Source organism: Bacillus sp. JJ1533 (assembly GCF_036965045.1).
GTDB lineage: Bacteria > Bacillota > Bacilli > Bacillales > Bacillaceae_L > Ferdinandcohnia.
Genome location: NZ_JBALOV010000016.1, coordinates 1 through 53,214 on the forward strand (window position 1 = coordinate 1; position 53,214 = coordinate 53,214).

A 53,214-nucleotide genomic window follows, 5' to 3' on the forward strand; every position below is an offset into this window, starting at 1 on the left:
ATAATATATTACGTAAATAACAAAGTAGATTTTATTAATCCGAGTATTATGAAAATATAAAAAATATGTTGACTTACAAAAATAAAAAACATATACTTTGCTTAAAGAATGAATAGAGTCATTGACTAAATTCGATGAAAATTCATTAGATTAACTTTTTAAATTAGAAAGGAGAAATATATGGGAAAAACAATTGTTGAGAAGATTTTATCTAATAATCTTGGAAAGTCTGTAAAAGCTGGTGATGAAGCAATTTTTTCTCCGGATGTAATTACAGCATATGATTATCCTGGATATATAGACAAATATGAAGATCAATTACGAGAATTGGGTATTAAAAGGATAAAGAATAAAGACAAATTTGTTTTTTTTATTGACCATTTTGTCCCAGCTGCCACTTCAAAGGAACAAGAATTACATCAAGCAACAAGGAGATTTACTAAAGAGAATGGAATTAGACTTATAGAAGGTAAAGGAATTGGCCACCAAGTTATTATGGAAATGGGATATGCAGTTCCAAATCGATTTATAGTTCATTTTGATGGTCATATAAGTACAGTAGGTGCATTAGGGTGTCTTGGAATTGGAATTAGAAACAGTATGATTGAGGCTATTGCTACTGAACAGGTTTCTTTAATTGTACCAGGTACAGTGCGAATTGAACTAGATGGAAGCCTACAGCCAGGAGTGACTTCAAGGGATGTCTTTCATACAATTGTTCAACGGATAGGTCCTGCTGGTGCTAGAGCCTGTATCATTGAGTATGGTGGGAAAGGGTTAAAATCTCTAGATATTGATGAGAGAATGACTTTATGTAATCAGGCAATGTTTCTAGGAGGTGTATCATCTGTTATGGAAACAGATGAAAGGGTTTACAATTTCTTTGCTAATAGAGGCTTACCAGGTTATCAAGATGTAGCTCCTGATATGGATGCGCATTATGAAAAAATAGTTCAAATTAATTTAAATGATGTTGAACCTGTAATTGTGGTTCCGCCTTCACCAGCCAATACTGTACCAATTAGTGATGTATTAGGAACTACTATTCACTCAGGGTATATAGGATCATGTGCAAGCGGGAGAATAAAGGACTTTGAACAAGCCGCTTTTATATTAAAAGGTAGAAAAATAAAGGAAGGTTTTCGATTAAATGCAGTACCTACCTCTACAGAAATACAAGCGAAAATCTCAAAAATGGGAATTACCGAGCAATTAATCGAGGCAGGAGCCCTTGTTAGTTTTCCAAGTTGTGATTTTTGTGTTGGGCGATTAGGGGCACTAGCGGATGGGGAGTCAGCTCTATCAACAGGGACTTTAAATATTCCTGGTAGAATGGGGAGTACCAAATCATATATTTATACTGCCAGTCCCTACACTATTGCAGCATCTGCTATCTATGGACAAATTACTGATCCAAGAGAGTTTTTTTAAACATGAGGGGGGTTAAAATGCTTCCAATTATAAAGGGAAGAGTCGCATGGGTATTTGATGAACCTAATTTTGATATCGATTTAATTGTTGGGGTATCAAATATGAAAATAAAAGATATTGAAGTACTAAAATCTGTATGTATGAAAGATTATGATAAAGAGTTTTCAAAAAGTGTAAGGCAGGGTGATATTATAGTCGGTGGTGAAAACTTTGGATATGGCCATCCACACTATCCTGCTTTTATAGCATTGAGAGCATTGGGGATAAGTGGAGTTATTGCAGAATCGTTTGCGCCCGGTTTTTATAGAGGTGAGACATCTAATGGCTTCACATTAATCGAATGTCCTACTATTTCCACAAACGTATCAAGATGGGATGTGCTCACTTTAGATTGGGAAGAAGAAGTAATCAAAAACGAAACTAGTGGCATTTCACTAAAATGCCTACCTATACCGGAAAAGACAAAGGAATTGGTTGCACACGGAGGGATAGTTAATTATTTAAGGGAAAATAGGTTAGCTTCAAATGTAGATAAACAAACTTAACAATCTGCAGTCAAATATTTAGCGGATATGAATTATCTAGGAAAATAAGGAAGTTGATACAAATGAAGGTTATTTAATGAGGAATATTAATTTTAAAATTTAGAATACTATAAATATTTTGTTGGTTAATACTCTATTATTTATTGTGTCAGAGGAAAATTTAAATAAAAAGGAGAGATAATATGGCTGCCACCGGAAAAGAGTTAAGAAGGAAACTTAACGAAGTTTCTATTTTTACAACTGTAGGAGTTGGCGATGCTTTAATGGCTAAAATAGCAGATAAATCAGATCATATTGATGGGATTTTAACTAGTGGATTCGCAATCTCTGCGCATCAGCTAGGTTTACCTGATGTTGAACTATATACTAGATCGGATAATGTTTATGTTGTTCATAACTCTTGTGCTGTAGTAGACAAACCAGTAATTGCTGATATCGATACGGGGTATGGAAATGCTGTTAGCATTATTAGATCAGTACAAGAATTTGAACGGGCTGGTGCTGCTGCGGTTATTATTGAAGATCAAATAAGTCCAAAAAGATGCCCAATCTGTGTGGATGAAACTAATACTATTTTACCAGTAGAGGAAGCAGTAGGTAAGATCAGGGCAGCAGCAGAAGGAAGGTTAAATCAGGATACTGTCATCATTGCTAGAACGGATGCAACAGATCCAGAGGAAGCTATTAGAAGAGCTAAATTGTATCGAGATGCAGGTGCAGATTTGGTCCAGCCTATTTCAAAAGCATTTAAGAATAAAGAAGAATTGAAGCATTTTGTAAATAGCGTTGAATGTCCAGTTTCATTAGTGATTGTAGGATGGCTTGAACAATTAAGCTATGAAGAAATTCAATATATTGGACCAAAAATTGCACATTTTGCTTTGGCAACAGTAAATGTTGCTTATGCAGCTGCAACCAGAGCGGTTAATCACATTGCTGTAAATAAAACAATGAAAAACATGCCTGTCGAACAAACGAATCACAATACACTGGTTAAATTTCTTGGTATGCCTATAGTTAATGAACTTGAGAAAAAATATTTACCGGATGAGAGTAAAATATTCGGCAGTTAAAGTACAAATACTTCCCTCTCTGCTACAAGCCTGATGAACTACCCTTTAATAATATGTGTATATTGTATAGGTTTATTAAACTAAGAAACTTTTATTTTATACTGGAGGTGCAAGGAAAGTGTCCTATTGGATTGAAAATTTATTAGAGGAATTTCAAATTGTCAGAGAGGCGGATGAAATTCCAGTTTTTAAGAATAGGTCATCTAGCATCGCAGAATTGTTAACTAAGACATCAAAACAATTCTCAAACAGTTTAGCTTTAGTTTTTGAGGATAAACAACTCACATATGGTGAGCTTAGTGATAGAGTTAATGTGGTTGCTTATAATTTGGCGAATCATTTTGGCATTAAACCAGGTGATAGAGTTGCACTATTATTGGCAAATGGGTTTGAGTTTCCTATATGCTTTTTTGCCATCGCACAAATTGGTGCAATTTCGGTTCCTTTAAACACTAGATTAACTGAACATGAAATTATCCATGAATTAGATAATTCTAAATCAAAACTTTTAATCATGAGTGATGATTTATGGCATCAAATAAAAGAAATCAAGAATAATATACCTTCTATTCAAACTATTATTGTTTCTGGTGAAATTAATAATGAAGAAGGGATATTAAGTTTTGAAAAACTCCTCAACCCAAACAACAGTGAACAAATCTTTATTCCTGTAAGTGAAACTATGGCTTGTTCGATTTTATACACGTCTGGAACTACAGGAAAACCAAAAGGAGCTATCCTTACACATCGAGGTTTAATTAGTACAGGGATGAACTTTGCGTGTACATACCAACTTCGACAAGAAGATAGTACCCTTTTATCTGTTCCAATTTTCCACATCACAGGTATGCTGCAATTTTTAGGCTCAGTCTATCGAGGAATTCCTATATACATGATGAAAACATTTAAAACCGGGACTGCAATAGAATTAATTAAAAAATACCAACCTACTGTACTAGTTGGAGTACCAACCATGTATTGGTTTATTCTATCAGCAAAAGAATTTGATTCGGATGATTTTAAGCAAGTTCGAGCCTTACTTTATGGAGGAGCACCCGCGCCTGTATCATTAATCAAGCTACTCAGAGAAAAACTTCCTCAAGCAAAAATTCATAATGGATATGGGTTAACTGAAGGGCATGGGTTAGATACATTACTTCCAGATGAAGACGCCTTAAGAAAACCTGAATCCATTGGTCTACCTGTTCCGTTAGTAGAATGTAATATTATTGATGAATTTGGGAAGACACTTGAGCCGAACCAAATTGGAGAACTTGTAGTTAAAGGGCCAAAAGTAATGATCGGATATTGGGAAAATCAAAAAGCTACAAATGAGGCTATTATTGATGGTTGGCTCAAAACTGGTGATTTGGCAAGGATCGATGAAGAAGGTTATGTATATATTGTTGATAGAAAAAAAGAAATGATAAATCGAGGAGGCGAAAAAATATACTGTATAGAAGTTGAAAATGTTTTATATTCATTTCCTAAAGTACTGGAAGCAACAGTATATGGTGTAGTTGATGAGAAATACGGGGAACAGGTAAAGGCAGCCATTGTGCTAAAGCCTGGTGAATCAGCAACAGCGGATGAAATAAAAGAATTCTGTAAATCTAAAATTGCAAAATATAAAATTCCAAAGTATATAGAGTTTTTGGATCAGCTCCCAAGAAATGCAGGAGGAAAGGTATTGAAATATACTTTGAGCAAATCTCATACAATTATTAATTAATAGATAACTTATCTACAAGAGAGGAGTATTTAAAATGAAGCATGAATCAACTGTAAATATTCGTTATTGTGAAACAGACGCTACCGGTCATGTAAATCATATTAGCTTTTTTATATATTTGGAAGAGGCACGATTACATTTTTTTGAGTCCTTAGGAATTCAAATTGCTGGTGGAAATTTGCATCTTATCTTAGTATCTACAAAATGTGATTATAAGGGTCAGGCTTATTATGGTCAGAGTTTAGATGTTTTGACAAACATTTCGAAAATCGGTACGAAAAGCTTCACAATTCAACATGACGTATTAGACAGTGAAACAAAGAAGCCCATTGCCAGTGGTGAAGCGAGCATAGTTAATTTTAACTATGAAACACAAAAAAGCGAAGAAATTCCAAGCTTTTTAAGAGAACAACTCAAGCAATATATGGAAGAATAACAATTAATTTTTTTATTAGTAGAGAAAGTGAGGTAATTTGATTGAATAAAATTCATTTTAAATTCCTAAAAGTGGAGGTGCTAGATGGCATTGCTGTTATCACTTTAAACAATCCTCCTCTGAATGTATTATCGACAGCTATTTTTCTTGAATTAGACGAATGTTTTAAAAGTATTGAAACTGACAATAAAGTGAAAGTGATTATATTGACTGGAACGGGTGATAGAGCCTTTGCCGCTGGAGCAGATATAAAGGAATTTACGGAGCATTTGAAAGATTATAACCTACTAAAGAAGTCAGGTGATGAAGGATCAAGAATATTTAATCAAATTGCAGAATTTCCAAAGCCAGTTATAGTTGCTTTAAATGGTCTTGCACTAGGTGGTGGGTTTGAATTAGCGCTCTGTGGGGATATTCGAATCGCTTCTAGTAATGTAAAAATTGGTTTGCCAGAAATTAACCTAGGATTACTTCCTGGTGCGGGTGGAACACAGAGACTCCCAAGATTAATTGGCGAGTCTAAAGCAAAAGAGATGATCTTTACAGGAAAACCAATAACGGCAGATGAGGCATATAGGATTGGATTAGTTAATCATGTAGTAGAGTCAGGCGAAGTTTTGGTGAAAGCAAAAGAGTTGGCACATTTAATTGCAGTAAAAAGTAGTGTTGCATTAAAGATAATCAAAAAGACTATCGATTTGGGATTAGAGTTAAGTTTAGATGAGGGAATTAGAAAAGAGAGAGAGGCATTTGAATTTCTTTTTCAACAAGATGACGCAAAAGAAGGAATTAATGCCTTTCTAAATAAAAGGGAACCAAAATTTCATTGAAATCTTAATAGGAGGTGAGTAAAATGAACAACCAGGTTTTAACAGTAGGTAAAATTCCAGAATATTTCGGCAGCAAGGCTGATACAAAGAGTCAGATTGCGGTAGTTAGTGACAATGGCTTTCGTAAAACTTGGAAACAAATAAACGAAAGATCCAATCAGGTTGCACGTTTAGTAAAAGAAGAATGGGGCTTAAAAAGAGGAGATAAAGTCGTAACCTATCTCTTAAATTGCGGAGAATATATTGAAATTATTTATGGCTTAGCCAAACTGGGGATTGGAATTGTACCATTGAATTTCAGATTCGTATCAAGAGAAGTTGAATACGCAATAAGCCACTCTGATGCTAAGGGGATTTTTGTTAGTAAAGAATTACTTCCTACTCTCAATGCCTCCTTAAGTAAAATAAAAAGCTTTCCTTCTACAAATATTAGTGTAATAGGGGAAAAAGGTGATTATGAAAAAAGCATAGAGAGATTCCTTAATGGAAACGTACCTATAGAGGCTAATGAAGATGATTTATTTTGGCTTGCTTTCACTGGAGGAACAACCGGGTATCCAAAAGCTTGTATAGTTACACAGCGAACAGTACTCACATACTGGACCCTAATGACGTTGGAATTCGAAGTGTTAAAGAGAGATTACATGTTGATTGCTGGAGCTTTTTATCACGGTTTAGGTTTTCTTAATGCATTGCAACAGTTGTTTGTCGGGGGAAAGACCTTTATATTAGGGAAATTTGATCCGGCACAAGTTTTAAAGATTATTGAACAGGAAAAAATAACTGCTACAGCAATGGTTCCAACTATGTATTCGTCTCTTATTCATTATCCTTTGAAAGAACAATATAATGTAAATTCAATCCAGGTACTTATTTGCACTGGTGCACCACTTGAAAAGCAAAGAAAAAGGGATATTGTACAATATTTCGATAACGCTGTATTAAATGAGTTTTATGGAGCAACCGAATCTGGACTTTTTACAGTTCTAAAAATAAAGGAAAATTTTAGCAAGGCAGACTCAATTGGGCTACCTGCGTTTGGGATGGAAGTTAAACTCCTTGATGAAGATGGAAACGAAGTGCCTGTGGGAGAAGTAGGTCAATTTTATAAACGTGGTCCTATTTTAGGTGGTGAATATTATAAAAATCCCAAAGCCACAGATGAACTTTATAAGGGAGAATGGTGTAGTGTTGGTGATCTAGGGTACCAGGACGAAGATGGATATTATTACATGGTAGGACGTAAAAAAGATATGGTTATAAGTGGTGGGGTAAATATTTACCCTGATGAAATTGAAAAAACAATCCTTTTACATCCTGGAATTCAGGAAGTAGCTGTCATTGGTGTGCCAGATGAAAAATGGGGTGAAAAATTAAAAGCTTTTATTGTTACTAAAGAAGGAGCTCGTGTAACAGAGGAAGAGATATCAGATATTTGCACTCAAAATTTGGCAAGTTACAAAAATCCAAGAATAATTACCTTTCTTGATGAGCTACCTAAAAATGCAGCTGGAAAAATTTTAAAAAGAGAACTTAAAAATTTAAATGTTGGAGTCCAAAACTAATGGTGAAAGTTATTGATATATGTGGTTTTGTCCCCTATCAATCCACTATAGAGAATTATATAAATACAATTCTCTCTTTTGAAGGATATTTAGATCTTTTTGGACACTCCATAGCATCAATTGCAGGGATGGAATTAGAAAGGATTAAGAACTGCTATCGGGAATCCGATTTAAAAGAGATTGTTCTAAATACATTAAGCCATTATAAAACAGCGGAGAATACAATCCGAGACTTAGTTAATGATGGAATTGAAATGAGTATGGTGACGGTTTCAAATTTAGAAGGATTACTGGAGGTCTCAAAAGGTAAGGAGCATGTTCTGCCATTTTTAGAAGTACGCATAAATCAAATTGGAATTGAAGAAACAATAAAGGAAGCCCATGTATCGGGAATAATTAAAGGCATTGTAATTGCTCCCTTCAAAGACATACTACCGGCTGATTCTAAACCATATCATAGCATCTATAGTATATGTGAAAAGATTGGGCTCCCTATTTGGATTCATTCTTCAAATAATTGGTATCAAAAGGCACCAAACATAATTGGACATCCTTCACATATTGAGAATGTTGCTATATCTTATCCAGATTTAGTTATTATAGCTGGTCATGGTGGTTGGCCGTGGATAAATGACTTGGTTGCCATTTCTTGGAAAAGAAATAATGTCTATATAGATATTTCTGGACACCGACCAAAATATTTTAATAAACCAGGAAGCGGTTGGGAATTTCTATTAAACTATGGAAATAGTGTTATAAGCAATAAAGTATTGTTTGGTTCAACTTGGCACTTAATGGGATTAACACCTGAGAAACTAATTAATGAAGTTCAACAATTACCATTAAAAGAAATAACTATTGAGAAATGGTTATATGAAAATGCATTTAGGATTTTACATTAATTATTAGTGTATTAAAAAAGGGGGAAATTAGATGAAGAAAAGTAATTGGTTTTCGATGCGTAAGCAAGATAAGCTACTTTTTGTATGGGTCATTCTTTCGTTTATTATCCTTTATGGTCCATGGGGATGGTATGGAGAAGACGGAAGGTTATCATTTTTATTCTATTCTTCAACAGTGCTTCTAATCCTAATTCCCGTTGTATCAATGATTATAATGTCATCTTCAACAAAAGGAGGAGATGTTGAATGAAAATAACTGAATCAATAGTTGTTGTCCTATATTTCGCCGTTTGTGTTGCGATTGGATTATATTACCATAAAAGATCCACAAATAGTATGGACGAATTTTACACGGCAGGTGGAAATGTTGGGTTATCAGCAAATACACTTGCAACTTTTGCTGCGTTTGCTAGTGGTGGTTCCACTATCGGTGGAGTAGGTTTTGCATATTCGTTTGGAGTTCCATTTACTTGGGCATCCGTATTGGGTTCTATCCAAGGATTTATTTTAGCTTCATTTTTAGTTGCACCTACCCTTAGAAAAATGAAAATTCGAACTATAAGTGACTTTTTTAAATTACGCTACCAATGGAAGACAATTACTGTTGTTTCTGGATTCATTGTATTAATTGCATTTACAGTTTACCTTGTTAGTCAATACAAAGCAGGTGCAATAACAGCTCAATTTCTTTTGGGGTGGGACTATAAGGCGGCATTATTTTTAATGGCTCTGGTTTACATAATCTATGTTTCAATTGGTGGGATGTGGGCCATAACAATGACCGATGCTTTCCAAGCAGCGATTATGCTTATTGCAATGATTTCCTTAGGTATAATTTCAGTTGTGCAATATGGAGGTATTCCTTCATTGCTCTCAAATGTCCTTGAAGCTGCACCAACTTGGGGTAAAAATAATGTTCCTCCAATCAGTTTAATAGGATTTGCGTTCTTATGGGCCACCACGGTTGTTTGCATGCCACATATTGTTATGAGGGCTCTTTCAGCAAAAAATATTAAAGTTGCTAGGCAGTCATTTAGCTTTGCAGCATTAGTATATGGATTAATGGTTGTTATCGGCTTCGTGGGTGTAAGTGGAGCAGCGATGATAATGTTCCCACCAGGGACGGATCAAGCATTAATGGATTCAGATATGGCCTTACTAGGAGTCATGCAGGAATTGTTTCCCCCAGTTATGCAAGGGGTAGCAGCAGCAGGAATTATGGCAGCTATTATGTCAACTACTGCTTCATTGCTACTTGCCATTTCTGCAGCAATTTCAAACGATATTCTAGGTAACTTAATGCCGAATGCGACCGATAAATTCCTGTTAACAATGGGGAATGTCAGTATTTGGGTCTTTGGTTTTCTAACAGCAGTCCTTGCATTGGACCCTCCGGCTTTATTGGCATTACTGTACTCCAATGCAATTGGTGTATTGACAGCAGGTTTTTTCTGGCCTTTAGTCCTTGGGGTATGGTGGAAAAAGGCAAATAAATATGGTGCTCTTGCTTCTATGCTTGTTGGCAGTGGATTATATATTCTTATTGCAGGAATTGAATGGATGGGATTAATAAAACTTCCACTGTTCTCTACTTTCTTGATAGTTTTCCCGATTGCTTTTATTGTGAATATTATAGTATCAGTAACTACATCAAACAGTAAAAGGGATAATAAAGGACTTGAACTAATGGATAATATACACACAGGTAAAACTTATACGAATGAAAGTTCTGATATAAGTGCTGCATCAATACAGGTATAAGTGGGTCAAAAGGAGGGGCGAAGTGAAATTAATGAAAAGAAAATTTTGGAGAAACTATATTTCTATGGATTACTCAGAAGTAGAGTCGAATCTAAAAAGATATTTTAAAAAACAAAAAGTAGAAGGCAATTGGATTAAACCACAAACCTCCTTCATGTTAGGATCCAAAAGTGATAGTAATGTATTTGTTAGTTCAAATAAATACGGTTTTTCTATTGAAATTCACAAGGCCACAGCGGATCCAGTAACGAGGTTTTTTTTGGGATTTACTAATGGAGAAAGACATTTCACAGGTGTGTCTTTTATTAAAATATATATTACGAAACAAAATGGAGAGCCAATAATACGAAATTTGTTATCTGAATTATCGAATAAATCAGAAGAAAAACCATGGGATGTTGCAAAACATCCCATGTTTAGAAATGCTTGGATTATGCGGTTATTAATCAAAAAGAGATGGAAGCAATTGGTATAACGAATTTGGAGGTGTAAATAGTGCTCAATTTGCATGCTGATAATTGGTTTCCTGAAATACAGGATGAGGCTGTACAATTTTTCAATTCTCAACAAGAAGCACTTAAGTATATAGAACAATACGATAAAATTCCTAAGCAAATTTATGAGCATTTTTCGAATAAAGGCTGGTTTGGAATTCTAACAGAAAAACGGTATGGAGGAATTGGGCTAGATGAATATGCTTATGCCGGTTTATTAAGAAAAATAGCTTCATTCTCCTCCGGACTTGCCTTGAATTATGCTGTCCATCAAGTATGTTTGTTAAAGGGAATTCAATATTTTGGGAGCAATCAGTTAAAAGAAGAGGTTTTACCAAAAGCCTCTTCTGGAGATAAATTATTTGCTCTTTGTATCACCGAACCTGGGGCAGGCTCAGATCTATCAGGAATAAAGACATTTGCTCAAAGAATTGAGGGAGGTTATTCAATTAATGGAACCAAAACTCTTATAGTTAATGCGGAATATGCGGATTATCTATTGGTTGCCGCAATTGAAGATCTAGTCAATCCCAAAAAAACAATGTCTCTTTTTATAGTAGAAAATTCACCCTCAAATGAACTTTATTTTGAAAAAATTAATAGTTTAGGAAACAAAGGAGCTGCTTTGAGAAAAGTTCATTTTCGTAATGTATATGTGCCTGAACATCATGTACTTGGAAATAAAGGTGAAGGATTTAAACTACTTCTTAACCAAATTGAATTGGATCGTATTGGCGGTGTGGTTGTTGCCCTAGGTATAGCAGAGGCAGCATTTCAAACAGCATTGGAGTACTCAAAGGAAAGAAAACAGTTTGGTAAAAGAATCGCTGATTTTCAGGGTATTTCATTTATGTTAGCTGAGATGGCAAGTGAAATAAAGGTAATAGATTCGCTTGCAAATAGCATGCTTTATGAATATAAACAGGGTATTCAAAATAGCAGTACATACAGCATTGGAAAATTAATAGCTGCGAAATCTGTAGAGAAAGTTACATCAATGGCCATCGAAATTTGTGGTGGTATAGGATATACAACGAAAATGCCAGTTGAACGCTATTATCGTGATAGTAAAAGCGTTGCATTAGGTGGAGGAACTATTCAAATCATGAAAAATATTATTGGATCACAGCTCTTAAAATCATGAAAGAATATACTTGTAAAATTTTCTTATAAGAAAGGAAATGGCTATGGATATTAAAAAAATAGGAATAGTAGGCGCTGGTACCATGGGTAGTGGAATTGCATTTTCACTCGCAAAAAGCGGATTTGTAGTTTATTTATTTGATACAAATCAAGAATACTTAAACAAAGCTATAAATAAAATGATAAGTATTGCTGATAAATTGTTTCATAAAGGGAAATTAAGCAGTGAAGAAGTAGATGGAATAATAAGTAATATTATGGTAGTAGAAACAATTGATAAATTTGAAGAGGTAGATTTTGTTATCGAGGCTATTATTGAGGATCTAGAGGCAAAACAGAATTTATTTTTGAAATTAGATGATGTTTGTAGAAAGGATGTTATTTTAACAAGTAATACTTCCTCAATGTCAATTACTTCTCTTGCGAGTGTAACAAAAAGGCCACAAAAGGTTGCTGGGATGCATTTCTTTAATCCTGCTTATATTATGAATTTAGTTGAAGTGATACGAGGGCTCGAAACAAGTGATAATACTGTTAATACCATAAATCAAATTGTCCATAAATTGGGAAAGGAATCCGTTGAAGTAAAAAAGGATTCACCTGGTTTTTTAGTGAACCGACTCTTGGTACCACAAGTAATAGAAGCTATCAAATTAGTTGAAGAAGGGGTAGCTACGCCTGAGGATATTGATAAAGCAGTAAAATTTGGTCTTAATTATCCGATGGGCCCATTTGAATTAATGGATTTTACGGGTATTGATATTAGTTTTAATGTAATGAACTATTTTTACTCTGAGTTTCATGAAGCACAGTATGCACCACCAAAATTGTTAAAACAAATGGTAACAGCTAATCGACTTGGTAAAAAAACAAATATTGGTTGGTATGATTATAGAGAATAAGTTAAGTAGTGGGAAATAGGATTTACTAGTTTCTTTTTTCCACCTTTCAAGAATTTGTATAGGAGGACATTTATGTCGAATAGGGACCCAGTTATTGTTTCAGCGGTTAGAACAGCCATTGCCAAAAAAGGTGGTACATTAGCAAAAATTCTTCCCCATCAATTTGGTGCAATTGTCATAAGAGAAGTTATTAATAGAGTTAATATTCCTGCAGAAATAGTCGATGATGTTATCATTGGCAATCTATTAAGCGGTGGAGGAAATATTGCCAGATTAACTGTTTTGCAAGCGGGTTTGCCACTGGAGGTCCCTGGATTAACGATTGACCGTCAGTGTGGTTCTGGTTTGAATGCTATTATGCTTGCGGCACAAGCAATTAAGGCAGGTGATGGAGAGATATTTATAGCAGGAGGCGTTGAAAGTATGACGCGCGCCCCATATCTTTTGGAGCCACCATCAAGAGCGTATAGCCCAAAACCGCCTGAATTTCGTGAATTGCAAGTATCGACCAAAGAAATAGGAAATCCACCAATGGGGATTACTGCAGAGAATTTAGCGAAAAGATATAATATCTCCCGCGATGAACAGGATGAATACGCTTATAGAAGCCAAATGCGCATGGCTAATGCTGTGAGTAAAGGATATTTCCAGGAGCAAATAATTTCTATCGATGTTCCAACAAAAACTGGTTTTATAAGTTTTCATTCTGATGAACATCCACGTCCGGAAACGTCATTAGAAGCATTAGCAAAGTTAAAACCAGCCTTTAAGGATAAGGGTACGGTAACGGCCGGTAATAGTTCAGGATTAAACGATGCAGCAAGTGCATTGGTTGTAATGTCTCGAGGAAAAGCAATGGAATTAGGAATAAAACCATTGGCTGTAATAAGAGACTACTCTATAAGTGCTGTAGACCCTAATATAATGGGAATTGGACCTGTTCCTGCTATAAGAAAATTATTGAAAAAATCAAATATGAATATAAATAATATTGATTTAATCGAATTAAATGAAGCATTTGCGGCACAAGTCATTGCTTGTGACCGAGAGCTAGAATTTGATTCAGAAAAACTAAATGTTAATGGCGGAGCAATTGCTCATGGACATCCATTAGGTGCAACTGGAGCAATCTTAACAACTAAAGCTATCTATGAATTACACAGAACGAAAAAGTTAACAGCAATCATTTCTGCATGCATTGGTGGTGGTCAAGGTATTGCTGCTTTGATTGAAAGAGAGGAGTAATACTAAAAGGCTGACTTGAGTAGTCGTTATATTTCGACTTTTAAAGTCCGCCTTTAAATTTGAAGTGACTTTTTATCACTTTAGGAAAGCCCATCTAAAACTATAAAAATATAAGGTATGAATATGAGAAAAATTAATGTGATAACCCAAAAAGAATTAATTAATCCAGATTTGATACGGAATTGTACAGCAGTTGTTGTAGATGTTTTTCTTGCTACATCAACAATAATTACTTTACTGGAACAGCAATATGAACCGATATATCCTGTAAAGGATTATAAAACTGCATTAGAGATAGCAAAGCTGCAAGTTACCCCTTTCCTGTTAATGGGAGAAGCGAACGGTAAAGAGATTGAAAATTTTGATTACCCAGATCCGACTTTTTTGAAAAAAACAGCTTATAAAAAAACAGCTGTAATTTGTTCTACAAATGGGACCATTGCAGTTCATAAAGCTAAGCATGCTAAGGTGCTATACGCTTCTTCACTGCTAAACGGTCATCACGTAGCAAATAAAATTAGTCAACAAGAGGATGACTCTTCAATCGTAATTATCTGTTCTGGAAATGCAGGACGTTTTTCCTTGGAAGATTTTATAGGAGCCGGTCATATCATTGATTATCTTGTATATAAAGGAGAGTACACATTATCAGATTCAGCGATGTTAGCTAGAGAGTCCTTCATCCATTCCAAATTAAATAATTTTAATAACTTATTCAGCTGTGAAACTGCCGAATTTCTAAAATTTAAAGGTTATGAACATACAATACAATGGGTGATTAATAATTTTGAAAAAATGATTACTGTACCTATATTTCAAGGAGATTACTTTGTTCATAAATCTTAAAAATTGTAAATAGACGGCACTTCTTTGTCGCTATTTAGTAACACTTGTAAAGTGCTTAATAAAAGAGGGGGAGTGACAACATAATGTTAAATTTTACTGAAAGTAACGAACAAAAAATTATGATAGCAGAAGCAACGGAAATTATGGAAAAATATGTATACAAAAATGAAAAATATATGATTCCCCATAGGGGACTTCCAGAGGAAATCTTAAAACCTTTACAGCAAATTGTAAAAGAAAGGGGGTTATGGGCAGCCCATCTACCTAAAGAATTTGGGGGAATGGGTCAAGGCTTTGTTTCCTTGGGGCTTCTATCAGAGGTAATTGGTCAAAGTCCAATTGGACCTTATGTATTTGGTTCGATGGCACCGGATGCTGGAAATGGTGAGATTTTATTACACGCTGCTACTGATAAACAAAAAGAAAAATATCTAAAGCCACTTGCTGATGGAGAGATTCGCTCTTGTTTTGGAATGACTGAACCTGAAGTTTCTGGTTCGGATCCAACTATGCTACAAGGAAGGGCAGTTAAAGAAGGAAATAAATGGGTAATTAATGCTCATAAATGGTACACAACAGGAGCTGTTGGTTCATCCTTCTGCATCGTAATGGTTGTTACCGACCCTGATGCTGAAAAGCACAAACGAACAAGTCTATTTATAGTAGATACAGAAAATCCAGGTTTTGAAATTGTTCGGGAAGTCCCGGTATTAGGTGACCACTATCCGGGTGGGCACTGTGAGGTATTATTCAATAATTGCATTGTACCAGAAGAAAATATGCTTGGTAAACGTGGAGACGGTTTCAAATTAGCTCAACTACGACTTGGACCTGGAAGAATTACGCATGCAATGCGTTGGTTGGGAGTTGCTCGAAGGGCATTGGATGAATTGATTACTTATTCTGTAAATAAAAAGGATGGAGATCAATCTCTAGCAGACTCTCAAATAATCCAAAATTTTATTGCAGACTCAGAGGCCGAGATTCAGGCCTTTAGATTACTTACGTTACAAACAGCTTGGAAAATGGATCTGGGAGAAGAAGTGAGAAAAGAGATATCAATAATTAAGTTTTATGGTGCCAAAGTCTTAAATAATGTTCTCGACCGAGCCATCCAAACACTTGGAAAGCATGGTTTAAAACCAAATTTACAATTAGAAGGGCTATATCGTGAAGCAAGAGCAGCTCGGATTTATGATGGAGCTGATGAAGTTCATCGCATGGTTGTTGCCCGACAAGTATTGAAGGAGTATAAAGAAAAGGAGAAATCCAATGAGGCAATCGCAATTCAAAAATAATAGTCCAAGTACTGAAATAGATTGGAAAACGATAGAGAAATATCTACGAAGCCATAATATTGTAAGTAATAGTGCAACCTTGGAGGTAGAACAATTTTCAACAGGATATTCTAATTTGACCTATCAAATTAAAATAGGAGAATGGAAAGCAGTATTAAGACGACCACCATTTGGTCCCCTCCCACCAAAAGCACATGATATGAAAAGGGAATTCGAAATATTAAGTAAATTGAGGTCGGTGTTTCCGCTTATCCCAAAGCCTTATCTATATTGCGAAGATACAAGCATTATGGATCGTCATTTTTATATCATGGAAAAGATAGATGGAATCGTTATTGATAATGCTATGCCTGATGAATTTAAAGATATCCCTGAATCTGGTCATCTTATTTCAGAATCTGTTATAGATACACTAACAAAGTTACACCAAATTGACTATAAAGAAGTCGGGCTTGAGATGTTGGGCTATCCTGAAGGGTATTTAAGAAGGCAGGTTCATGGTTGGATAAAAAGGTATAACAATTCCAAAACAGAAAAAATTACAGGTATTGAAGAACTTGAAAAATGGTTAATAGAAAATATACCTGCCTCATCTGTACCAACGATTGTCCATTGTGATTATAAGTTAAATAACATGATGTTTGCAAAGGATAATCCCGGTAAAATAATTGGATTATTTGATTGGGAAATGAGTACAATTGGTGATCCATTAACGGACGTAGCGGTAATGCTTGCCTACTGGGAACAACCAGGAGACCCATATACAGGAATCACATCTGTTTCAAGAGAAGCTGAATATGGTTTTGCAACTAGAAGGGAAATGCTCGAAATGTATGCCAGAAAAAGCGGCAGAGATATAAGTAATATAGATTATTATTTGGCATTTGCATTTTACAAAGTAGCAAGTATCCTTCAGCAAATATACTATCGTTGGAAAATTGGTGAGGCAAAGGATGAACGCTTTGGTAAATTAGGTGAAGGTGTTGTAAACATGATGGAATTATCAAAACTAGCTAGAAATAAACAGGTTTTATAAAAAATCTATGAATAATCGATTGGGGGAAATAAAATGGAAGACCTATTACCAGAAAAAGCTTTAGAAAACCTGAAGAAGACAGTACGACTATTCGTAACAAATCAAGTAGCCCCATTGGAACGGTTAGAAAAGGAATATGTGCAGGAGTTTTCAAAGGAAAAAATTGCTTCTTTACAGGAGAAGGCATGGTCAGCAGGATTTAAAGCTTTAGGTGCAAAAAAAGAGTGGGGAGGAAAAGGCTTATCCTTGTATGAAAGGAGTGTAATCTATGAAGAGGCTTCTCAGCATCGATTAGGTATCTACCATCCGGCTGGTGATTCTTTTGGTGAAGAATTACCCAACATTCTGGAAAAATGCAAGCAGAATCAGATTGAAAAATATGTAAAGCCAGCTATTAAACAAGGCAAGGGCTGCTTTATTGCCCTTTGGGAAGAAGAAGATGACAACCACATTGAGAATATAAACTGTCTGGCTATTAAAAATAATAAGGGCTGGCTCATCAACGGTTCTAAATCCTATATTCAAAAACTTGATCAATCAAACTTCGGGATTATTCTCGTAAACTGTCTTGATATTAATGGGGAAAAACAGCCAACTTTATTTATCATAGAAGTAAATGAAGCTACAGTAGTCAAAGAAACTGTTTTATTAAATGTCCAGAAAAGCTACGATTTAGTTTTTAAAGATGTTCTAGTTGATGACAGTAGAAGAATCGGTGCTATAGGAGAAGGAAAGGAATTGATGAAGCAGTGGTTAACTGAATCGCAAATCCTTTTGAGTGCCAGATGTTTAGGTGTTTCAGCCCGGGCGTTACAATATGCAAAAGACTATGCGAAAATACGAATAACAAGAGGAAAACCTTTAGCAGAGTTTCCAACTATTCGTACTATGATTGCAAGTGGAATTGTTAAATTAGAAGCAGCAAGACTTATGGTTTATCATGCAGCCAAAAAAATTGATCAAGGCGATATGGATGCCGAGAGTAAAGCAAAAATGGCAAAATTAATTTCAATAGACACAGCCTCTAAAATAATTGATGATACATTGCAGATTTACGGAGGTGCTGGCTTTGCGGGGGATTTTCCGATGGAAAGATGGTATAAGGAAATTCGTTTTGCTAGTTTAGATTTGCAAAAGAAAGAAACGATAATTGAAGATATCGCAAAAATCCACCTTTAATTTCTTAGCTATTTTAAAGAAATGATACGGAAGGATGCACTCTTTTAAATCTACATCCAGTAAAAAAAGAGTGCTTTTCCTGATTTGAACTGCACCCAAATGTTAGACACTAAAACCAACAATTGGAGGTGCAGTTTTTTCTATGGCTAAATTCACATTAGAAGAAAAATTAAATGCGGTACAAAGATATCTAAATGGTGAAGGTGGGTATAAATATGTAGCTAAAACAATGAATACCGCTTACTCAACAATACAAAAATGGGTGTTTCAATATAGAAAGCATGGATTGGAGGGTCTGACAAATTCCTATACAAAGATACTGGACAGTTTAAACTAGACGTATTAAATTACATGAGTGAAAATAAGACGTCTATTTATGAGACAGCTGCGATTTTTAAGATTCCAGCTCCTTCGACCGTCGTCCAGATAAGTATAAGGAAGTAAAAGAGTTAATTCAGGAGATTTTTGATGAACATCAAGGACGATATGGATATCGTCGGATTACTTTGGAATTGCGCAATCAGGGCTTTAAAATAAATCATAAAACAGTCCGTCGCTTAATGAAAGAAATGGGATTAAAATGCCTCGTACGCATGAAAAAATATCGTTCTTACCGTGGAAAGGTTGGGAAAACTGCTCCTAATATTTTGGAGCGTGATTTTAAAGCATCAAAACCGAATGAGAAGTGGGTAACGGATGTAACAGAATTCCACCTACATGGAGAGAAGCTGTATTTGTCTCCTGTACTAGATTTATACAATGGAGAAATAATTGCTTATAACATAGAAAAACGCCCTGTTTATCAACTTGTTTCAAAAATGTTGGACAAAGCTTTTAAGAGTTTAAAAAAGGGAGATACCCCCATCCTCCATTCTGACCAAGGATGGCAATATCAAATGAAACAGTACCGATATGCTTTAAAGGAGCATGGGATTACTCAGAGTATGTCTCGCAAAGGGAATTGTTTAGATAACGCAGTTATGGAGAATTTTTTTGGCTTATTAAAGTCTGAATTACTCTATTTAAGAGAATTTGAGAGTATGGAGCAATTTAAAGTAGAATTAGAGAAATATATTTACTACTATAATCACAAACGGATTAAGGCAAAACTAAAAGGCATGACTCCGGTTCAATACCGAAATCATGCCAATGTAGCTGCTTAAATTTCTGTGTCTAACTTTTTGGGTTCAGATCAATTCTAAATATTGTTATTAATTTTTTTAAAAACGCCACCGAGTATCAAATAATATTATATTTTAAAACCTTTCTTGATAGCTTTTTTGCAAGTAGATATCTATTTAGTTAAAGTAAAATCTAAAAACTTTCTTATAACAAATAAACTCACCTATATTTCTTATACTGAAAATAACAGAGAAAATTAAAAAATATATTTTATAAGTGAGCTATAAATTAACTCTAAGATTACTTTTTTCTAAAACTTCATGATTTGCAATGTAAGGCAATTGATTATTAAAGACGGAAATAATATTTTCTGCTGTCATAATTCTTGAACGATAACTAGCCTCTTTTGAAAAACCACCTATATGAGGTGTGACTACTACATTGTCAAATTTAAATAATTCATTACTTTGAAGGGGTTCTTCTTCAAAGACATCAATTCCAGCACCAGCGATTTTATTCGACTTTAGAGCATCGAATAAAGCACTTTCGTTAATTACACCACCTCTAGATGTATTAAAAATATAGGCTGTTTGTTTCATTTGTTCGAACTGTTCATAGTCAATGAGATACTTAGTTTGTTCAGTTAAAGGAAGATGTAGTGTAATAACATCAGATTTTTGTAGTAATCGATTTATATCTACATATTCCACACTAGTATTAATGGCCCAATTGTAATCAGGAAATGGGTCATACGCATAGATTTGCATTTTAAAACCAAGTGCTCGATTAACAACCTCTTTTCCAATTGCTCCTGTACCAATAACACCTAGAGTTTTGTTTGATATTTCATTTCCAATAACAGGATAATTTATCCACCCTTTACCGTTTTTTGTTTGTGTATCTAAGAAGACAATTTTTCGGGTTACACTTAGCATTAATACAAAAAGGTGATCAGCAACAGAGTCTGAATTTGAACCTGGAGTATTACTAACGATTATACCATTTCGTGTTGCTGTTTCTAAGTCAATATTATCTACCCCGATACCCGGTTTAGCAATAATCTTAAGTTTTGGAGCATTTTCAATAATGTCCCTTTCTATTTGATTCAAACCAACAATAAGAGCATCTGCATCTTTTAGTATAATTGTTGTTCCATCATAGCTGGAACCAATATCGATAACATCATGCCCACTTTGTTTAATCATGTTAATTGCCTCATCCCAACCGGGAAGTTCTCTGCTAAGGTTTGATATGATTACAACTTTTCCCAATATAAATGCTCCTTTCAAAGACTCTATTATTAATTTTTAACGAATAATGTAACTGACTTGATTTATTGACCTAAGTCAATTATAATGTATTCAAAATATTTTTACAATTACAAATTATTTCTATCCCGATTATTCGTGAAGATGGTCCAATATTCAATAGTTGGAATGAACTACCAATTTTTTATAAAGAAATATTAATCATTTATTATTAGAGTTGATCAATCGCAAGAATTTTATCAAGTTCAGAGAATAAATAGGAGCTCGGAAGTTTATTTCCAAATTGAGGGGGTGAAGAATTACACATTAAAACTTTGATGAAGGTTAATTATTCGGTGATGTTAAATGAAATTAACTCAATTTGAGAAGTTCTAAAAAGTTACTTACTAAATTTTTAATTAAAATAAGGGAGGAAAAGTAACATGTGCAAAACTATCGTGAAAAATCCTTTCGAACAATATTAAAACAATAGGTTAATTCTAAGGAAGAAAGCGAAATCTTTTAATTCATTCAAACGATTAGGTCCTTGGATTGAAACCGATGTAGACCCAAACAATGATGTAAAATTATCCTTTAATAGTAAAAAAAGAAGTGGCTTAACGCAAGTTTGTTGATTTTGGGTGTTTAAGGCTTAATAAGCAATATATTGAAAGTAGTCACTTTACTTCCCGGAGATATTATTTACATAGGAAAACTGCATGGTGTGGTTGAAATAAAGATTGATGATTTAATCGAAATTGAAATTGAAGGTATTGGCAAATTGATAAACAAAGTTTCGAAAATATAAATTAAATTACGGTATTGTAAATTCCATAAAACTAGTTGTTTTTTTAAAATTAATAATATTAAATCGAATATTTTTTTGCACATGTAATATAATTGACTAAAGTCATTAACCTAAACCATTGACTTAAGTCTAAATTTTGCGTTGTTAAATTATTAGTACGCGTATGCGACTAGTTACCCTTATAGTAGATAATATTTATACAGGAGGTTATTTTATGGTTTTTAAAGTAAGCACGGATATAGGAGGTACTTTTACAGATATTGCAGTATTGTGTGAAAATGGTGATTTGTTTATTACCAAAACACCTACTGTCCCAGAAAGCTATCAACAAGGCGTCATGAATGCTGTGGAAAAAGCTGCTAATTTGCAAAATAAAAGTACAAACAGGCTTTTGGAACAGACTAGTAGATTTGTTCATGGTTCAACAATTTCAACTAACGCTATTATTGAAGGTAAAACAGCAAAAATTGGATTGATTTGTACTAGAGGTCACAAAGATATATTAACTCTTAGAGAAGGAGGAGAGAAACATAACCCTTATAATCTGAGAGAACATTACAAGAAACCATTTGTGCCTCGCCATTTAACTATGGAAGTAACTGAAAGAGTTAATTCCGAGGGTGATATTGTTGTACCTTTAGAAGAAGAAGATGTATACGAAGCTATCAAAACTTTTAAAAAACAGAAAGTAGAAGCTATTGCTATAGCTTTGTTATGGGATATAGTCAATCCAACACACGCTCAGCTAATAAAAAAAATTATTAGTGAAGAATGGCCGGAAATACCTACTGTTTTTGCACACGAATTCAATCCGTGTATTCGAGAATTAAAAAGAACATCATCTGTTGTTATAAATGCCTCATTAATACCAGTTATAGGTGGATATTTTTCAGAATTAAAGAATCAATTGGATTCAGCAGGTTATAATGGGGAACTCTCCCTTATAAACTCGGCTGGAGGGATTATGGGTATAGAGGAGATGATTAAGAAACCCATTTATAGTATCGATAGCGGACCGACAATGGCTCCAGTTGCAGGATTGGAAATAGCAAGATTAGAAAAAGGTACAGACAATCTAATCGTTGTTGATATGGGGGGGACTAGTTTCGATGTTAGCCTAATTAGAAATGGAGAGATTCCTCAAACTAGGGATGCAAAAATTAATCAATATAGTTTAGGTATACCTAAATGCAATATCAAGACAATAGGTTCAGGTGGAGGTAGCATAGCGTGGGTAGATGGAGGCGGAATGTTACATGTAGGACCAAAAAGTGCTGGAGCAAATCCAGGACCGGCATGCTATGGAATAGGAGGTACTAAACCAACATTAACAGACGCAAATTTAGTTCTAGGTTATCTTAATGAAAACTATTTTGCGGGCGGGTCTATTAAACTGTATCGAGATTTAGCCGAGAAGGCAATTGTTGATCATATTGCGAAACCACTTGGGATGTCGCTACAAGAAGCAGCTTATAATATATGGCATATTTCCAATACGAACATGGTTGCATCAATTGAAGAAGCAACAATAGGGGAAGGAATTGATCCCAGAAAATATACACTTTTAGCAGGTGGAGGTGCAGCAGGTTTACATGTAGCTCAAATTTGTAACCAATTGGGTGTAGAGCAGGCGATTTTACCCAAAGTAGCAGGAACTTTAAGTGCTGCCGGAGGCGTATTTGCGGATGTGGTAGGTGATTATTCTTTAGGGAAATTTGCACATACTGCAATGTTTGACTATAAAGGGATTAATAATACCTTAGAAGAATTAGAAAAATGGGCACAAAGTTTTTTGGATCGTTCTGATACTCCTGAAAATAGAAGAACTATCGAATTTTTTTGTGAAGCGAGATATCCATATCAGGTATCAGAGTTGTCTGTTCCTTTACGAGTAAGTAGGTTTCATGATCAAAATGATTTAGACTCACTTATCCAAGATTTCCATCAAGTTCATGAACAAGTAATGGGAATAAAAGAAGATACAGGTATTGAATGTATTAATTGGAGAGTTAAGGCAGTTGGACATGTTGATAAGCCAGTGTTGAATTCATTTATCGACAATCACTTAGACATATCGACTGCCGTCGAAGGTAAAAGGGCTGTATATCTTGGTCCGGAAATTGGTGAGAAGCAAGCAACAGTTTATAGGGGTGATAAACTTCCTAGGGGTGCTGTGATATCTTTTGAACAAGTGGCAATTATTGAAGAAGATACGACGACTTTACTATGTTTACCTAATTGTCAAGTAACAGTTTCATCATATGGTAATTATAATTTGGAATTTAAAAATTAATAATAGTAGATTATAAAATTCTTTGTTTAAAAACACCTAATTATTAACTGTTTTAGAATGCCATCCGTATAAAATTATAGTGAGATATTTAAAGGAAATGGGTTTGAACAGATTATAATGTTATATATTTATTGTTTTTAAGTATTAAAGTAAAAAGAATTAATAAGTAAGAAAGAAATATTGGAAACTATATATAGTTTTGGAACGATAAGAAATTAGGAAAAGATAATAAAATTACTAGACATTATAAAAAATTGGGGGTTATATTTTTGGAAAATTCCGTGGATGAAATTACAATAAAACCATACATGATGAATCTATTGTTAAAAAGGTTAGAAACTATAGCAAAGGAAATGACGAATATAACATTAAAATCTGCCCGATCTGGGATAATGACTACGGCAAGAGACTTTTCATGTTCTATTCTGACAGCAGATGGCAGGATACTATTTATTTCGGATGGACTTCCCGCCCATATGGCGAACATGGACTATTCTGTTCAATCACTATTAGAACTTTTTGGTGACGATATACATGAAGGTGATGCTTTTCTCAATAACAGTCCATACCATGGGAATACACATCAAGCAGATTACACATATATTACACCTGTTTTTTATGATGAAGAATTAATGTTTTTTGTTGTTAACAGGGGACATCAAGCAGACGTTGGAAATCATATTCCAACAACATATTATTTAGAACCAAAGGATTTATATGAAGAAGGTGCTATAAATTGGCCTAATGTAAGAATCCAAAAGAATTACAAAGAGATTGAAGATCTTATCCGTATGGCAAAAATGAGAATTAGGGTGCCAAATCAGTGGTATGGTGATTACTTAGCTCAGATGGGGGCATGTCGAGTTGCGGAACAAAGACTTCATGAATTTTGCGATATTTACGGTAAAGATTATATAAAAATGTTTATCGAAGAATATATGAATTATGGTGAAGCAAGTATACTTTCTGAAATTAAAAAATTGCCTAAAGCACACCTAGAATATGAAACAACCCATGACCCCACCCCATATATTGAGGATAAAGAGGCAGCTGAAAAAGGCATCCCTGTAAGGATGAAAATGAATATTGATCCCGATGAAGGATATGTATACATCGATGTTACCGACAACAGACCCAGTGTCAAGGGCGGTCTGAATATGAGTAAAGCAACCACAAGGGCAAATACTATGCAAGGTATCTTAAGCATGGTTGACCCTAATATACCGCATAATGATGGAACATTTAAGAGATTGAAAATCAAAATGGGGAAAAATCTTGTGGTTGGGGAATCGGAACATCCCATTTCTATGTCAAGTTCAACGACTAATATTGCTGACCGTGTAGCAAGTATGTCGGGTGCAATTTTGTCTAATTTGGGGCCAGATAAGGGTATCGCCGAGCATGGTTATGCTGCTACCTATGCTAAATCTGTTATATCCGGAATTGATCCGAGAAGAGGTGGAGAAGCATATGTAAATCAAATGATTCTTGATTCTCCCGGTGGTGGCGCTGTTTACGGATATGATGGATGGTTAACTTTTGGCAGCCCTTGTTCTGGAGGAGTTTTGACTTTGGACAGTGTAGAAATAAATGAACAGAAATATCCTATTTTGATTAAATCCCGGTCAATTTTAAAAGATAGTCAAGGTTTTGGACGTTGGTGTGGAGCACCTGGGAAGAAAATCGAATTAATTCAACGCTTTGAAAAAGGTTCTTGGTATGCACGGGGAGATGGTCAAGTTAATCCACCAAAGGGAGTACATGGAGGTGGTTCATCTGGAAAATCACATATGTATATAAATGAAATAAAAAACATCAGTGAAATGTGGGGGTTAGGTACTCAGTTGGAAATACCTCAATTTGGTCAACTTATTCTAGAGCCTGAAATACAGGTTCTTGTATCAAAAGGTAACGGCGGAGGAGGATTTGGTGATCCATTAGATCGAGATCCAGAAAAAGTGCTGTGGGATCTAAAAGAAGAATGGATATCAAAGAATGCTGCAAAGGATGTTTTTGGGGTTGTAATAACTAAAGATGCAGAAGAGTATCAAATAGATTACGAAGCAACAAAAGTTTTAAGGGACAAATTACGTAATTCAAATCTACACAACTTGGTAAAACAATAATTACTCAATGTTAAATACTACGCGTATAGTATTTCGTCGTCGTTTTCAGTATACGTTATCATAATCATCTACCTAGTAAATAAAGGATTTTAAAAAATAAGCATATACGCTAATTATGTGGGTTAGGAGGAAGGGGTTGATTCAGAAAATTCACAGAGAAAAAAACTAGCTGGTATAGCGGGATTGGTTACTTAAAAAAGGGGTAATGAAAATTATAATTAAAAAAGGAGATTAAAGATGACTAAAAATTTAACTTTGATGAAGGTTTGTTTCATAGTATTCATTTCCCTTGTGGGATTATTGTCTCTTTCAGGATGTGGCAATAATGAAAGCTCGTCGGTTTCCAAAGGAGATAAAGATACCATCAAAATAGGGGCATCTCTTCCATTGTCAGGAACTATAGGTTACATGGGAAAAGAAGTTGATCAGGGAATTAAAGCAGTTATTGAAATGACAAATGACAACGGAGGGATAAACGGACAACTCATCGAGTATGCTGGTGTTGATGATAGCTATGATCCATCTGTACATCTGTCCAATACGAGGTTTTTGGTGGAACAAGAAAATGTTGTAGCCCTAGTAGGAAGTCTCGGAACGGAGAGCTTACTTGCCGCTGCTAAGTACCTGAATCCCAAGAATATCCCTGTAATCGGTGCACTTAGCATCGCTGACAGCGTAAACAATCCAGCTCAAAATTCCTTGTTTGCTCTTCCTTCTCCACAATCAACAGGGGGTCCTGCTTTGGTGGAATACGCTGTGAAGGACCTGGGTGCAAAAAGGATTGCAATGGTTTATCAAAACGATAGTTGGGGGAAACCTGCTTACGAATTTGCGAAGAAAAAATTGAATTCACTTGGTCAAGAGTTTGTAGCTGTTGTAAACTTTGAACCTGATGCAGGTAATATGTCTACGCAATTCCATCAAATTCAAAAAGCTGATCCGGATGCAGTTATCTTATACGCAATGGGTAGTCAAGCTGCACAATTTGTAAATGAAGTTGGGAATTCAGGGCTCGACTGGGATATTTTAGGTGCAGACGGTATAAATAGTCCCGACTGGGTCGAATTGGTAGGGGAAAATGGCGAGGGGGTTATAAGTCTATCAAATTATCATACTTTAGACTCTCCTGAAATGGAATGGGTTAAAGGTTTGCATGAAAAATATGGTTATCCGACCCCAACTCCAAATTCCCTAATGGGTACCTCTGCAGCTTTAGTATTTGTTGAGGCTGCGAAAATGATAAAGGGTGAAATAACATCAGAAGCACTGTTAGAAGCAATGGAAAACATCAAAAATTTTGATCAAAATAATATCGGACCCGAAATCTCATTTGGGAAACTAGAAGAAGGACCTGATAGTAGAAGGGGTCAAACTGATTTAGTAATTGTTCAAGTACAAAATGGACGTTTTGAAACCATAACAAAATAAAAAATCGAATTTATGAAAGCGCTATATTTTGATAAACGTACGCTAAATCTACCAAAGTTATGTCTATTTGAATTTATGTGGATCCCAAATATAAGTCCCTTCATTAAATAAGTTCCATATTTTCTGTAATTGATGAAGGGATTATATTCATTTATGGGCACTGGGCTCTATGTAAGGTACCGTAAGGATTAATAAAGGTGTGACTCGGAGAGTGAATTCAGAGACTAGAAAAAAGGTATCATCGAGCCGGGATTGAGGTTGAAGTCTTAAACTAAAAACCAACCCTAAATCGAGGTTATCTGCTGAGTTTCATCTTGTAACAAAGAAGGTAGAGAAAATTTAATTTTAATTCTCTCTAGAGAAAAGATTTTCCCTATAAAACTAGAACCAATAGAAAAAGGAAAATAAATCGAAGAGGTGTAGAGGTGTTAAAATAATGATTCAATTAATAATAGACGGAATAGTGTATGGCTCTATTTTTGCGCTTTTGGGTTTTGCAATTAGTGCAGTCTTTATGACTACTGGAGTAGTAAACTTTGCAATTGGGGAAAGCATAACTTTTTCAATGTATGTAACCTACCTTACCATAGTTTACTTCAGTATTCCCTATCCTGTAATCATACTAGAGGTTTTGTTATTAACAATGGTTATTACTTATTTAATATCCAGGTTTATTATTCAACCATTATTGCCATACGGTCATCTAATTGCAACCATTGGAACTGCTTCAATGTTTATTATTCTACCTATATTAACTATAAATTTGGATACACAAAGTCGTAAATTCCCAAATCCATCAATGGATTTTCTTAAGAATTCATTTGTTAGCTCTTGGGATTTAACTATTATTATTGTTTCAGCAATAATCGCAATGGGTTTATATTTATTTGTGATGAGATCGAATTGGGGAATAGGCATACGTGCAATTAAAAGCAATCAAGACTCTGCTATATCCATTGGTCTACCAGTAAATAAAATTTTTTTCATCACCGTTGGTATTTCGGGACTTGTCGCCGGAATTGTTGGTTTATTAGCTGCACCTAAATTATTATTAGCACCCAATTTTATGTTCCCTCCTTTTATTGCTGCCATAGCGGGAGCAGTTTTGGGTGGATTGAGGAATCCAATGGGTGTATATGTAGGATGTTTATTAATGGGAATATTTCAAAGTTTAGCTGGTGGTTATTTTGGTAATATTGCTCACGAGGTCATTCCTATTTTACTCATTCTACTTGTACTAATCTTGAAGCCAGAAGGTTTATTTTCGAAGAAGTCCGAAACACGCGTGTAAAAGATAGGAGGCGGATTAATGTCACTCAAATCAAGTACTTTATCTTGGTTAAGTTTGTTTATAATTGGAGTTTTATGGGTTTCTATCTTTGGTTCATATTTTCAATTTTTGTTTGTTTTATTTGCGGTCTACATCTTAGCTTCTATAGGAATGAACTTTTTAATAGGTTTTACGGAACAAATATCATTAGGGAATGCAGCTTTTTTTGGCATTGGTGCATATGCTTTCGCAGTATGTCAAAGTTTTGGTTATAGTAATGTTTTTGGAATATTACTAGGCGCACTAATAGCCTCTGCTTTAGCTTTTCTAATTGGACTTGTTACAATTAGAATTCTAGATATTTACTTAGCCGTCGGTACATTGGCACTACCTTTTTTATTTTTACAGCTTACAAAAGAGTTGGATATTACGGGGGGAACAGGCGGCTTGTCCGTAAGTCCATTAATAGGTAAAACAAATGCTGAGCCTGTAGAAATTGTATTAATTGTTAGTATAGTTGCCTTATTGGGTTTTATATCTTCCTTAATAGCTAAATCTTTTGTAGGTAGAGCTTATCATGCTACTCGTTTATCTGAACATGGTGCAAAAGCGAGAGGAATTAATATTGTCAAGTACAAGATTTCTGCTTTTATGTTAAGTGCTTTTTTAACCTCAATTGGAGGTAGTTTTTATGCTGCAATTGTAGGGTATATTAATCCGGGACTTTTTGAAGTTCAGATTAGTGTTAACTTTATAATTATGGCTATTGTGGGAGGGCGTGGGTCGATAGCAGGATCAGTTTTAGGTGCGGCTTTCATTGTTATTATTCCTGCCGTTTCTAACATTATTGGATTTGGTCAATGGCAACAAATTGGACTGGGAATTGGTTTAGCAGTCATTCTATTGTCTTATCCTTCTGGTCTCTATGGTATATTAGTTGCTATTTTAAATAGGCTATCTGCAATTAGTATATTTAAAACTGAGAAAAACTAAGGTTAAACTGAAGTGACTTTTAATGAGACTGTGGTTAATCTCAAGTAAGGTTTCAAAAAATCCTGAAAGTGATAATTTTAAAATATCTTTTAGTTTTGTGAACTTAATTTTGGGGTATTCAACAGAATAATATTATATTATTTGTACATTTACACAATAACGGTTTTAACACACTTGAACCTTTGGCAGCCAAATTTGCTTAGTTTGAAAACATCCGTTTTGACTTAATATTGATCCATTAGGATGGTGAGCCTATTACGTATAGCTCATTGTAAGTGATAAAAGGGAAAATATGAATAGGTAAAAGAGTGAATAAACAAACTATTCTATCAGTCTTTGTTTTCGTCTAGGTATGATTAATGCTCAAGGACTAAGAGCTATGGTGTTAATCAACTTTATTTTAGATTAGAAGGAGAGGTTAAAACTAAAATGATAAACAAAAGTCAATTGAAAGTTACAAACTTATCCTTAAACATAGGTGGAATTAAAATATTAAAAGATATCTCCTTCTCAATGGGACAAGGGAATATTATTGGTTTAGTTGGACCAAATGGAGCTGGTAAAACCACTTTAATAAATTGTGTAACTTGTTTTGAAAATCGTTTTCAAGGTGATATTTATTATAATGGGGAAAGCATTAAGGGAATTCCTCCTAATATTTTACCGAAATATGGTATTGTAAGAACCTTTCAAAACCTAGGTTTGTTTACAGAATTAAGTGTTAAGGATAATCTTTTAATCGCGTCTCATATCAAGTTTGAATCAAATATTTTGAGAATGTTTCATAATGAAAAAATCGTAGAAAAAGAGATAATAGAGTTATTAAATCAAGAATCAATATCTCCTGAAAGATTGGTTCAGGATTTGTCATACGGGCAACAAAAAATTGTGGAATTTTTATGTGCCTTGATTCAACGGCCGAAGGTTTTAGTTCTTGACGAACCAGCAGCAGGCTTAAGTGCAAAGGAAAAAGATAGGATGATAAAAATGATTCAAATAAAACAAAAAGAACTTGGATTTAGTTTGCTAGTAATTGAACATGATGCAAATTTTGTCTCCCAATTATGCGAAAGTGTCATAGTACTTCGAAGTGGTGAGTTTTTAATACAAGGTAAACCAGAGGCAGTTTTTAAAGATAAAGAGGTAATTAAAGCATGGATAGGTGAGAGCGATGTATAAAGAAAAAACATATTCCGATTCAAGCGTTTTAGACGTTCAAGATATGTCTGTGTTTCATGGGAAATTAAAAGCAACAAACAATGTTTCCTTTAACCTAAAGAACAATGAAGTTCTTGCAATAGTTGGGCCTAATGGTGCAGGAAAAACATCAATAATGATGGGTTTAAGTGGTACGGCTTATGTAAGTGGAAATATTAATTACATGGGTATGTCCCTTCACCGAAAGACTAATCGTTTACAGGAGGGTATTGCTCATGTACCGCAAGGAAGAGGTATTTTTGGGGATCTTACGGTTAGGGAAAATCTACTTTTAGGAAAGCTTGGTTTAGCCAAAAATGCTGAGACTAGTGATATAGATGAGGTAATAATGTTTTTTCCAGTTCTTAAGGAAAGAATATCTAAGCTTGCAGGAACTTTAAGCGGTGGAGAACAACAGATGTTAGCAATTGCTAGAGCTATGATTAGTAAGCCAACTTTACTATTATTGGATGAGCCAGGTATGGGACTTGCTCCAAAACTGAGAATAGAGGTATATGAAAGAATTAAAAAGCTTTTAGAGGATAATCAAAAGAAGATGTCCATATTAATTTGTGATCAGGAGATAGGATACGCATTAAGAATTGCAGACAGAGTTAGTGTACTGCAGAATGGTGAATTAGTATTCAGCGACTCCGTGCAAAATGTTAATATCGAGGATATTAGTGAAAAATATCTGGATGTGCATCTAAAATAGGAGCTTGAAGATGAAAAAGCCTTTTAAGGTTAAATAATCATGCTCAGCTTCCATTTTTTTAACCCATAGCATAATCTCCTTAGAAGTTTATTCTGGGAGATTTTTGCGATGAAGAAATCAAACAAGTGTAGAAGGAAAACTAGTGCAATGTTATATTGAATTAGGTACTTAATTATCCTTGCTATTATCTGAGTATTAAATAAAGGATTATCCAGATAAAATTACTTTTAAACAATGTAGTATCATTTAGGTTTTTGGGAGGCGTCTCTTCCTTTTTCCAGAATTTAAGTGTCGTAATATTTCGAGTTATGTAAATAGACATTATACTCGTCAAATTCTGGACAAGCAAAACCGTTAACTTTCAGCATTATGGGATGGCGATAACAGAAGAGGTATATAAGAATGGTCAAAATCTAGAAGCAAGAGAAAAAATGTCATTAGGAGCTTTAAAGGCTGGTATCTCTTTTTCAAATGCTTCTGTTTGTTTGGTTCATGGCATGTCCAGACCAATAGGGGCTTTATTTCATGTCCCGCATGGAGTTTCCAATGCCATGTTGCTACCGGCAATCTTGGAATATAGTCAATCAGCTTGCGTTGATCGGTTAGCAAGTATTGGACTGTTCATTAAACCAGAGTTAAGTGGGTATCCTCAAAAGGAAATAGCCAATAGTGTGGTACAAGAAATAAAAAAACTTTGTTTGAATTTGAATATCCCAAACATGAAGGAGTGGGGGATACAAAAACAAGAATTAGACAAAGTAGTAGTAAAAATGGCGAAAGATGCGGTTGCAAGTGGAAGCCCTGCAAACAATCCACGAATTCCGACTGAAGAAGAAATTATCGAATTATACCAACTTTTTTTTGATTATGATATGAGTAAAGCTATAAACGAATCCATAAAATAATCCCCAAAAACTAGTTCGCAACTTCTGAACTAGTTTTTTTATTTCAAATCACTACCTACATATTACTTTCTAAGGCGAAAAGAAGGATTTTTCGACACGGAAATGGAAACTATTTAACAAAAGATAAAAATTTACGAGGTGACTCCATGCTTAAGCAGGGGATATACGAAGAAATTATTTCACAAAAATTAAAGAAGGATCTAGCTAATCTCGATATTGAAAAATACGACATTGGCAAGGAGCCAATTGATACAGAAGAAGCGAGAAAGCTCCTTTCCTCATACATTTCAACCGTTACAAGACGAGCTCTAAAGTTTGTGAGGGATAGTCAAAGTGATGATCAACAGGCTTTACTTGAACAAATTCGAACCTGTAATGAAATCATAACTGTTTTAAGTGAAAGTCTTGACGAAGACGAGTTTCGAAGTCTGAAAATCGAGGAAGAGGGTGAAGTCCTAACTTCCATCTATTCAAAGATGAATTCAATTCGAAGCATTCGTATAGGAGAGGTCATTCGACCAGTTACCCCCATTTCGCAAAGTTCACTATTTACTGGATCAAACTACGAGCCAAACATGCTTGGTGAATTGAAAAAGGAGATTTTGACTGCAGATTCGATTGATATGCTTGTTTCATTTATAAAATGGAGCGGGCTCAGAATCCTAATCAATGAATTAAAGGAATTCACAGAACAAAAGGGTAAAAAGCTTCGTGTCATAACGACATCATACATGGAAGCGAGTGATTACAAGACAATCTATGAGCTGAGTCAATTGCCTAATACCGAAGTCAAAATTTCCTATGATGTCGATCGAACTAGGTTACATGCAAAAGCATATCTGTTTAAAAGGGAAACTGGTTTTAGCACGGCATATATTGGTTCTTCAAATATCTCAAATCCAGCCCTCACATCAGGCTTGGAATGGAATATTAAAGTAACGGAAAAGGATTCCTTTGATATTGTGAAAAAGTTTGAGGCCACCTTTGAAAGCTATTGGAATGATCACGAGTTTGTGCCGTTTTATGCAGATAAACAGGAGGATCAAGACCGACTTAAAGCAGCACTTTCAAAATCGAAAATGCAAAACCAAAGTAATCTACCCATTCTTTTTGATATCCAACCCTATTTGTATCAAAAGGAAATTCTTGAAAAGCTTCAGGTTGAAAGAGAAGTGTTCGGTCGATTTCGAAACCTACTTGTTGCAGCAACGGGTGTGGGGAAAACTGTCATTTCAGCATTCGACTATAAGCGTTTCAAGGTCAAAAATAAACAATCCGCGAAGTTATTATTTGTAGCACATCGTGAGGAAATATTAAAACAAAGCTTAGATACATTTCGAGTGATCTTAAAGGATCCTAATTTCGGGGACCTTTTAGTTGGAAATAACGAACCAAGCTCGTTGGATCATCTATTTGTCAGCATCCAAAGCATTAATAGTAGAGAACTACATAAGCACACGACAAGTGATTATTACGATTTTATTATTGTAGATGAATTCCACCATGCTGCAGCAGAATCTTATCAAAAGCTATTAAATCATTATCAACCGACAATTTTACTGGGACTCACGGCGACGCCGGAAAGAATGGACGGAAAAGATATTTTAACGTATTTTGAGGATACCATTTCAGTAGAAATGAGATTGACGGAGGCAATTAATCGAAAGCTTCTAAGCCCGTTTCAATATTTTTGTGTAACAGATACCGTTGATATTTCCAAGCTAAAGTGGAGTCGTAAAGGTTATGAAATAAAGGAACTAGAGAATGTTTACACCTCTAACACAATTCGCAGTAATCAAATCGTAAAAAGCCTATATAAATATGTAACCGACATCGATGAGGTCAAAGGGCTTGGATTCTGTGTGTCGATTGAACATGCAAAATACATGGCTGAATTTTTTAACAAGGCCGGAATACCATCAGTTGCATTATATGGAAATGTTGATTCAACGGTAAGAAGAGATGCTCAGAATCAGTTAGTAAATGGAGAGATTAAATTTATCTTTGTTGTGGATTTATATAATGAAGGAATCGATATACCAGAGGTCAACACGATCTTATTTTTACGTCCAACTGAGTCCTTAACAGTTTTTCTCCAGCAATTGGGCCGTGGGTTGAGGCTTGCAGACGGAAAGGAATGCCTAACTGTCCTTGATTTTGTGGGACAAGCCCATCAAAACTATAACTTTGAAGAAAAATTCCGATCATTAATCGGAAAAACAAAGCATTCTGTATCCTATTATGTTGAAAATGGCTTTTTGAATGTTCCAAAAGGAAGCTTCATTCAGCTTGAAAAACAAGCAAAGGAATACATCCTACGAAATATAAAAGCAAGTAGTAATACGAAGGTGAATCTTGTTTCGAAAATGAAGTATTTTGAGCAGGACTCAGGTGAAAAACTCACCTTAAGAAATTTTCTAAAGCATCATCATATGTCGATCTATGATTTTTATGGAAAAAACCGAAATCGCAGCTTTACAAGAATGATGGTAGAAGCAGGACTGAAGGATGATTTTCAATGGGAGCATGAAAACTTCGTAACGAGCCGTTTACAAAATTTATTTTTCTTAAATTCAAGTACGTTGTTAAAATTCTTGCTTCGTTTTATTGAAGAAGGTACTGTTCGAAATGCAGAAGAACGCATCATGTTAAACATGTTTTATTATTCCTTCTACAAAGCTTATCCAGAGAAAGAAGGATTATCATCAATTGAGGAAGGAATTACAAAAATAGTATCGAATCACGATTTCCGTGAAGAAATACGTGAGATCTTACAGTATCAATTCAACTCAATCGAAACAATGGAGATCGAGAATGACTTCTCATTCATTACGCCATTACGCGTACATTGTAGCTATTCAACAGCTCAAGTAATGGCTGCACTCGATTATTATAATGAAGAAAAAACACCAGCATTCCGGGAAGGGGTAAAGTACTTCCAAGATAAAAATTTAGACATTTTCTTCATCACATTAAATAAGTCAGAAAAAGATTTCTCGCCGTCCACATTATATGAAGACTATGCGATTAACGAAAAGCTATTCCACTGGCAAACACAAAGTAGAGTAGCCGAACACAGCCCAACGGCACAACGCTACATTCATCACAGAGAAAACAATCATCAAATTGCGCTCTTTGTCAGAGAATACAAACAAGAAAACGGCCACACCGCCCCATTTGTCTTTCTCGGAACAGCAGACTATGTGAAACATGAAGGAAACAAACCAATGAGCTTTGTGTGGAGGTTGAGAGAGGAAATGCCTTCGTATTTGGTGTCGAGGGCTAATAAGAATGTGTTGTGATAATTATATTTAAAAAGGAGTCGATTAGACTCTTTTTATTTGTGGTTATATTTTCCTATTTATAGTAAAAATTTGTAAAATATTGTGGTATAATCTAGAAAAATGTAGAAATTCTGTTTGCGGCATATTCTACAAACCATTCTAGAGGTGAAATAGATGGAACTTTTAATAATATTTATAGCTTTAATTCTATTTATACTAGGTATGCCCAAGATTAAAGGCTTCCTAGGTGAAGCATCCGTACGACTCTATTTAAACAAGCTTGATAAAGAGAAATACAAGGTGTTTAATGATGTTCTTATTCCATTAAAAAACGGAAAAGCATCACAAATTGATCATGTTGTAGTGTCCCCATTTGGAATTTTTGTAATAGAAACGAAGAATTACAAAGGTTGGATTTATGGTGATTCTAAAAGTAAATATTGGACACAGGTAATTTATCAACGCAAGGAAAAGCTTTATAACCCAATTTGGCAAAACTACGGCCACATAAAAGCCCTACAGGAATATTTAGAGAGCGAGAACGAAGAAATCTACCATTCTATCGTTTCCTTCAGTAATCGTGCTACTCTTAAAAAGATAGAAACGAGTGATACAAATACAAATGTTGTGTATTCGTCAGGTCTTGTAAGGACCATTCATGCATATAAACGTGTTAAATTAACTGCTGCTGAAGTCCAACAAATAGCTGTAAAACTAGAGAAGACCTTGAATGCAGATGGAGACAAGAAAAAGAAGCATGTTAAGAACATCAAAGATTCACAACGCTTTTATCAATATAAAATTAATGCGAATATGTGTCCCAAATGTGGTTCCGATCTTGTTGAGCGAAAAGGTAAGTACGGTATATTTACAGGGTGCAGTAATTATCCAAAGTGTAGGTTTATTGTGAATAATAAAAAGGCAAACATGTAAATTATAGCAATTGATTTTAATGCATTTGTTTTGCTTATACAGCTTGATTTTTTCAAAGTATTACTTGCAGGGATATCAATCTCTAATTGCTAGCCATAAGCCATTCCTACACAAGCGTTTCTTCGCTTCAAAATCCAATATAAATAAACGATCTTGTCTACTTGTAGGTCATTTTTCAGCCAATCTGGAGTGCTCTTTTTTTGGAGTGGATTTGAAAAGGTTTGCTGGTGCTTTTGCATTTTAAGGGCAAGGCATGCTTTTATTTTTTTGCATCATATTCTTCAATTTTTCTAAATCCATTTTTTCGAAAAATATGAAATAGCCCTTCTTCATCATCGATTGCTTGCTTAGATGAAGAAGTAGTCTATGATGTATTCTCTGTAGTACTCTCTGTGTAATCTATGGTAATGGTCTGCTCAAATTGAACACATCGATCTGTCAAAGTTGAACAAATCATTTCTTCTTCGTGAAAAGTCACGGGTTTTTCTTCATCTTCGTTAGAATCTTCGCTACTTTGTAATTTTGTTTCTTCGCGTTTTAATTCATCCAACAATTCATAATTAATTGTATAAATAGGTTGTTTTGGAAATAAGTCACAAAAGGTTCCATTTTTAGACACATTTTTGATAGCTAAACGATACGTACACGACTCGTCTTACGACACGTGTACAAAAAGAAAAAAATAAAAAACAACAAGATCTTTATCCAAGCATAGAGAATGATCTAAAAGGGGTTAATCCCCAGAATAATTGATTAGGTCAAGTTCTTTTTAAAAAATTTAAATTAAATGCCCCTTTTTGCCCCTTACCTCTCTATAACATAGGTGTAAAGGAGGTGAGGGACATGGCAGCAATGCAAGATATTCAACGTTCACAGTTACGCTTTGTATTTGAAAATGGGACTGATGGCAAAGGGAAAATGATCTTAAAAACCAAAAACTACAACAACATCAACCCATTTGTATCAGCTGATGACTTATATTCAGTAGCTATTGCAATTAAAAAACTTCAAAGTTTACAGCTTGTAAGCTTAGAACGTAATAATAGCTACTCGTTAGCTGGTGACGGACAGTAAGCTTCAAACCAATTTTAAAGAAAGGTGGAGTCAACAGTGGCAAAAACACTAGAAATGCAATTTATCAATGAAGATGGAAAAACGGCAACAGTCTCCATTGAGAATCCAATAGAACCTGTTGATACAGCAGCGCTTTCTGCTGCAATGGATCTGATCGTATCAACCGATGCATTTTTTACAGCGGGTGGTTCGATTGTCGAGAAAAAAGGTGCACGTATTGTTGAACGTAATGTTCAAACTGTTGAACTATAATTCGAATGGGGCCAGCTCTCTATTAGGGAGTTGGCTCTACTTATGTAAAGAAAGGGGGTAGTTTTGGTGGAGCAGTTTTTGCCTTTTATTCAAGAGGTTGGCTTTCCTGTAGTTGTGACATTTTATCTATTGCACCGAATCGAAACGAAGAAAAGTATATCGTAATAACGAGAACACCTGACAACTCACGTCAGGTGTTTGTTAGGTTATCTTGTTAATTTATTCATTAATCGGTTATGATATTTGCTGAAAATAAGTAATGCAAGAATGGTTCCTAACAGGTTCAAAGACATATCCCATTGAGTATCCCAGATATCCCCTTGAGTACCTAAGAAGTCCTTCGCAGCCTTTCCACCATGTGCTATTTTAGAAACCAACCACTCAATAATTTCATATAGGGCTGCAATCGCTAAGGCAGCACTTAAAACAAAAGTATTTACCCAGAACCCTTTTTTCAACTCGGTTTTCCTGATGATGATTTCTCTAATTACAATGGCAAGTAGACCCTTAAGAAAATGCCCAAACCGATCATAGTGATTCCGGTTTAAATGGAATTCGTCTTTGATCCAATTAAAAAGAGGAACTTTAGAATAGGTATAATGACCGCCAACAAACGTAAGAATGCAAAGAATTGCAATAATCACATATGCCAGGGTTGTAAAACGGAATTTATGGTATGTCGATATTAAAACAACTAGCACAATAACTGCCGGAAATACTTCTAAAGCCCAATCACCATAGGTGTCAGGTTTTATTGCTGACCAAACCAGTACAGACATGACAATGAATAGAAGGAAAATATGTATCCTTGTACTTTTTTTATCTCTCTTCAATGGTTTCACTCCGGATAAAGGGATTTTGCTTATTAGTATTTCAATTTAAAGAAAATACAATACCTTGCTGGGTTAGATGTAGTTGAAAAACATAAATCGTAATGACAAAGACACCTGGCGGGTAGCGTCAGGTGTTTTTTCGATGCAATCATTCTTTAATTTTGATTTTCCGATTTTTAAATGAGCCTGAATGTTCGAGTGTAATATGTGCTTCAATGGATTCTATGCTGTCCTCTCGAAGCAAGGCATCCTGATTTTTTAGCTTTTTCCATTCATGAGGATGTTTTCTGTATACCTGGTGCTCCAAGTTTAAGAAATCGACATTATGTACTAGGCCAAATTGATATAATTGTCGTATTTCAGAAATAATCCCTTTTCTAACAAACTCCTCCATCGCATTTACATTGATTGTATTGTTCGTAATGCGGTTGCTTACATTACCATTAGCTAGATAAAGAATGGTAAAACGGAACCTTCCGTCTTGTTTGACGGGCTGAACTTTTACCACTTGGTCTTCAACGACTGTAATAAATTCTGGTTTTGTTTCATTTGGTACAAGTAAAGAAGCACGTACGGTTTCCGGAGCCAGCCAGCGCAAGCCTTTTATTTTCTCATACGGAAAATGTCCTTTGTATGTTTTGCTATCTAGAAAAAACGCTCCATCAATCGTTAGTTTCGCCTCGTTCTTTTTATTTTTCTTCCATTGCTTGTCGTCAATCGCGAGTGAAGGAATATACGTAGTCCGACCGGGGTCAAAAAACTCGCGTGCGAATTGATTTAATTTTACCGGCCGGATCGTCGAGCTTTGTTCATATGAACTTTTCGGACTATGTAGAATCGTATTTAATGAATTTTGATTGAAGAATCCAGTTGTAGATAACACATCGAGTAAGGAGCTCTTTGTCCCAAATATCCATGGAGTAGGACGGAATTCATAGTAGCGTGTCAAGCCATCAAAAATACTATCCATTCCTTTCTCCAATGCACTTTCGCTCAAAACAATTGCCGTGACATGGGCCCAAAGAAACTTTTCTTGGGACGTATGATAAGCCTTAAAAAATGCATCGATAAAGGTTTTTCCGCTTGTTTCGGAAACATACACTTCTGGTGGACCTTTTTCACCACCTTCTCTTTTTGCAACAGAGGATAATCCAATCATTTGAATCGAGACATAATATTCACCATTCCGGTAATCGACACCAATGGCGGTTGCAAAGTTTTGATTTTCAATCTCACCGATGTCATTGTTGCAAGCTGTAACTAGGACTAGACATAGAAAAAGATTGATACAACAAGTTATTCGTTTCATCCTACTTTCTCCGCTTCTGAATAAAGGATATACCAAATTTTTTCCGTTTAAATGGGTCCACAAACAAGGCTGCTAGGTATTCTTTAAATGTTAATGAAGCAACTGGTTCAAGATATGCTACCTCAAAGGATTCCAATTTAGACAGATAAATAAGAATGCTAAAGAATCCAACAAAAAGTCCGTACACTCCTAAAAAAATCGATAGTAATAACGTATAAACTCTGAGGATACTGACGGTTCCAACCAATGATTGATTCACAAGTGTATAGCTTGCGACCGCTGTTAACGCAATGACAACAATCATTGTTGGAGATGCTAGACCTGCTCGAATGGCTGCATCTCCGATAATGATTCCCCCAACAATTGATACGGTTTGTCCAAGAATGGTTGGCATTCGGACTCCAGCTTCTCTTAATAGTTCAAATAAACCAAGAATAAAGAGTGCTTCGAGCCCAATAGGTAATGGTAATCCTTCACGTGAGACAACGACAGTGGCTAATAAGGCAAACGGCAGCTGGTCAATATTGACAGATGCAAGTGAAACCCAAAAACCCGGTAGGAATATCGCCACTAATAACCCAACAATCCGAATAAATCGTCCAAATAGCACAAAATAGTAAGGGAAATGAACATCCTCCGGCGATTTAATGAGCTCAAAAACATTGATAGGTCCAATTAACACAGAGGGTGACCCATTTATAATTAAGATAAATCGTCCGCGCAACATGCATTCGATGACATAATCCGGGCGTGTCACATAATCAAATAAGGGAAACAAAGAAAACGTGCGGTCAGAAATCCATTGTTCTAATTGCCCACTGCTAACAACGCTATCGCCTTGAAACTCCGTAAGTCTTTTCCTGACTTCCTCTATGATTTTCTTATTGGCTTTATCATCTAAATAAAGCAGTGAAACCTCGGTCTTACTTAGCGAACCTAAGGTAAAGGACTCACTATAGAGTTGCTCTGACTTCATTCTTTTTCGGATTAAGGCAATGTTTACATTCATCTCTTCAGTAAAACTATCTTTTGGTCCTTTAATTGAAACCTCAGTCGTTGATTCTTGAGGTTTACGTTGTGGTACTTTGCTAATATCAACCCCATGAAAAAAAGGAGTTCCTTCTCGAAAGATAATGAGTGAACCAGAAAAGACAAGATTCATCATCTCTTTCATGCTTTTCACATGCCGGACAGGCGGGAGTTCTTCGAAATAGCGCCGTGGTACCTGTTTGCCAATACTCAGGAGGATCCGATTAAAATACTCGTTTAACTGGGTTGTATCTAGCATTCCTTTGCAATAAAAAGCTTGAAGAGACTCGTCATGTTCAATCGGAATAAATTCAATATCGGCATAGTGACGAAAAAAATGTTTTACTTCATCACAAGTCAAGCATCCGTTTGCTAACAAATCATCAAATTCATCCATGTTCATAGGCTTTGGGTTCCTTTCTTCATTGGCAAGTAGCTAATAATCAATAAAGAAAACGAAATGACTATCGCACATATAAATGCAGCAGGATAAAAGTATTTTCGAATTAATGTTTGCACCCACAAGTCACTTAGGGGGATTAACGTCAATAATCCTAAAAGAATGGAGGTAACGAAGAAGATTTGCTTTTTTTTAACAGGATGTTTATCCCCTTTAACCATATCTGACAAGAGATAAAGTCCTAATGATACCCGGATAAGCTCGCCGCTCAATAATTGAAACACGGTCAAGAAGTCAACATGCGAAATATAATTCCCTAGCGTAATAAGTCTCCATTGCTCAAAGGCTGGAAATCTCATATCAGATGCAACTGATGGACCAAATGAAGCCAGGGAACCCGTGGTTGGACCAAGTATCAGACCAACTAAAATCGTAATCAGAATGAAAAGATTAAGAAACGTAAATGACTTTTTTAAGTGGTGCTGAAGAAGTAATAGAACTAACAAATCTGCACTTCCTCCAAGAATGATAATTGACCCTTTAATAAGGGGTTGATAACCATCCACAAGAACAGGAAATAGATAGGAATAGTCTTTTTCATTAAGCGTAAACCAAGCTACAAATATCCCAAGTATCCAAACAATCGGCAATAACACAGCAGAAACACTGACAATTGATTTTAAGCCACTATAAGCGGACCAAATACAAATCAAAAGAAAAGGGAGCATCACAACCATGGATGGGGTTCTTGGCAGAAAATATATATTTACAGATTGAATTAAATCATAAAAGGAAATAGCACTGATCGAGAAGACATATAGTGCAAGGATGGCGATGATGACGCGAGAAATCGCACCCCCCACACGTGATTTGATCCAGTCATAAAGACAGAGTCGCTGGTGATTTTTCTTTAAGATTAAAGAAAGAATGTATCCCCAAAACAGGAGAATAGCATAGGCGAAAAATACAGAGATCCATGCATCACGTTTTCCGGATGAAAGCAAATGAGGCATGATGAGCACATGATTGGAAATTCCGATAAAAAGAATGAGCACAAAAATTAATTGAGTACGAGAGAAATGCATTCCACCACCACCAAATAAGTTCCACTACTCCTAGGATTTGATAGAGTTTCCAAATTATGCATAACGAGAGGATGAGATTAAAAGTTAATTTTGAGTGGAGGGCGAGTTTGCATTTAGATTTGACCTCTAAAATTAGTTAATTGATAATAGCAGAATTTTTACAAAAAGGTAGAATCTTACAAAATGATCATTAACGTTATACGCAAAATATGATTAAATGGAGGTGATACATAAACATCATTACAGGTATGAAATGAGGAGGTAACAATGGATAAGCAAATTAATATCGGTATGATAGGTTACAAGTTTATGGGGAAAGCGCATTCTCATGCATATCGTGATCTATCTTTGTTCTTTCCAGACAAGATACGCCCTGAAATGAAAGTGATTTGTGGCCGAAACAAGGAAGCGGTTGCAGAGGCGGCCAGACAATTTGGGTGGGAGGAGCATGTAAGTGATTGGCGGGCGCTTATAGACCGCGATGATATTGATTTGATTGATATCAATGCGCCAAGTGATGTACATAAGGAAGTCGCAATTGCGGCTGCAAAAGCGGGGAAACATATTTTTTGTGAAAAGCCGTTAGCCCTTTCTTTACAGGATTCCCGCGACATGCTGGAAGTAGCGGAAGCGGCTGGTGTAAAGCATATGATTGGCTTTAATTATCGTTTTACCCCAGCTGTGAGACTTGCGAAAAAACTGATTGATGAAGGAGCATTGGGGGAGATTTATCATTTCCGTGCTTGGTTCCTTCAGGATTGGTTAGTGGATCCGAATTTTCCTCTAGCATGGAGACTTCAAAAAGAGATTGCGGGTTCTGGTTCACTCGGTGATTTGGGAGCACATCTGATAGATATGGCTCATTACTTAATCGGTGATATGACTGAAGTCATTGGGATGAGTGACACTTTTGTAAAAGAGAGACCACTACCTGAAAATATGACAGGCTTATCGGCTACCGGGAACAAACAAGCTGAAAAAGGGCTAGTAACTGTTGATGATGCCACTTTATTTATGGCGCGATTTGCCAATGGTGCGCTGGGAAGCTTTGAAGCAACACGATTTGCAACAGGTCATAGAAGTACCAATTCGTTTGAGATTAATGGAAGTAAGGGCAGTGTTATTTTTGATTTCGAGCGTTTGAATGAACTTCAGGTGTATTTTACAGATGACAGGGAAGATGCACAAGGATTCCGTCGTGTTCTTGCAACAGAGCCAGTCCATCAGTATATTGATCGCTATTGGCCAGCAGGACACACCATTGGGTATGAACATACGTTTATCCATGAAATAGTGGAATTTATGGATGCAATTCAGGAAGATCGTCAGCCCGTACCTAATTTTAATGATGGTGTTAAATGCCAGGCAGTATTAGAAGCCGTCGAACATTCGATTGAAAAACGTCAGTGGATCAAAATATCAGACTTGTAAACTACTAAGGAGTGTCCAGTTATGCAAAAGAAGGCGTTAATTGTTTGGGGTGGATGGGATGGTCATGAGCCTGAACAGGTTGCCCACATTTTTAAAAATATCCTGGAAGATGAGAATTTTGATGTAGTGGTTTCAAATTCACTTGATACGTATGCTGATTCTGAAAAGCTACAATCACTAGATTTACTTGTTCCTCATTGGACAATGGGGGAGATTGAAAAGAATTATGTTCTATCGATTTCACAAGCTGTCGCGAGTGGAGTTGGCCTTGCAGGTTGTCATGGGGGAATGTGTGACTCGTTCCGCAATAATGTTGATTGGCAATTCATTACGGGTGGAAATTGGGTGGCTCATCCCGGAAATGATGGTGTGGAGTATATGGTGAACATGAAACATAGCTCAAGTCCGTTATTAGAGGGATTAACCGATTTTAAAGTTGTTAGTGAACAGTATTATCTTCATGTCGACCCAGCCGTGGAAGTACTTGCTACAACTAGATTCCCAGTTGTAGATGGACCTCACGCGACCAACAAAGCGGTTGATATGCCGGTTGTATGGACGAAACGTTGGGGACAAGGGCGGGTCTTTTATAGCTCCCTAGGTCATCGCGCGTCTATTATTGAAATGCCTGAGGTTTCACTAATTATGCGCCGTGGATTTCTATGGGCTGCAGAAGGGAAGCAGAAGACAGAAAACATGCTGAAAGCTGAAAATGTACGAGCATACACAGGAATGGGAGATAGCCAGTAAAAATTTTTTAAGCCTATAATTTGGGGGAACATAATGAGCAAACTTAACGTTGGTATCATCGGATGTGGAACAATCAGTTCAATCTATATGGAAAATTTACAAAAATATAATCATCTTGAGCTTCTTGCTTGTGCGGACCTAGATGTGGAGCGGGCAAAGCTACAGGCAGAAAAATACAGTGTGCCTAAAGCATGTTCTGTTGAAGAGTTATTGGCCGATTCGGAGATTCAGTTGGTGATTAATTTAACGATTCCGCGTGCACATGCGTCAGTTAGCCTTCAAGCATTAGAAGCCGGGAAGCATGTGTTTACGGAAAAACCATTAACGGTCACACGGGAAGAAGGTAAACAAATCTTAGAAACAGCCAAGAAATACAATCTACTTGTCGGTGGGGCTCCAGATACATTTTTAGGTGCTGGGATTCAAACGGCGATTCATTTGATTGAAAATGGTGAAATCGGGGTTCCAATTGGTGCATCTGCTTTTATGATTAATCGTGGCCATGAACATTGGCATCCAGACCCTGCCTTTTATTATGATCAAGGTGGGGGACCGATGTTTGATATGGGTCCGTATTATTTAACGGCATTGGTGGCACTATTAGGTCCGATGAAGCGAATTTCTGGCACAACAAGGATTAGCTTTCCAGAGCGAACAATTCTAAGTGAACCGAAAAAGGGAACGAAGATTAAGGTTGCCACTCCGACGCATATTGCTGGAGCCATTGATTTTACATCAGGGGCAATTGCAACCATTACTACTAGCTTTGATGCATTTGGCGGGACATCCTTGCCACCAATTGAAGTGTATGGAAGTGAAGGAACGCTTCTAGTCCCTGATCCAAATCAATTTGGGGGACCTGTTAAAATAAGAAGAAAAGACGAAAAGGAGTTTGCAGAAGTTCCGCTTATTTTTGAGGCTCCAAAGAATAACCGTGGCATAGGTGTGGCTGATATGGCCAAAGCCATTCTATATGGTGAATCCTTCCGTGCAAACGGTGAACTTGCCTATCATGTGCTAGAAGCCATGCATGGCTTCCATGATTCTTCGGATAGTGGAAGGCATTATTTGATGGAGAGTACCTGTGAGAAACCTGTTAAGCTAAATAAAATCTAAAGAATAAAATCAAGCTGCTCTAATTGGAGTAGCTTGATTTTTTCTAATCATTCATACCTTTACCATCAAGAATTTGTTGGGTGTATTTTTCAATTCTAGCCACCCGGGTTTTTGATTGCTTGGCACCTGAAAAATAAAAAAGATAAGCGTTCTGGCGCCCTGGTGTTAACCCTTCAAACGCCGTTTTTAATGCAGGAATTTCATCAAATTTCGCTTGTAGTTCTTCTGGAATTTCGTAATCTGTAGTCTTTTTTAACTCCACCTTCAACCCTGCTTTTTCAACCTCGATGGCTTCCTGAATATATTCTTTTATCATAGATTCTTGATCAATGATTTCTTGAAGAGTGGTAAAACGGATCTGTCTTGCGGCTTGTACATTCTTAGTTTGCTGGATTAATATGCCGTGTGGATCCTTTAATAAGGCACCTTTATGGAACAGGAGTGCACAGTATTCTTTAAATCCGTGCATTAACACGACATTTTTACCCTCATACATGTAACAAGGATGCATCCACTTAATATCCTCAGTTAGTTCAAATTCGAGAATAATTTCTCGCAACTTCTCAAACTCTTCTTTCCATTGCTTGGCTTTTTTGATGAATCCATCAACCTTACGATTCTTTTTAGGTTCTGTCACAAAGGCTCACCTCGGAATAATTTTGCTTTATGTAAAATCAGCACATGTTATTTGCTAATAATAGGATATGGATTGGGAGTGTGTCAAGAAGAGCAAGGTGAGAGGGAGGCCTGGTGCCCCTCCTCAATCATTCGTTGCCATTCTACCGAGCGGTCCATCTTCATTAATGATATCTTGAATGTCATAGACAGAGATCGGGAACATCGGAAAACCAAATACGTAAGGTGTCAGGTCATAAAGCTGAAAATAGATGACAAGTGTTTTGTCAGCGACATAGAATTCCTGATTTGGGCTGATTGTCGTGAATTCAGAGAGCAAGTCTATTTTCCGTTCTTTGATTTGGGCGAGAATGAGTTCGGATAATCTTGTTACATAATCACTGCCAGGCTTAAAGAGGTCCTTTAGGTCACATCGTCGTCCTTGCTTAAGGTCAAATGTTAACGAACGGATATACGTCATGCCGTGTGCAGCTTTATCATGATAGGTGTAGTTTGATTGAGTAAGACTTAGCACCTGCCGTTGATTGTTTTTGATTTCATAAAACCCCAGCATTTCTACCACTGTTGATGGCATATTTCCGACCTGTAGTGAAATCAATCCTTGGGTTTGGTGGATAATGGATTGGTTAATCAAATGCTGAAGCTGCTGATTTCGCATCTGACTGACTTGGGGATAATAGACCCTTTTCTTGGGGCCGAATCTGTAAGCTTGCGTTCCTACACTAACTGGAAAAGAAATAGGCATACGTCACATTCCTTTTTGCCTTATCGTATTCTCCTCATGAAAAGTGTGTGATAGCTTTTCGAAAGAACAAAGCTGTGGTTCCTTCCAAGCCAGAATTATATTTTAATAGATTCCATTTCTATTAGTTCAGGACAATAAATCACAAATTTATGTCAAATTACTCATATTTTAAATAATCAGAATTATATGTATTATTGAAACATGAGGTTTTACTACTTTTGGAGGAGGAACAAATAGCATGTCTGAAAATAGAGCATGGTCTGTCAGAATGGCGGATTCGGTTCTTCAATCCTATCCGGATTTGTCGGATAAGTGGGATCATGAATATGGTGTGGTTTTTAAAGGGATTGAAGATATCTGGCATAAAACAAAGGATCAAAAGTATTTTGACTATCTAGAATCAAACATTAAGCCACGTATTGCTGAAAACGGAGAAATTGCCGGATACGAACTTGAAGATTATAGTGTTGACCATATCAATACTGGGAGGATTTTATTTACCTTATATGATAGGACCCAGGATGAACGCTATCGGAAAGCTGCCACTATTTTACGGAATCAATTTAAAACACACCCACGTACAAGTGAAGGGCTGTTATGGCATAAAAAAATATTTCCGTACCAAAGTTTTTTAGATGGGATTTATATGGCGTCACCTTTCTACGCACAATATGCAAAAACCTTCGATGAACCGGAGATTTTTAAAGATATAACCAATCAAATTACGTTATTGGCAAAGCATTCACGTGATACAAACACCGGACTCTTATACCATGGGTGGGATGAGAAAAAGATACAAATCTGGGCGGATCCACAAAACGGCCATTCACCAAGCTTTTGGGGACGTGCCCAAGGCTGGTATTGTGTGGGAATTGTAGATGTTTTAGATTATCTGCCTGAAGATAATCCAGACAGAGAGCGATTAATTGAAATCTTAAATGGTCTGCTTTCCTCAATTGTAGAATATCAGGATCAGGAAACGGGTGTATGGTACCAAGTTGTTGACCAGGGTGACCGAACAGGTAACTACCTTGAATCCTCCTCTTCGAATATGTACATATATGCCTTGGCGAAAGGGATTCGAAAAGGGTATCTTTCTGAGCGTTTCTTACCTGCGTTAAAATTTGGTTATCAAGGGGTTTTGAATCAATTTATCGAGGTGGAGGATGATGGAAAAATCAGTCTTCACCAAACCTGTAAAACAGCAGGACTTGGTATAACGGACAACCGTGATGGTTCATTTGAGTATTATGTTAGCGAACCAATTGCTTCAAATGATTTCAAAGGGCAAGGGACTTTTATGATGGCAAGTGTGGCAGTCGAATCGATCAGTGAATTGGTTAAGAATTAACCCAAAACCTCTTAAAAATACCTGGAATCATCGTACTTGAGATTTCAGGTTTTCATCTAACGCCGACATTGTAATCGCTTACAACTTAAACAAAGAGAATGGTCACCTAATTTGGTAGAATCGCATTTCAACTTTAATGCGTTCCATAGATTTTCGGAGGAAAATCAATTCTACAAAACCATTAAAAAATAAGGGGGTTTAAAGGTTCATGAAAAACAAAAGGATTATCGGATTTTTAACGTTGTTATTCGCTTCGATGTTGGTTCTGGCAGCATGTTCAGGTGGTGGGTCAAACAAGACGGATTCCAATACGAAAGGAGACGATGGAGACAAGTCTGAAGGAAAAACCTATCAATTTCGTCTAGCTGAAACACACCCAATTGATTACCCAACAACAAAGGGTGATATTAAATTTGCTGAATTAGTGGAAGAACGAAGTAATGGCCGTATTAAAATTGATGTCTTTCCTTCTTCACAGCTTGGCGAAGAAAAGTCAGTCATTGAGCAGGTACAATTGGGAGCAATCGAATTCACAAGGGTTAGTAGTGGTCCTCTAGCTGAATTTAATAAGGATTTCGGAGTGTTCAGTCTTCCTTATATTTTTGATAATGACGAACACACATGGAATTTCTTAAATGGTGATATGGGTACGAAGATGCTAGAAAGTCTAGCTGATTCAAAATTTATGGGTCTTGCTTATTATAGCTCGGGCTCTCGAAATTTCTATTCGTCAAAACCGCTTAAGAGTATTGAAGACATTGATGGATTAAAGATTCGCGTGCAACAAAATAAAATTAATATGGAAATCATCGATGCGCTCGGAGCTAATGCAACGCCAATGCCATATGGAGAAGTGTATAGTGGTTTACAAACAGGCGTAATTGATGCGGCTGAAAATAACCACCCAAGCTACTTCTCTGCCAAGCACTATGAAGTGGCACCAAACTATATTCTTGATGGGCATCAACGTGTTCCTGAAGTGCTGTTGATTTCTAAAAAGGTGTGGGATGAATTATCCGCGGAGGATCAGGAGCTTATTAAACAGGCTGCACTTGATTCTGTCGAATTTCAACGAGCAGAATGGGATAAATATGAAAAAGAATCATTAGAAGCGGTTAAGAAAGATGGAGCGACAGTTGTCGAGGTTGACGATTTAACACCATGGCAGGAAAAAGTAAAACCTGTTATTGATAACTATCGTGATGAATATAAAGAAGTGCTTGACGCAATTGATGCTGCCAGAAAGTAAGAATTATGGTACGATTATGTCAAGAATGAGAAGAGACTCATATTTGGGCCTCTTCTTTTCCTTCATTTTAAAATAAAGTGGGGCTGGTTACTTGAAATCAGTATGGAGGAGAATAAGAGAGCGACTCAATCGGATCGTTTTTCTAAGAAATCATTCACTAACGGTGAGATTATCCGTATTTTCTGCAATTTTAATTGTGTTCCCAATGATCATTTTTACAGTTATATCTTATACGAGATTTTCAGAGGTGCTTCAAGAAGAAGCCCATGAATATAACCGTCAAATCAATGAACAGATCCAATTCTATGTGGAGGACTATTTACGAGATTTTGAGATAGAAGCCTTAAAGATTATCAATCACCCAGATACTACCCGCCTTTTAAAAGCTGAAACCTTTCAACACTTGAATGACGATACAGTTCCTGCAGTACGGAAAGTATTGGAGAATGCTGCATACTCAAGAGCAGACATTGTGAACTATACAATCATCCTCGACCAAGTACAAATCATCGACATAGCAGCTTCAGAGCAAAAGCAATCAATCCTAGAATTACAGAACGAATATTGGTACAATCTTGTTCCAAATAAAGGGCAAACTCGAATCCTAGTTCGTCGTATCCCTGATACCACCAGTCTTCATGGGACTTTAAACAAGATAGACGAACCAGTGATTACCATCGCCAAACGTCTCGTAAACCCTAGAAACTTACAACCATTTGGCATGTTGATAGTAGATGTGAATTATCGGAGAATGCATGACATCGTAAATCGGGTAAAACCAGGACACTCTGGATATTTTTATATTTTAGATGATGGTGGCCGATATGTGTACCATCCAAATAACGAAAAAATTGGGGGAATCGCAAGTCTTACCGATCGAAATATAAATTCTTCTGCAAGTTATTTTCTGAATAAAGAGAATAATCTTTTTTTAACCTGGAGTAAAAGTGAGGTACTAGATTGGAATTTTGTTACATATATCCCTTATTTGGAATTAATGAAGGGTGCGAATTACATCAGAAGTACCATCTTCTTCACATCAATTGTCTTTATCATCCTTGCTTATTTGATGAGTTTGGGACTGGCCACTAGCTTAGTTAATCCACTTAAGCGACTGCAGCGTTTCATCAGCAAAGTGGAAGTAGGCGATTTTACAGGAAAAGTACCTGTTGTTTCAAAAGATGAGATTGGTATGCTGACACATGGTTTTAATCACATGGTAGAGAAATTGGATACGTTAATGGATGAGGTATACACATCAAAATTAAAAGAAGTAGAAATGAATCTTAGACAGAAAGAAACAGAGTTAAAGATGCTTCAGGCACAAATCAACCCGCACTTTTTATATAATTCGCTCGACACTATAAGAGGAATGGCACTGGAGCGAGATATGGATGATATCTCAATTATGGTGGAATCCCTTGCCCAGCTGTTACGCTACAATATTAAAGAAGAAGCAGCAACCGTGACAATCCAACAAGAACTGCTAATCGGCGAAAAGTATTTAAAAATTCAAAAATACCGGTTTGAAGAGAAACTTTCCTATGATTTTGATATTCCTGTGGAGTTGCTGGAAAAAAAGATTGCGAAGTTTACACTTCAACCGCTTTTGGAGAATTGCATTGTTCACGGATTAGAGCCTCAGAACGGACAAACCAAGATTACGATACGTGCAGAATTTCTAAATACAGACGTCTTTGAGATAAGAATTACAGATACAGGACCAGGTATCGATGAGGAGAAAGTAGAGAAAATCAGGAGTCTATTAGACAGTAAGCATACAAATGAGTCCGTAACGCATATTGGTATCTTGAATGTACATAAACGCATAAAACATTTATTCGGCAATGAATTTGGCATTTTTCTGACTAGTAGTCTTACATCAGGAACCACAGTTCGCATTAAATTACCACTTTAGTTTGTTAGAAGGGGGGAACGTTATGCATCAAATCTTGTTGGTTGAAGATGAAAGATGGATTCGTACTGGCATACGGAAGACCGTTGAAAAAACAGGGCTGCCTTTTCAAGTTGTCCATGAAGCTACGAACGGCCTCGAGGCCTATGATTGGCTCACTCAGAACAAGGTTGATCTTGTGTTAACGGATATTCGGATGCCCGCAATGGATGGAATTGAGCTAATCAAGGAAGTCCGGCGGCGGGAGATGGAGATAGATATCATTATTATTAGCGGGCATGACGATTTTGCCTATACCCAGCAAGCCATTAGACATGGCGCCTTCGATTATTTATTAAAGCCTGTTGAAAAAGAAGGAATGAACGAAACATTAACGAAATGGTTACAGGAAATCGAACCGAAAAATCATCCAGTGGTCCGCGAAGACCGGACATCAAGTGATCTAAATGAATTGTCCCCAATCGAGCGGGTGCTCTTACATATCGATCATTCTTTATCAAAAGATGTATCCTTAGCGGAAGCAGCAGAAAAAGCACACTTAAGTACGAGTTATTTTTGCAAGTTGTTTAAGAAGGAAACCGGTACAAATTTTAACGATTATATTGTGAATGTTCGTTTACAGGAGGCAGCACGCTTACTTGAACATACCTCTTTAAAAATATCAGAAATTGCGAATAGACTAGGATACTCTGATCTAGCCTATTTCAGCAATTCGTTTAAAAAACAAAATGGCATAACCCCGAGCCAATATCGAAAAAGTAAGTTTAGTTAGGGACAGTGTACACTGTCCTTTTATAATTTTTATCCTAGTTTTAGTAACAAAAGAAAATTGCTTGGTATTTGGACAGAAAGAAGGAATAGATGTGACGGTGAGTCCAAATCACCGGTACATTCTGACAGAATCCGAGACACAAAGAGTGATAGTGTCAGAAAGAAAGCGTGATTTTGACAAAAAGAGGGCTAAAATCCGGTGGTAAGTCCAAATGAATACTTGATTTGGACATGTTCACTCCAAAAACGTGAAAAGGAGTCAAAAAGCATCCACCATTTGGACACCACAAAGGCAAAGCCGCATAAAAGAGTCAGAATAGAGGTGCCAATCGGACACAGAATAGGAAAAGTTGCAAAAATGAGTCCAAATCACTAGTGTATTCTGACAGAAACCGAGAAACCAAGATTGATAGTGTCAGAAAGAAAGCGTGATTTTGACAAAAAGAGGGCTAAAATCCGGTGTTGAGTCCAAATGAATGCTTGATTTGGACAGGTTCACTCCAGAGAAACGTGTCAAGTCCTGTATTAT

At 36.1% G+C, this 53,214-nt stretch carries 47 protein-coding genes and 2 pseudogenes; 41 read left to right on the top strand and 8 right to left on the bottom strand.

The window, feature by feature from the left end; genetic code table 11:
* Positions 1 to 180: 180 nt before the first annotated feature.
* The 20 genes and pseudogenes from V7138_RS08030 to V7138_RS08120 form a co-directional block, all read left to right on the top strand.
* On the top strand, positions 181 to 1,431 hold the full coding sequence (locus V7138_RS08030) for a 3-isopropylmalate dehydratase large subunit (protein WP_335395838.1): 1,251 nt from the start codon (positions 181 to 183) through the stop codon (positions 1,429 to 1,431).
* A 17-nt stretch (positions 1,432 to 1,448) separates the two neighbouring features.
* Positions 1,449 to 1,976 (top strand): 3-isopropylmalate dehydratase, encoded by a 528-nt coding sequence (locus V7138_RS08035; RefSeq protein WP_335395840.1) that lies wholly within the window; start codon positions 1,449 to 1,451, stop codon positions 1,974 to 1,976.
* Positions 1,977 to 2,158: 182 nt separating this feature from the next.
* Positions 2,159 to 3,049, top strand: coding sequence for an isocitrate lyase/PEP mutase family protein (locus V7138_RS08040; RefSeq protein WP_335395842.1), 891 nt, complete (start codon positions 2,159 to 2,161; stop codon positions 3,047 to 3,049).
* Positions 3,050 to 3,167: 118 nt separating this feature from the next.
* Positions 3,168 to 4,781: a class I adenylate-forming enzyme family protein gene (locus V7138_RS08045; RefSeq protein ID WP_335395843.1), complete on the top strand. Its 1,614-nt coding sequence runs from the start codon at positions 3,168 to 3,170 to the stop codon at positions 4,779 to 4,781.
* Positions 4,782 to 4,815: 34 nt separating this feature from the next.
* Positions 4,816 to 5,217: an acyl-CoA thioesterase gene (locus V7138_RS08050; RefSeq protein ID WP_335395845.1), complete on the top strand. Its 402-nt coding sequence runs from the start codon at positions 4,816 to 4,818 to the stop codon at positions 5,215 to 5,217.
* A 50-nt stretch (positions 5,218 to 5,267) separates the two neighbouring features.
* Complete coding sequence (locus tag V7138_RS08055) at positions 5,268 to 6,047, top strand: enoyl-CoA hydratase/isomerase family protein (protein ID WP_335395939.1); 780 nt, start codon at positions 5,268 to 5,270, stop codon at positions 6,045 to 6,047.
* Between the two features lie 23 nt (positions 6,048 to 6,070).
* Entirely contained in the window at positions 6,071 to 7,612 is a 1,542-nt protein-coding gene (locus V7138_RS08060; protein ID WP_335395848.1) for a class I adenylate-forming enzyme family protein, read from the top strand.
* A complete protein-coding gene (locus V7138_RS08065; RefSeq protein WP_335395851.1) occupies positions 7,612 to 8,514 on the top strand; it encodes an amidohydrolase family protein in 903 nt (300 codons plus the stop codon). The genes V7138_RS08060 and V7138_RS08065 overlap by 1 nt, the downstream gene beginning before the upstream one ends.
* Positions 8,515 to 8,545: 31 nt before the next feature.
* Positions 8,546 to 8,764: a hypothetical protein gene (locus tag V7138_RS08070; RefSeq protein WP_335395853.1), complete on the top strand. Its 219-nt coding sequence runs from the start codon at positions 8,546 to 8,548 to the stop codon at positions 8,762 to 8,764.
* Positions 8,761 to 10,275 carry a sodium:solute symporter family protein gene (locus V7138_RS08075; RefSeq protein ID WP_335395854.1) on the top strand — a complete coding sequence of 505 codons (1,515 nt, stop codon included), beginning with the start codon at positions 8,761 to 8,763 and terminating at the stop codon, positions 10,273 to 10,275. Before V7138_RS08070 ends, V7138_RS08075 begins: the two co-directional genes overlap by 4 nt.
* A 22-nt stretch (positions 10,276 to 10,297) precedes the next feature.
* Positions 10,298 to 10,750, top strand: a complete 453-nt coding sequence (locus V7138_RS08080) for a hypothetical protein (RefSeq protein ID WP_335395856.1) — start codon at positions 10,298 to 10,300, stop codon at positions 10,748 to 10,750.
* 20 nt (positions 10,751 to 10,770) lie between these two features.
* On the top strand, positions 10,771 to 11,913 hold the full coding sequence (locus V7138_RS08085; RefSeq protein ID WP_335395859.1) for an acyl-CoA dehydrogenase family protein: 1,143 nt from the start codon (positions 10,771 to 10,773) through the stop codon (positions 11,911 to 11,913).
* A gap of 43 nt (positions 11,914 to 11,956) precedes the next feature.
* Complete coding sequence (locus tag V7138_RS08090; RefSeq protein WP_335395862.1) at positions 11,957 to 12,814, top strand: 3-hydroxyacyl-CoA dehydrogenase family protein; 858 nt, start codon at positions 11,957 to 11,959, stop codon at positions 12,812 to 12,814.
* Positions 12,815 to 12,886: 72 nt separating this feature from the next.
* The gene (locus tag V7138_RS08095) at positions 12,887 to 14,059 is read left to right on the top strand and encodes a thiolase family protein (RefSeq protein WP_335395864.1); all 1,173 of its coding nucleotides are present in this window, start codon (positions 12,887 to 12,889) and stop codon (positions 14,057 to 14,059) included.
* A gap of 123 nt (positions 14,060 to 14,182) precedes the next feature.
* On the top strand, positions 14,183 to 14,905 hold the full coding sequence (locus tag V7138_RS08100; protein ID WP_335395866.1) for a 2-phosphosulfolactate phosphatase: 723 nt from the start codon (positions 14,183 to 14,185) through the stop codon (positions 14,903 to 14,905).
* An 83-nt stretch (positions 14,906 to 14,988) separates the two neighbouring features.
* Positions 14,989 to 16,203, top strand: a complete 1,215-nt coding sequence (locus V7138_RS08105; RefSeq protein ID WP_335395867.1) for an acyl-CoA dehydrogenase family protein — start codon at positions 14,989 to 14,991, stop codon at positions 16,201 to 16,203.
* On the top strand, positions 16,178 to 17,239 hold the full coding sequence (locus V7138_RS08110) for a phosphotransferase family protein (protein ID WP_335395868.1): 1,062 nt from the start codon (positions 16,178 to 16,180) through the stop codon (positions 17,237 to 17,239). The genes V7138_RS08105 and V7138_RS08110 overlap by 26 nt, the downstream gene beginning before the upstream one ends.
* Before the next feature lie 33 nt (positions 17,240 to 17,272).
* Positions 17,273 to 18,418 carry an acyl-CoA dehydrogenase family protein gene (locus tag V7138_RS08115; RefSeq protein ID WP_335395871.1) on the top strand — a complete coding sequence of 382 codons (1,146 nt, stop codon included), beginning with the start codon at positions 17,273 to 17,275 and terminating at the stop codon, positions 18,416 to 18,418.
* Positions 18,419 to 18,560: 142 nt separating this feature from the next.
* On the top strand, positions 18,561 to 18,755 hold the full coding sequence (locus V7138_RS25275) for a helix-turn-helix domain-containing protein (RefSeq protein WP_438824328.1): 195 nt from the start codon (positions 18,561 to 18,563) through the stop codon (positions 18,753 to 18,755).
* Positions 18,756 to 18,840: 85 nt separating this feature from the next.
* Positions 18,841 to 19,581: pseudogene (locus V7138_RS08120) on the top strand (IS3 family transposase); the annotation flags it as partial.
* A gap of 240 nt (positions 19,582 to 19,821) precedes the next feature.
* Here V7138_RS08120 and V7138_RS08125 read toward each other — a convergent pair.
* Entirely contained in the window at positions 19,822 to 20,811 is a 990-nt protein-coding gene (locus V7138_RS08125; protein ID WP_335395872.1) for a phosphoglycerate dehydrogenase, read from the bottom strand.
* Positions 20,812 to 21,451: 640 nt separating this feature from the next.
* Here V7138_RS08125 and V7138_RS25280 point away from each other — a divergent pair.
* From V7138_RS25280 to V7138_RS08175, 11 genes and pseudogenes are all read left to right on the top strand, one after another.
* A complete protein-coding gene (locus V7138_RS25280; protein WP_438824329.1) occupies positions 21,452 to 21,595 on the top strand; it encodes a fumarylacetoacetate hydrolase family protein in 144 nt (47 codons plus the stop codon).
* Positions 21,596 to 21,809: 214 nt separating this feature from the next.
* Positions 21,810 to 23,888 (top strand): hydantoinase/oxoprolinase family protein, encoded by a 2,079-nt coding sequence (locus V7138_RS08130; protein ID WP_335395875.1) that lies wholly within the window; start codon positions 21,810 to 21,812, stop codon positions 23,886 to 23,888.
* Between the two features lie 281 nt (positions 23,889 to 24,169).
* Positions 24,170 to 26,014, top strand: a complete 1,845-nt coding sequence (locus V7138_RS08135; protein WP_335395877.1) for a hydantoinase B/oxoprolinase family protein — start codon at positions 24,170 to 24,172, stop codon at positions 26,012 to 26,014.
* A gap of 237 nt (positions 26,015 to 26,251) precedes the next feature.
* On the top strand, positions 26,252 to 27,442 hold the full coding sequence (locus V7138_RS08140) for an ABC transporter substrate-binding protein (RefSeq protein ID WP_335395880.1): 1,191 nt from the start codon (positions 26,252 to 26,254) through the stop codon (positions 27,440 to 27,442).
* A gap of 436 nt (positions 27,443 to 27,878) precedes the next feature.
* On the top strand, positions 27,879 to 28,733 hold the full coding sequence (locus tag V7138_RS08145; protein ID WP_335395882.1) for a branched-chain amino acid ABC transporter permease: 855 nt from the start codon (positions 27,879 to 27,881) through the stop codon (positions 28,731 to 28,733).
* 18 nt (positions 28,734 to 28,751) lie between these two features.
* Entirely contained in the window at positions 28,752 to 29,705 is a 954-nt protein-coding gene (locus V7138_RS08150; RefSeq protein WP_335395885.1) for a branched-chain amino acid ABC transporter permease, read from the top strand.
* Positions 29,706 to 30,134: 429 nt separating this feature from the next.
* A complete protein-coding gene (locus V7138_RS08155) occupies positions 30,135 to 30,884 on the top strand; it encodes an ABC transporter ATP-binding protein (protein WP_335395887.1) in 750 nt (249 codons plus the stop codon).
* Positions 30,877 to 31,617 carry an ABC transporter ATP-binding protein gene (locus tag V7138_RS08160; protein ID WP_335395890.1) on the top strand — a complete coding sequence of 247 codons (741 nt, stop codon included), beginning with the start codon at positions 30,877 to 30,879 and terminating at the stop codon, positions 31,615 to 31,617. Before V7138_RS08155 ends, V7138_RS08160 begins: the two co-directional genes overlap by 8 nt.
* Positions 31,618 to 32,003: 386 nt before the next feature.
* Positions 32,004 to 32,522, top strand: a pseudogene (locus V7138_RS08165) (alcohol dehydrogenase); the annotation flags it as partial.
* 146 nt (positions 32,523 to 32,668) lie between these two features.
* Positions 32,669 to 35,824, top strand: a complete 3,156-nt coding sequence (locus V7138_RS08170; RefSeq protein ID WP_335395893.1) for a DEAD/DEAH box helicase — start codon at positions 32,669 to 32,671, stop codon at positions 35,822 to 35,824.
* A gap of 156 nt (positions 35,825 to 35,980) precedes the next feature.
* Positions 35,981 to 36,739, top strand: a complete 759-nt coding sequence (locus V7138_RS08175) for an NERD domain-containing protein (RefSeq protein ID WP_335395895.1) — start codon at positions 35,981 to 35,983, stop codon at positions 36,737 to 36,739.
* Positions 36,740 to 37,103: 364 nt separating this feature from the next.
* On the opposite strand, the gene V7138_RS08180 is transcribed toward V7138_RS08175, so the two are convergent.
* On the bottom strand, positions 37,104 to 37,358 hold the full coding sequence (locus V7138_RS08180) for a hypothetical protein (RefSeq protein WP_335395896.1): 255 nt from the start codon (positions 37,356 to 37,358) through the stop codon (positions 37,104 to 37,106).
* Positions 37,359 to 37,582: 224 nt separating this feature from the next.
* Here V7138_RS08180 and V7138_RS08185 point away from each other — a divergent pair, with 224 nt between their 5' ends.
* From V7138_RS08185 to V7138_RS08195, 3 genes are all read left to right on the top strand, one after another.
* Positions 37,583 to 37,813: a DUF1659 domain-containing protein gene (locus V7138_RS08185; protein WP_335395898.1), complete on the top strand. Its 231-nt coding sequence runs from the start codon at positions 37,583 to 37,585 to the stop codon at positions 37,811 to 37,813.
* 36 nt (positions 37,814 to 37,849) lie between these two features.
* A complete protein-coding gene (locus V7138_RS08190) occupies positions 37,850 to 38,065 on the top strand; it encodes a DUF2922 domain-containing protein (protein WP_335395900.1) in 216 nt (71 codons plus the stop codon).
* A 66-nt stretch (positions 38,066 to 38,131) separates the two neighbouring features.
* Positions 38,132 to 38,230, top strand: a complete 99-nt coding sequence (locus tag V7138_RS08195; RefSeq protein ID WP_335395903.1) for a YvrJ family protein — start codon at positions 38,132 to 38,134, stop codon at positions 38,228 to 38,230.
* 41 nt (positions 38,231 to 38,271) lie between these two features.
* On the opposite strand, the gene V7138_RS08200 is transcribed toward V7138_RS08195, so the two are convergent.
* The 4 genes from V7138_RS08200 to V7138_RS08215 form a co-directional block, all read right to left on the bottom strand.
* Entirely contained in the window at positions 38,272 to 38,898 is a 627-nt protein-coding gene (locus V7138_RS08200) for a DUF2238 domain-containing protein (RefSeq protein ID WP_335395906.1), read from the bottom strand.
* Positions 38,899 to 39,046: 148 nt separating this feature from the next.
* Positions 39,047 to 40,207, bottom strand: a complete 1,161-nt coding sequence (locus V7138_RS08205; protein ID WP_335395908.1) for a Ger(x)C family spore germination protein — start codon at positions 40,205 to 40,207, stop codon at positions 39,047 to 39,049.
* Between the two features lies 1 nt (position 40,208).
* Entirely contained in the window at positions 40,209 to 41,639 is a 1,431-nt protein-coding gene (locus tag V7138_RS08210) for a spore germination protein (protein WP_335395910.1), read from the bottom strand.
* Complete coding sequence (locus V7138_RS08215; protein ID WP_335395912.1) at positions 41,636 to 42,721, bottom strand: endospore germination permease; 1,086 nt, start codon at positions 42,719 to 42,721, stop codon at positions 41,636 to 41,638. The genes V7138_RS08210 and V7138_RS08215 overlap by 4 nt, the downstream gene beginning before the upstream one ends.
* 267 nt (positions 42,722 to 42,988) lie before the next feature.
* Between V7138_RS08215 and V7138_RS08220 the strand changes: the two genes are divergently transcribed.
* The 3 genes from V7138_RS08220 to V7138_RS08230 are packed head-to-tail and all read left to right on the top strand — an operon-like array spanning position 42,989 to position 46,018.
* Entirely contained in the window at positions 42,989 to 44,152 is a 1,164-nt protein-coding gene (locus V7138_RS08220) for a Gfo/Idh/MocA family protein (RefSeq protein ID WP_335395914.1), read from the top strand.
* Between the two features lie 21 nt (positions 44,153 to 44,173).
* Complete coding sequence (locus V7138_RS08225) at positions 44,174 to 44,902, top strand: ThuA domain-containing protein (protein WP_335395917.1); 729 nt, start codon at positions 44,174 to 44,176, stop codon at positions 44,900 to 44,902.
* Between the two features lie 33 nt (positions 44,903 to 44,935).
* Entirely contained in the window at positions 44,936 to 46,018 is a 1,083-nt protein-coding gene (locus tag V7138_RS08230; RefSeq protein WP_335395920.1) for a Gfo/Idh/MocA family protein, read from the top strand.
* Between the two features lie 43 nt (positions 46,019 to 46,061).
* On the opposite strand, the gene V7138_RS08235 is transcribed toward V7138_RS08230, so the two are convergent.
* Together V7138_RS08235 and V7138_RS08240 are read right to left on the bottom strand one after the other, a co-directional pair.
* On the bottom strand, positions 46,062 to 46,655 hold the full coding sequence (locus V7138_RS08235; RefSeq protein ID WP_335395923.1) for a YdeI/OmpD-associated family protein: 594 nt from the start codon (positions 46,653 to 46,655) through the stop codon (positions 46,062 to 46,064).
* Between the two features lie 123 nt (positions 46,656 to 46,778).
* Positions 46,779 to 47,399, bottom strand: coding sequence for a DUF3298 and DUF4163 domain-containing protein (locus V7138_RS08240; protein WP_335395926.1), 621 nt, complete (start codon positions 47,397 to 47,399; stop codon positions 46,779 to 46,781).
* Positions 47,400 to 47,637: 238 nt separating this feature from the next.
* Between V7138_RS08240 and V7138_RS08245 the strand changes: the two genes are divergently transcribed.
* The 4 genes from V7138_RS08245 to V7138_RS08260 all read left to right on the top strand — a co-directional run bounded on the left by V7138_RS08245 (position 47,638) and on the right by V7138_RS08260 (position 52,686).
* Complete coding sequence (locus tag V7138_RS08245) at positions 47,638 to 48,750, top strand: glycoside hydrolase family 88/105 protein (protein WP_335395929.1); 1,113 nt, start codon at positions 47,638 to 47,640, stop codon at positions 48,748 to 48,750.
* A 208-nt stretch (positions 48,751 to 48,958) separates the two neighbouring features.
* Positions 48,959 to 49,999 carry a TRAP transporter substrate-binding protein gene (gene dctP, locus V7138_RS08250; RefSeq protein WP_335395932.1) on the top strand — a complete coding sequence of 347 codons (1,041 nt, stop codon included), beginning with the start codon at positions 48,959 to 48,961 and terminating at the stop codon, positions 49,997 to 49,999.
* Positions 50,000 to 50,090: 91 nt separating this feature from the next.
* Positions 50,091 to 51,917 (top strand): cache domain-containing sensor histidine kinase, encoded by a 1,827-nt coding sequence (locus V7138_RS08255; RefSeq protein ID WP_335395934.1) that lies wholly within the window; start codon positions 50,091 to 50,093, stop codon positions 51,915 to 51,917.
* A 22-nt stretch (positions 51,918 to 51,939) separates the two neighbouring features.
* A complete protein-coding gene (locus tag V7138_RS08260; protein ID WP_335395937.1) occupies positions 51,940 to 52,686 on the top strand; it encodes a response regulator transcription factor in 747 nt (248 codons plus the stop codon).
* Positions 52,687 to 53,214: the final 528 nt, after the last annotated feature.

Coding starts and splice junctions, on each gene's coding strand:
- V7138_RS08030 (WP_335395838.1), top strand. CDS start 181: ATGGGAAAAACAATTGTTGAGAAGATTTTATCTAATAATCTTGGAAAG.
- V7138_RS08035 (WP_335395840.1), top strand. CDS start 1,449: ATGCTTCCAATTATAAAGGGAAGAGTCGCATGGGTATTTGATGAACCT.
- V7138_RS08040 (WP_335395842.1), top strand. CDS start 2,159: ATGGCTGCCACCGGAAAAGAGTTAAGAAGGAAACTTAACGAAGTTTCT.
- V7138_RS08050 (WP_335395845.1), top strand. CDS start 4,816: ATGAAGCATGAATCAACTGTAAATATTCGTTATTGTGAAACAGACGCT.
- V7138_RS08060 (WP_335395848.1), top strand. CDS start 6,071: ATGAACAACCAGGTTTTAACAGTAGGTAAAATTCCAGAATATTTCGGC.
- V7138_RS08065 (WP_335395851.1), top strand. CDS start 7,612: ATGGTGAAAGTTATTGATATATGTGGTTTTGTCCCCTATCAATCCACT.
- V7138_RS08070 (WP_335395853.1), top strand. CDS start 8,546: ATGAAGAAAAGTAATTGGTTTTCGATGCGTAAGCAAGATAAGCTACTT.
- V7138_RS08075 (WP_335395854.1), top strand. CDS start 8,761: ATGAAAATAACTGAATCAATAGTTGTTGTCCTATATTTCGCCGTTTGT.
- V7138_RS08090 (WP_335395862.1), top strand. CDS start 11,957: ATGGATATTAAAAAAATAGGAATAGTAGGCGCTGGTACCATGGGTAGT.
- V7138_RS08095 (WP_335395864.1), top strand. CDS start 12,887: ATGTCGAATAGGGACCCAGTTATTGTTTCAGCGGTTAGAACAGCCATT.
- V7138_RS08100 (WP_335395866.1), top strand. CDS start 14,183: ATGAGAAAAATTAATGTGATAACCCAAAAAGAATTAATTAATCCAGAT.
- V7138_RS08105 (WP_335395867.1), top strand. CDS start 14,989: ATGTTAAATTTTACTGAAAGTAACGAACAAAAAATTATGATAGCAGAA.
- V7138_RS08110 (WP_335395868.1), top strand. CDS start 16,178: ATGAGGCAATCGCAATTCAAAAATAATAGTCCAAGTACTGAAATAGAT.
- V7138_RS08115 (WP_335395871.1), top strand. CDS start 17,273: ATGGAAGACCTATTACCAGAAAAAGCTTTAGAAAACCTGAAGAAGACA.
- V7138_RS25275 (WP_438824328.1), top strand. CDS start 18,561: ATGGCTAAATTCACATTAGAAGAAAAATTAAATGCGGTACAAAGATAT.
- V7138_RS08130 (WP_335395875.1), top strand. CDS start 21,810: ATGGTTTTTAAAGTAAGCACGGATATAGGAGGTACTTTTACAGATATT.
- V7138_RS08140 (WP_335395880.1), top strand. CDS start 26,252: ATGACTAAAAATTTAACTTTGATGAAGGTTTGTTTCATAGTATTCATT.
- V7138_RS08145 (WP_335395882.1), top strand. CDS start 27,879: ATGATTCAATTAATAATAGACGGAATAGTGTATGGCTCTATTTTTGCG.
- V7138_RS08150 (WP_335395885.1), top strand. CDS start 28,752: ATGTCACTCAAATCAAGTACTTTATCTTGGTTAAGTTTGTTTATAATT.
- V7138_RS08155 (WP_335395887.1), top strand. CDS start 30,135: ATGATAAACAAAAGTCAATTGAAAGTTACAAACTTATCCTTAAACATA.
- V7138_RS08160 (WP_335395890.1), top strand. CDS start 30,877: ATGTATAAAGAAAAAACATATTCCGATTCAAGCGTTTTAGACGTTCAA.
- V7138_RS08170 (WP_335395893.1), top strand. CDS start 32,669: ATGCTTAAGCAGGGGATATACGAAGAAATTATTTCACAAAAATTAAAG.
- V7138_RS08175 (WP_335395895.1), top strand. CDS start 35,981: ATGGAACTTTTAATAATATTTATAGCTTTAATTCTATTTATACTAGGT.
- V7138_RS08185 (WP_335395898.1), top strand. CDS start 37,583: ATGGCAGCAATGCAAGATATTCAACGTTCACAGTTACGCTTTGTATTT.
- V7138_RS08205 (WP_335395908.1), bottom strand. CDS start 40,207: ATGAAACGAATAACTTGTTGTATCAATCTTTTTCTATGTCTAGTCCTA.
- V7138_RS08210 (WP_335395910.1), bottom strand. CDS start 41,639: ATGAACATGGATGAATTTGATGATTTGTTAGCAAACGGATGCTTGACT.
- V7138_RS08215 (WP_335395912.1), bottom strand. CDS start 42,721: ATGCATTTCTCTCGTACTCAATTAATTTTTGTGCTCATTCTTTTTATC.
- V7138_RS08220 (WP_335395914.1), top strand. CDS start 42,989: ATGGATAAGCAAATTAATATCGGTATGATAGGTTACAAGTTTATGGGG.
- V7138_RS08225 (WP_335395917.1), top strand. CDS start 44,174: ATGCAAAAGAAGGCGTTAATTGTTTGGGGTGGATGGGATGGTCATGAG.
- V7138_RS08230 (WP_335395920.1), top strand. CDS start 44,936: ATGAGCAAACTTAACGTTGGTATCATCGGATGTGGAACAATCAGTTCA.
- V7138_RS08240 (WP_335395926.1), bottom strand. CDS start 47,399: ATGCCTATTTCTTTTCCAGTTAGTGTAGGAACGCAAGCTTACAGATTC.
- V7138_RS08245 (WP_335395929.1), top strand. CDS start 47,638: ATGTCTGAAAATAGAGCATGGTCTGTCAGAATGGCGGATTCGGTTCTT.
- dctP (WP_335395932.1), top strand. CDS start 48,959: ATGAAAAACAAAAGGATTATCGGATTTTTAACGTTGTTATTCGCTTCG.
- V7138_RS08260 (WP_335395937.1), top strand. CDS start 51,940: ATGCATCAAATCTTGTTGGTTGAAGATGAAAGATGGATTCGTACTGGC.